The 55,455-nt window shown below is 67.8% G+C and carries 58 protein-coding genes and 1 pseudogene; 13 read left to right on the top strand and 46 right to left on the bottom strand.

The window, feature by feature from the left end; all coding sequences use genetic code 11:
- The first annotated feature begins 39 nt into the window (after positions 1 to 39).
- Together AC1DY7_RS21705 and AC1DY7_RS21700 are read left to right on the top strand one after the other, a co-directional pair.
- A complete protein-coding gene (locus AC1DY7_RS21705; protein WP_477495784.1) occupies positions 40 to 1,080 on the top strand; it encodes an LLM class F420-dependent oxidoreductase in 1,041 nt (346 codons plus the stop codon).
- A 206-nt stretch (positions 1,081 to 1,286) separates the two neighbouring features.
- Positions 1,287 to 2,645 carry a DEAD/DEAH box helicase gene (locus AC1DY7_RS21700; protein WP_477495783.1) on the top strand — a complete coding sequence of 453 codons (1,359 nt, stop codon included), beginning with the start codon at positions 1,287 to 1,289 and terminating at the stop codon, positions 2,643 to 2,645.
- A 49-nt stretch (positions 2,646 to 2,694) separates the two neighbouring features.
- Here the strand turns inward: AC1DY7_RS21700 and AC1DY7_RS21695 are convergent, their stop codons facing one another.
- The 4 genes and pseudogenes from AC1DY7_RS21695 to AC1DY7_RS21680 form a co-directional block, all read right to left on the bottom strand.
- Complete coding sequence (locus AC1DY7_RS21695) at positions 2,695 to 3,327, bottom strand: TetR/AcrR family transcriptional regulator (RefSeq protein ID WP_477495919.1); 633 nt, start codon at positions 3,325 to 3,327, stop codon at positions 2,695 to 2,697.
- 48 nt (positions 3,328 to 3,375) lie between these two features.
- A pseudogene (locus AC1DY7_RS21690) lies at positions 3,376 to 4,246 on the bottom strand (IS481 family transposase); the annotation flags it as partial.
- Between the two features lie 110 nt (positions 4,247 to 4,356).
- Complete coding sequence (gene rlmN, locus AC1DY7_RS21685; protein ID WP_477495782.1) at positions 4,357 to 5,448, bottom strand: dual-specificity RNA methyltransferase RlmN; 1,092 nt, start codon at positions 5,446 to 5,448, stop codon at positions 4,357 to 4,359.
- A gap of 14 nt (positions 5,449 to 5,462) precedes the next feature.
- Positions 5,463 to 6,314 (bottom strand): LysR family transcriptional regulator, encoded by an 852-nt coding sequence (locus tag AC1DY7_RS21680; RefSeq protein WP_477495781.1) that lies wholly within the window; start codon positions 6,312 to 6,314, stop codon positions 5,463 to 5,465.
- A gap of 163 nt (positions 6,315 to 6,477) precedes the next feature.
- Here AC1DY7_RS21680 and AC1DY7_RS21675 point away from each other — a divergent pair, with 163 nt between their 5' ends.
- Entirely contained in the window at positions 6,478 to 7,431 is a 954-nt protein-coding gene (locus tag AC1DY7_RS21675) for a DMT family transporter (RefSeq protein WP_477495918.1), read from the top strand.
- Here the strand turns inward: AC1DY7_RS21675 and AC1DY7_RS21670 are convergent.
- The 4 genes from AC1DY7_RS21670 to AC1DY7_RS21655 all read right to left on the bottom strand — a co-directional run bounded on the left by AC1DY7_RS21670 (position 7,342) and on the right by AC1DY7_RS21655 (position 10,327).
- Entirely contained in the window at positions 7,342 to 8,187 is an 846-nt protein-coding gene (locus AC1DY7_RS21670; protein ID WP_477495780.1) for a phosphatidate cytidylyltransferase, read from the bottom strand. The genes AC1DY7_RS21675 and AC1DY7_RS21670 overlap by 90 nt on opposite strands.
- 24 nt (positions 8,188 to 8,211) lie before the next feature.
- A complete protein-coding gene (frr, locus tag AC1DY7_RS21665; RefSeq protein WP_477495779.1) occupies positions 8,212 to 8,769 on the bottom strand; it encodes a ribosome recycling factor in 558 nt (185 codons plus the stop codon).
- 56 nt (positions 8,770 to 8,825) lie between these two features.
- A complete protein-coding gene (gene pyrH / locus AC1DY7_RS21660) occupies positions 8,826 to 9,551 on the bottom strand; it encodes a UMP kinase (RefSeq protein WP_477495778.1) in 726 nt (241 codons plus the stop codon).
- Between the two features lie 95 nt (positions 9,552 to 9,646).
- On the bottom strand, positions 9,647 to 10,327 hold the full coding sequence (locus tag AC1DY7_RS21655; protein ID WP_477495777.1) for a class I SAM-dependent methyltransferase: 681 nt from the start codon (positions 10,325 to 10,327) through the stop codon (positions 9,647 to 9,649).
- Between the two features lie 45 nt (positions 10,328 to 10,372).
- Between AC1DY7_RS21655 and AC1DY7_RS21650 the strand changes: the two genes are divergently transcribed.
- On the top strand, positions 10,373 to 10,795 hold the full coding sequence (locus tag AC1DY7_RS21650) for a MarR family winged helix-turn-helix transcriptional regulator (protein ID WP_477495776.1): 423 nt from the start codon (positions 10,373 to 10,375) through the stop codon (positions 10,793 to 10,795).
- On the opposite strand, the gene AC1DY7_RS21645 is transcribed toward AC1DY7_RS21650, so the two are convergent.
- From AC1DY7_RS21645 to rpsB, 12 genes are all read right to left on the bottom strand, one after another.
- Entirely contained in the window at positions 10,792 to 11,070 is a 279-nt protein-coding gene (locus AC1DY7_RS21645; protein WP_477495917.1) for an EF-Tu/IF-2/RF-3 family GTPase, read from the bottom strand. The two genes, AC1DY7_RS21650 and AC1DY7_RS21645, sit on opposite strands and share 4 nt — an antisense overlap.
- A gap of 19 nt (positions 11,071 to 11,089) precedes the next feature.
- Positions 11,090 to 13,060: a primary-amine oxidase gene (locus AC1DY7_RS21640; RefSeq protein ID WP_477495775.1), complete on the bottom strand. Its 1,971-nt coding sequence runs from the start codon at positions 13,058 to 13,060 to the stop codon at positions 11,090 to 11,092.
- Positions 13,057 to 14,577, bottom strand: a complete 1,521-nt coding sequence (locus tag AC1DY7_RS21635) for an APC family permease (protein WP_477495774.1) — start codon at positions 14,575 to 14,577, stop codon at positions 13,057 to 13,059. Before AC1DY7_RS21635 ends, AC1DY7_RS21640 begins: the two co-directional genes overlap by 4 nt.
- 24 nt (positions 14,578 to 14,601) lie before the next feature.
- Positions 14,602 to 15,339 (bottom strand): ABC transporter ATP-binding protein, encoded by a 738-nt coding sequence (locus AC1DY7_RS21630; RefSeq protein WP_477495773.1) that lies wholly within the window; start codon positions 15,337 to 15,339, stop codon positions 14,602 to 14,604.
- Positions 15,340 to 15,345: 6 nt separating this feature from the next.
- Positions 15,346 to 15,906 carry an ABC transporter permease gene (locus tag AC1DY7_RS21625; protein WP_477495772.1) on the bottom strand — a complete coding sequence of 187 codons (561 nt, stop codon included), beginning with the start codon at positions 15,904 to 15,906 and terminating at the stop codon, positions 15,346 to 15,348.
- Between the two features lie 65 nt (positions 15,907 to 15,971).
- Positions 15,972 to 17,150, bottom strand: coding sequence for an ABC transporter permease (locus AC1DY7_RS21620; RefSeq protein WP_477495916.1), 1,179 nt, complete (start codon positions 17,148 to 17,150; stop codon positions 15,972 to 15,974).
- 111 nt (positions 17,151 to 17,261) lie between these two features.
- On the bottom strand, positions 17,262 to 17,720 hold the full coding sequence (locus AC1DY7_RS21615; RefSeq protein ID WP_477495771.1) for a DUF350 domain-containing protein: 459 nt from the start codon (positions 17,718 to 17,720) through the stop codon (positions 17,262 to 17,264).
- A 16-nt stretch (positions 17,721 to 17,736) separates the two neighbouring features.
- Positions 17,737 to 18,900: a glutathionylspermidine synthase family protein gene (locus AC1DY7_RS21610; RefSeq protein ID WP_477495770.1), complete on the bottom strand. Its 1,164-nt coding sequence runs from the start codon at positions 18,898 to 18,900 to the stop codon at positions 17,737 to 17,739.
- Complete coding sequence (locus tag AC1DY7_RS21605) at positions 18,901 to 19,401, bottom strand: hypothetical protein (protein WP_477495915.1); 501 nt, start codon at positions 19,399 to 19,401, stop codon at positions 18,901 to 18,903.
- A gap of 123 nt (positions 19,402 to 19,524) precedes the next feature.
- Positions 19,525 to 20,919 carry an amidase gene (locus AC1DY7_RS21600; protein ID WP_477495769.1) on the bottom strand — a complete coding sequence of 465 codons (1,395 nt, stop codon included), beginning with the start codon at positions 20,917 to 20,919 and terminating at the stop codon, positions 19,525 to 19,527.
- A 68-nt stretch (positions 20,920 to 20,987) separates the two neighbouring features.
- Positions 20,988 to 21,803, bottom strand: a complete 816-nt coding sequence (tsf, locus tag AC1DY7_RS21595) for a translation elongation factor Ts (RefSeq protein WP_477495768.1) — start codon at positions 21,801 to 21,803, stop codon at positions 20,988 to 20,990.
- Between the two features lie 27 nt (positions 21,804 to 21,830).
- A complete protein-coding gene (rpsB, locus tag AC1DY7_RS21590) occupies positions 21,831 to 22,658 on the bottom strand; it encodes a 30S ribosomal protein S2 (RefSeq protein ID WP_477495767.1) in 828 nt (275 codons plus the stop codon).
- A gap of 304 nt (positions 22,659 to 22,962) precedes the next feature.
- Here rpsB and AC1DY7_RS21585 point away from each other — a divergent pair, with 304 nt between their 5' ends.
- The gene (locus AC1DY7_RS21585) at positions 22,963 to 23,493 is read left to right on the top strand and encodes a M23 family metallopeptidase (RefSeq protein ID WP_477495766.1); all 531 of its coding nucleotides are present in this window, start codon (positions 22,963 to 22,965) and stop codon (positions 23,491 to 23,493) included.
- Here the strand turns inward: AC1DY7_RS21585 and AC1DY7_RS21580 are convergent.
- From AC1DY7_RS21580 to AC1DY7_RS21545, 8 genes are all read right to left on the bottom strand, one after another.
- Positions 23,441 to 24,328, bottom strand: a complete 888-nt coding sequence (locus tag AC1DY7_RS21580) for a tyrosine recombinase XerC (RefSeq protein ID WP_477495914.1) — start codon at positions 24,326 to 24,328, stop codon at positions 23,441 to 23,443. The two genes, AC1DY7_RS21585 and AC1DY7_RS21580, sit on opposite strands and share 53 nt — an antisense overlap.
- A gap of 50 nt (positions 24,329 to 24,378) precedes the next feature.
- Positions 24,379 to 25,539 (bottom strand): alpha-hydroxy-acid oxidizing protein, encoded by a 1,161-nt coding sequence (locus tag AC1DY7_RS21575; RefSeq protein ID WP_477495765.1) that lies wholly within the window; start codon positions 25,537 to 25,539, stop codon positions 24,379 to 24,381.
- A 4-nt stretch (positions 25,540 to 25,543) separates the two neighbouring features.
- Positions 25,544 to 26,407, bottom strand: coding sequence for a siderophore-interacting protein (locus AC1DY7_RS21570; RefSeq protein ID WP_477495764.1), 864 nt, complete (start codon positions 26,405 to 26,407; stop codon positions 25,544 to 25,546).
- A gap of 94 nt (positions 26,408 to 26,501) precedes the next feature.
- Entirely contained in the window at positions 26,502 to 27,629 is a 1,128-nt protein-coding gene (gene dprA, locus AC1DY7_RS21565) for a DNA-processing protein DprA (protein WP_477495763.1), read from the bottom strand.
- Positions 27,619 to 29,136 carry a YifB family Mg chelatase-like AAA ATPase gene (locus tag AC1DY7_RS21560; RefSeq protein ID WP_477495762.1) on the bottom strand — a complete coding sequence of 506 codons (1,518 nt, stop codon included), beginning with the start codon at positions 29,134 to 29,136 and terminating at the stop codon, positions 27,619 to 27,621. Before AC1DY7_RS21560 ends, dprA begins: the two co-directional genes overlap by 11 nt.
- Positions 29,136 to 29,498, bottom strand: a complete 363-nt coding sequence (locus tag AC1DY7_RS21555) for a YraN family protein (protein ID WP_477495761.1) — start codon at positions 29,496 to 29,498, stop codon at positions 29,136 to 29,138. The genes AC1DY7_RS21560 and AC1DY7_RS21555 overlap by 1 nt, the downstream gene beginning before the upstream one ends.
- 108 nt (positions 29,499 to 29,606) lie before the next feature.
- Complete coding sequence (locus tag AC1DY7_RS21550; protein ID WP_477495760.1) at positions 29,607 to 29,948, bottom strand: hypothetical protein; 342 nt, start codon at positions 29,946 to 29,948, stop codon at positions 29,607 to 29,609.
- An 80-nt stretch (positions 29,949 to 30,028) separates the two neighbouring features.
- Positions 30,029 to 30,388 (bottom strand): heme-binding protein, encoded by a 360-nt coding sequence (locus tag AC1DY7_RS21545; RefSeq protein ID WP_477495759.1) that lies wholly within the window; start codon positions 30,386 to 30,388, stop codon positions 30,029 to 30,031.
- 196 nt (positions 30,389 to 30,584) lie between these two features.
- On the opposite strand from AC1DY7_RS21545, the gene AC1DY7_RS21540 reads away from it, so the two are divergent.
- Positions 30,585 to 31,526, top strand: a complete 942-nt coding sequence (locus tag AC1DY7_RS21540; RefSeq protein ID WP_477495758.1) for a hypothetical protein — start codon at positions 30,585 to 30,587, stop codon at positions 31,524 to 31,526.
- Here AC1DY7_RS21540 and AC1DY7_RS21535 read toward each other — a convergent pair.
- Together AC1DY7_RS21535 and AC1DY7_RS21530 are read right to left on the bottom strand one after the other, a co-directional pair.
- Entirely contained in the window at positions 31,458 to 32,261 is an 804-nt protein-coding gene (locus tag AC1DY7_RS21535) for an acyl-CoA thioesterase (protein ID WP_477495757.1), read from the bottom strand. The two genes, AC1DY7_RS21540 and AC1DY7_RS21535, sit on opposite strands and share 69 nt — an antisense overlap.
- Entirely contained in the window at positions 32,258 to 33,463 is a 1,206-nt protein-coding gene (locus tag AC1DY7_RS21530) for a CoA transferase (RefSeq protein ID WP_477495756.1), read from the bottom strand. The genes AC1DY7_RS21535 and AC1DY7_RS21530 overlap by 4 nt, the downstream gene beginning before the upstream one ends.
- A 22-nt stretch (positions 33,464 to 33,485) precedes the next feature.
- Here AC1DY7_RS21530 and AC1DY7_RS21525 point away from each other — a divergent pair, with 22 nt between their 5' ends.
- Both AC1DY7_RS21525 and AC1DY7_RS21520 read left to right on the top strand, forming a co-directional pair.
- The gene (locus AC1DY7_RS21525; RefSeq protein ID WP_477495755.1) at positions 33,486 to 34,181 is read left to right on the top strand and encodes a dienelactone hydrolase family protein; all 696 of its coding nucleotides are present in this window, start codon (positions 33,486 to 33,488) and stop codon (positions 34,179 to 34,181) included.
- A 49-nt stretch (positions 34,182 to 34,230) separates the two neighbouring features.
- Positions 34,231 to 35,592, top strand: coding sequence for a flavin monoamine oxidase family protein (locus AC1DY7_RS21520; protein ID WP_477495754.1), 1,362 nt, complete (start codon positions 34,231 to 34,233; stop codon positions 35,590 to 35,592).
- 60 nt (positions 35,593 to 35,652) lie between these two features.
- Here the strand turns inward: AC1DY7_RS21520 and AC1DY7_RS21515 are convergent, their stop codons facing one another.
- Genes AC1DY7_RS21515 through rplS form a run of 4 tightly spaced genes read right to left on the bottom strand, consistent with a single transcriptional unit; the run spans position 35,653 to position 37,898 of the window.
- Entirely contained in the window at positions 35,653 to 35,958 is a 306-nt protein-coding gene (locus AC1DY7_RS21515) for a DUF2469 domain-containing protein (protein ID WP_024450376.1), read from the bottom strand.
- Positions 35,955 to 36,686, bottom strand: coding sequence for a ribonuclease HII (locus AC1DY7_RS21510; protein WP_477495913.1), 732 nt, complete (start codon positions 36,684 to 36,686; stop codon positions 35,955 to 35,957). The genes AC1DY7_RS21515 and AC1DY7_RS21510 overlap by 4 nt, the downstream gene beginning before the upstream one ends.
- An 11-nt stretch (positions 36,687 to 36,697) precedes the next feature.
- The gene (gene lepB, locus AC1DY7_RS21505) at positions 36,698 to 37,510 is read right to left on the bottom strand and encodes a signal peptidase I (RefSeq protein WP_477495753.1); all 813 of its coding nucleotides are present in this window, start codon (positions 37,508 to 37,510) and stop codon (positions 36,698 to 36,700) included.
- A 46-nt stretch (positions 37,511 to 37,556) separates the two neighbouring features.
- A complete protein-coding gene (gene rplS, locus AC1DY7_RS21500) occupies positions 37,557 to 37,898 on the bottom strand; it encodes a 50S ribosomal protein L19 (RefSeq protein ID WP_477495752.1) in 342 nt (113 codons plus the stop codon).
- A 343-nt stretch (positions 37,899 to 38,241) separates the two neighbouring features.
- Here rplS and AC1DY7_RS21495 point away from each other — a divergent pair, with 343 nt between their 5' ends.
- Entirely contained in the window at positions 38,242 to 39,186 is a 945-nt protein-coding gene (locus AC1DY7_RS21495; RefSeq protein WP_477495751.1) for a serine hydrolase, read from the top strand.
- A gap of 32 nt (positions 39,187 to 39,218) precedes the next feature.
- Here the strand turns inward: AC1DY7_RS21495 and trmD are convergent, their stop codons facing one another.
- From trmD to AC1DY7_RS21455, 8 genes are all read right to left on the bottom strand, one after another.
- Positions 39,219 to 39,893, bottom strand: coding sequence for a tRNA (guanosine(37)-N1)-methyltransferase TrmD (trmD, locus tag AC1DY7_RS21490; protein ID WP_477495750.1), 675 nt, complete (start codon positions 39,891 to 39,893; stop codon positions 39,219 to 39,221).
- A 6-nt stretch (positions 39,894 to 39,899) separates the two neighbouring features.
- Positions 39,900 to 40,424 (bottom strand): ribosome maturation factor RimM, encoded by a 525-nt coding sequence (gene rimM, locus AC1DY7_RS21485; RefSeq protein WP_477495749.1) that lies wholly within the window; start codon positions 40,422 to 40,424, stop codon positions 39,900 to 39,902.
- Between the two features lie 44 nt (positions 40,425 to 40,468).
- The gene (locus AC1DY7_RS21480; protein WP_090356861.1) at positions 40,469 to 40,711 is read right to left on the bottom strand and encodes an RNA-binding protein; all 243 of its coding nucleotides are present in this window, start codon (positions 40,709 to 40,711) and stop codon (positions 40,469 to 40,471) included.
- Positions 40,708 to 41,187: a 30S ribosomal protein S16 gene (rpsP, locus tag AC1DY7_RS21475; protein WP_477495748.1), complete on the bottom strand. Its 480-nt coding sequence runs from the start codon at positions 41,185 to 41,187 to the stop codon at positions 40,708 to 40,710. The genes AC1DY7_RS21480 and rpsP overlap by 4 nt, the downstream gene beginning before the upstream one ends.
- 167 nt (positions 41,188 to 41,354) lie before the next feature.
- A complete protein-coding gene (locus AC1DY7_RS21470) occupies positions 41,355 to 41,774 on the bottom strand; it encodes a nuclear transport factor 2 family protein (protein ID WP_477495747.1) in 420 nt (139 codons plus the stop codon).
- 15 nt (positions 41,775 to 41,789) lie between these two features.
- Positions 41,790 to 43,034 (bottom strand): osmoprotectant NAGGN system M42 family peptidase, encoded by a 1,245-nt coding sequence (locus AC1DY7_RS21465; protein WP_477495746.1) that lies wholly within the window; start codon positions 43,032 to 43,034, stop codon positions 41,790 to 41,792.
- 53 nt (positions 43,035 to 43,087) lie between these two features.
- A complete protein-coding gene (gene ngg, locus AC1DY7_RS21460; RefSeq protein ID WP_477495745.1) occupies positions 43,088 to 44,797 on the bottom strand; it encodes an N-acetylglutaminylglutamine synthetase in 1,710 nt (569 codons plus the stop codon).
- Positions 44,798 to 44,799: 2 nt separating this feature from the next.
- Positions 44,800 to 46,608, bottom strand: a complete 1,809-nt coding sequence (locus tag AC1DY7_RS21455) for an N-acetylglutaminylglutamine amidotransferase (RefSeq protein ID WP_477495744.1) — start codon at positions 46,606 to 46,608, stop codon at positions 44,800 to 44,802.
- Positions 46,609 to 46,757: 149 nt separating this feature from the next.
- Here AC1DY7_RS21455 and AC1DY7_RS21450 point away from each other — a divergent pair, with 149 nt between their 5' ends.
- The 3 genes from AC1DY7_RS21450 (at position 46,758) to AC1DY7_RS21440 (ending at position 50,147) form a co-directional block, all read left to right on the top strand.
- The gene (locus tag AC1DY7_RS21450; RefSeq protein WP_477495743.1) at positions 46,758 to 47,630 is read left to right on the top strand and encodes a D-alanyl-D-alanine carboxypeptidase family protein; all 873 of its coding nucleotides are present in this window, start codon (positions 46,758 to 46,760) and stop codon (positions 47,628 to 47,630) included.
- Between the two features lie 75 nt (positions 47,631 to 47,705).
- The gene (locus AC1DY7_RS21445) at positions 47,706 to 48,539 is read left to right on the top strand and encodes a D-alanyl-D-alanine carboxypeptidase family protein (RefSeq protein WP_477495742.1); all 834 of its coding nucleotides are present in this window, start codon (positions 47,706 to 47,708) and stop codon (positions 48,537 to 48,539) included.
- Between the two features lie 75 nt (positions 48,540 to 48,614).
- Positions 48,615 to 50,147 carry a diflavin oxidoreductase gene (locus tag AC1DY7_RS21440; RefSeq protein WP_477495741.1) on the top strand — a complete coding sequence of 511 codons (1,533 nt, stop codon included), beginning with the start codon at positions 48,615 to 48,617 and terminating at the stop codon, positions 50,145 to 50,147.
- Here AC1DY7_RS21440 and AC1DY7_RS21435 read toward each other — a convergent pair.
- Positions 50,144 to 51,199 (bottom strand): amidohydrolase family protein, encoded by a 1,056-nt coding sequence (locus AC1DY7_RS21435; RefSeq protein WP_477495740.1) that lies wholly within the window; start codon positions 51,197 to 51,199, stop codon positions 50,144 to 50,146. The genes AC1DY7_RS21440 and AC1DY7_RS21435 overlap by 4 nt on opposite strands.
- A 5-nt stretch (positions 51,200 to 51,204) precedes the next feature.
- Entirely contained in the window at positions 51,205 to 52,782 is a 1,578-nt protein-coding gene (gene ffh, locus AC1DY7_RS21430) for a signal recognition particle protein (RefSeq protein ID WP_477495739.1), read from the bottom strand.
- 94 nt (positions 52,783 to 52,876) lie between these two features.
- On the opposite strand from ffh, the gene AC1DY7_RS21425 reads away from it, so the two are divergent.
- A complete protein-coding gene (locus AC1DY7_RS21425; protein WP_477495738.1) occupies positions 52,877 to 55,063 on the top strand; it encodes a molybdopterin-dependent oxidoreductase in 2,187 nt (728 codons plus the stop codon).
- A gap of 1 nt (position 55,064) precedes the next feature.
- On the opposite strand, the gene AC1DY7_RS21420 is transcribed toward AC1DY7_RS21425, so the two are convergent.
- Both AC1DY7_RS21420 and AC1DY7_RS21415 read right to left on the bottom strand, forming a co-directional pair.
- On the bottom strand, positions 55,065 to 55,208 hold the full coding sequence (locus tag AC1DY7_RS21420; protein WP_477495737.1) for a hypothetical protein: 144 nt from the start codon (positions 55,206 to 55,208) through the stop codon (positions 55,065 to 55,067).
- 6 nt (positions 55,209 to 55,214) lie between these two features.
- The coding region (locus AC1DY7_RS21415; protein WP_477495736.1) for an HNH endonuclease signature motif containing protein at positions 55,215 to 55,455 on the bottom strand (241 nt) is incomplete at its 5' end.

Genomic DNA, 55,455 nt, shown 5'->3' with positions numbered 1-55,455 from the left:
CATCGCCCCCAACCAACCGGTTGGTGATATAACTCCTCCATGCGGACAGGGATCTTTCTGGGCTACGCCGGCGGCTTCAAGGAAGCGGCCGAACAGGTCGTCAAGCTGGAGCAGGTGGGCATCGACATCGCCCTGGTCGCCGAGGCGTACTCCTACGACGCGATCAGCCAGTTGGGTTACCTCGCCGCGAAGACCTCGACCATCGAACTGGGCACCGGGGTGGTGCCGATCTACACCCGCACCCCCTCCCTGCTGGCGATGACGGCGGCCGGTGTCGACTACGTCTCCGACGGTCGTTTCCGCCTGGGCCTCGGCACGTCCGGTCCGCAGGTCGTCGAGGGCTTCCACGGCGTGGCGTTCGACGCACCGCTGGGCCGCACCCGCGAGGTCGTCGAGATCTGCAGGCAGGTGTGGCGCCGCGAGCCCGTCAACCACGACGGCAAGTACTACCAACTCCCCCTGCCCGCCGGCCGCGGCACCGGCCTGGGCAAGCCACTGAAGCTGATCAATCATCCTGTGCGCGAGCGCATTCCGATCACCATCGCGGCACTGGGCCCGCAGAACGTGCAATTGACCGCCGAGATCGCCGAAGGCTGGCAGCCGGTGTTCTACTACCCGGAGAAGGCCGACGACGTCTGGGGCGACGCCCTGCGCGCCGGTGCCGCCAAACGGGATCCGGCGCTGGGTCCGCTCGATGTGATGGTCAGCGCCAGCCTGGCCATCGGCGACGACGTCGACGACCGGCTCGCCTGGGCGAAACCGCAACTGGCCCTGTACATCGGCGGAATGGGCGCGCGCGGCAAGAACTTCTATCACAACCTGGCCACCCGCTATGGCTACGGCGAGGTCGCCGACCACATCCAGGACCTGTACCTGGCCGGCAAGAAGGCCGAGGCGATCGCGGCGGTGCCCGACGAGCTGGTCCGCAACGTATCCCTGGTCGGGCCAAAGGGTTTCGTCAAGGAACGGCTCGCCGCCTACGCGGAGGCCGGGGTGACGACCATCCTGGTGCATCCCCTCACCGGCGACGACGCCGAGGCGGTCACGTTCGCCGAGGATCTGGTCTCGCTCACCAGCTAGGCCGGCCAGTCGGGCGTGACACTCGCCTCACAATTGGGCGGCGCACCGGTTTGTTGGGTACGCTCTCCACAGCGGCATCGTCTGTTCTGCCTTTTGCCGCCTCGCCAGGGCTTTTATCGTAGCCCTGCTCGATCGTCACACCGAGAGCCGCGGGATCACCCCGCGCCGGGCAGGACGACCACACTCGACTTTTCTGGAGTTTCTTCGTGTCCACGTTTGCCGACCTCGGCCTGCCCGAGGCCGTCGTTTCCACGCTCGCTGCCAAAGGCATCGAGTCCCCTTTCCCCATCCAGTCTGCGACCCTGCCGGATTCGCTGGCGGGCCGTGACGTGCTCGGCCGCGGCCGCACCGGTTCCGGCAAGACCTACGCGTTCCTGCTGCCGCTGGTGAGCCGCCTGGCCGCCAACCCGGTGCCGCGCCGCCCCAAGGCTTTCCGCGCACTCATCCTGGCCCCGACCCGCGAACTGGTCGCCCAGATCGACGCCTCGCTCGCGCCCCTGGCGCAGGCGACCGGCCTGCGGTCGGCCACGATCTTCGGCGGTGTGAGCGCCAACCCGCAGATCGACAAGCTGCGCAACGGCATCGACATCGTCATCGCCTGCCCCGGCCGCCTCGAGGACCACGTCAAGTCCGGCTACGCCGACCTGTCCGGCGTGCAGATCACCGTGCTCGACGAGGCCGACCACATGGCCGACCTGGGCTTCCTGCCCCCGGTCAAGCGTCTGCTGGATCGCACCCCGCGCGACGGTCAGCGCCTGCTGTTCTCGGCCACCCTCGACAACGGCATCGACGTGCTGGTCGACCGTTACCTGCACGATCCCGTGGTGCACAGCGTCGACTCCGAGCAGTCGCCGGTGGCCGCCATGGCCCACCACGTGCTGCACGTGGACGGCGCGGCACGTTTCGATGTGCTCGCCGACCTGGCCGCGTCCCCGGGCCGCACCATCGTGTTCGCCCGCACCAAGTACGGCGCCAAAGGCCTTGCCCGCAAGCTCAATTCACGCGGCGTACCGGCAGTTGAGCTGCACGGCAACCTGTCTCAGAACGCCCGTACCCGCAACCTGGCCGCGTTCTCGGACGGTTCGGCCACGGTGATGGTCGCCACCGACATCGCCGCCCGCGGTATCCACGTCGACGATGTCAGCCTGGTCGTGCACGCCGATCCCCCGGTGGAGCACAAGGCATACCTGCACCGGTCCGGCCGCACCGCGCGTGCCGGCAACGACGGCACCGTTGTCACCTTGATGGTCGATGACCAGGTCTCCGATGTCCGCGTCCTGACCCGCAAAGCGGGCATCAAGCCGACGATCACCAAGTTCAGTGGCACGTCGCATCCGGTGCTGCAGGAGATCGCCCCGGGCGAGCGGAAGTTCACCGGCCCTATCGAGTTGGCCGGCGCCGAGCCTGCCGCGACGCGCGCGCCGCAGCAGCCCGGTCGCCAGCAGAGCCAGCGCCGTCGGCCCACCCGGGCCGGGGGTACCGGCGGTGGCCGCTCCGGTGGCAGCGCCGCCAGCAGCGGCGGCGGCAACCGTTCCCGACGGGGTGGCGCGGGACAGCACCGCTGAGCGATTGATGCACGTTCCGTAACGTCTCGCGTTACGGAACGTGCACAAGTCACCGGAGAACGCCGGGCGCCTCATCGCTCAATCTGAGCAGTTGGATCACCGCTTGGGCGATCTCCTCGGGACCGGTCTGCTCCTTGGGTCGAGACCACCGCGACACAGAGACGATCATGCCCAGGATCAGTCGTGCCGTGACGGCGGGATTCCCCTCGTCCAGGTGACCGTCGGCCATGTTGGCGCCGACCACACCGACCCACATCTTCTCCATCTCACGGCTCCAGGACAGCCACCGCGAGTAGACGTCGGGCGGCAGCCCGGGGCCTCCGACAATCAGGTCGATGTAGCTGCGCATGCGTACCGCGGCGTCGGCTTGCACCCGGATCATCGCGATGAGCTGGGCGGCGGGACCGGCGGCACCCGCCATCGCGGCGGTGGTGCTTTCGGTCAGCGCTCCCGTGCACTGTTCGAACAGGATCGCGACGAGTTCTTCCTTTGTCGGGACCGAGCGGTACAGCGTCGCGCGGGAAACGCCCAGTCGGTCCGCGGTCTCGACGATCGATACCGCCTCGTAGCCACCCTCGGCATACAACTCCGCCACCGCGTCGGCGACGTCCTCGTGGTCGATGGTGAGACGAGGTCGGCCGCGAGTCCGACGCGGCGGGCCGTCTTCAACACGCTCCGACACTCCACTCCTCCGACCCACGCTGGTTCCGTTCACGCGTTTTAAAGCCTTGTACTGACCTGAGAGGTTAGGTACGCGGCTGGCGGGTGGTTGACCGTTGAGTGCTGTGTGGCCGCGGTGGTGATTGTAGGTGTGTAGCCATCGCGGGAACTCGTCGCAGCGTTCGGCGTCGCTGCGGTAGAGGCGGGCGTAGGCCCATTCGTCGGCCAGGGTGCGGTGAAATCTCTCGACCTTGCCGTTGGTCTGTGGTCGATATGGGCGGGTACGCCGATGTGTGATCTCACCGAGGGCATCACGAAATTTGTGCGAACGATAGCAGGAGCCGTTGTCGGTCAATATATTTCGCACTGTAAAGCCACAATCATTGAACCAGTGGTTGGCGCGCAGCCAGAACGCCGCGGCGGTCTCTTTACGTTCGTCGGTCAGGATTTCGGAGTAGGCGAGCCGGGAATGGGCGTCGATGGCGGTGTGCAGAAAGTGGTAACCCCGGCTCGGGTCGCCGTTGCGGCCGCGGGTCCCAGTACTTCTGTCGGCCACCGAGTTGTGCTTGCCGATGGAGCGGCCCAGCATGCGCCAACCGCCGCCGGCGGGGATCTTGCCAAGCTTTTTGACATCGACGTGAACGAGATCGCCGGGGTGCGGCGATTCCATGCGCCGAACCACACATCCGGTGGGGCGGTCCAGCCAGCGCAGCTTGGCCAGCCCGTAGCGGGTCAGCACCCGGTGCACCGTTGAGGGGTGCAGTCCGAGTAGGTAGCCGATCCGGGCTGGTCCCCAGCGGCGGATGACCCGCACCTTGATGATCCGTCGTTCGGTCTTGAAAGCGTTCTGCAGCTCGTCGCAGCGTCCATCCGTCCTCGACTACGCAACGAGCAAGGCGCAGACGGCCGGTTTCTGACAATGGGGCGTTACGGTGGGACACGAAGACCTCCGAGGGTGGGGAGCGTTCCTAGACAGCTCGCACTCCACTCGGAGGTCTTCTTCATGTCACCACGCCACGCCGTACCTAACGTCCGTGGTCAGTACAGCTAGTCAGCCTTCGGCCGCCAACTGCCCACAGGCCGCGGCGATCTCGCGGCCACGGGTATCCCGCACCGTGCACGAGACCCCTTTGGCCAGAACACGTTTGACGAACTCTCGCTCCACCGGCTTGGGGCTGGCGTCCCACTCACTGCCCGGTGTCGGGTTCAGCGGGATGAGGTTCACGTGCACCAGGGCGCCCAGCTTGCTGCGCAATTTCTTGCCGAGAAGGTCTGCGCGCCAAGGCTGGTCGTTGACATCGCGGATCAGCGCGTACTCGATCGAGACCCGGCGGCCGGTGGAATCGGCGTAATAGCGGGCGGCATCCAGGACTTCGTCGACGCTCCAGCGGTTGTTCACCGGGACCAGGGTGTCGCGCAGTTCGTCGTCGGGGGTGTGCAGCGACACCGCCAGCGTCACCCCGAGCTTCTCGTCGGCGAGCTTGCGGATGGCCGGCGCCAGCCCGACCGTGGACACCGTCACCGAGCGGGCGCTGATCCCGAAACCTTCCGGCGGGGGCGCAATGATGCGCTGCACGGCGGCCAACACCCGGTTGTAGTTGGCCAACGGCTCCCCCATGCCCATGAAGACGATGTTGGACAGCCGGCCGTCATGCTCCTCGCGCATCGCGAACGACGCCGCCCGCACCTGCTCCAGGATCTCGGCGGTGGACAGATTGCGCTTGAGCCCACCCTGACCCGTCGCGCAGAACGGGCACGCCATGCCGCAGCCGGCCTGCGACGAGATGCAGACGGTGTTGCGCTGCGGGTAGCGCATCAGCACCGACTCGAAGTTGGTGCCGTCCTGCGCACGCCACAGCGTCTTACGCGTCTCGCCGGCGTCGCACTGGATCTCACGGGCCGGGGAGATCAGCGTCGGGAACAACTCACCGGCGACCTGGTCGCGCACGGCGGCGGGTAGGTCTGTCATCTGGCGTGGATCGGCGATGAGGCGTCCGTAGTACTGGTTGGCCAGCTGTTTTGCCCGGAACTTCGGCAACCCGAGTCCGGTGACGGCCTCGATCCGGCCGGCTTCGTCGAGATCGGCGAGATGCCGCGGCGGCATACCGCGGCGGGGGGCTTCGAAAACCAGTTCCTGCTTCATGATCCGTTCCAGTATCAGGCTTGTCCGGCGATAACGTCACGCACGGTCTGCTCGACGGTGTCCAGGACCGTGGCGTCGACGCCGGCCCGGCCGCGGACGAACACCGACGCTCGACTGGCCGGCGGCAGTCCCTCGGCCAGACACAGCCCGTCGGGCAGCCTGCCGATCATCGGTAGCAGTGCCACCCCCAGCCCGGAACGCACGGCGGCGAACAGGCCGGACAGATCGGCGGATTCCGCGGCGATGCGGTAGTCGGTGTCGAGCCGGTCGAGGGTCGCGAAGGTCGGTTCGCGCAGCGTGCACGGTTCGGAGAACATCACCACCGGCAACGCCTCGTTGGCGGGCACGGCGAAACTGCGACCCGAGACCCATTTCAACGCGAGCATTCCCGACGCATGCGCGGGATCCAGCCCCGATCCGTCGAGCATGACCGCGAGGTCGACGAAACCGTGCTCGATGGCGTCGGCCAGCATGACGTTGCGATCGAGCCGGAAGCGCAGCCGCCAGTCGGGCAGCCGTTCGCCCAGTGCGGCGGTCAGTGCGGGCAGCATGACATCAGCGCCGTGTTCGGTGGCGCCGATCAAGAGCACGCGCTCCTCGGCCGCGCCCAGGTCGGCCAGTGCCGCGTCATGCGCGGCCAGGATGGTCCGGGCGTGGCCCAGTACGCGGTGCCCCAGCTCGGTGAACGCGACGCCGCGGCCGGCGCGCTCGACGACCGGGCCGCCGACGACGGCCTCGACCCGCCGGACGTGCTGACTGACCGCGGACTGAGTCATGTGCAACACCGCGGCGGCGCGGTGAAACCCACCACAGTCCGCCACCGCCACGACGCTGCGCAACGGCGCGATGTCCAGCAGCTGACCCATGCGGCCAAGGTACTCCGATCAGTGCAGACGATCAAAAGTCCCGACGATTTGGGCGGATGGCTAGGTTATTCCCCGCAATTGATCATCATTGACGATCGATCCCGATAGCCGATATTCGTTGGACCTCTCGCGCCCCGCCGCCCACGATGGAGCCATGACCCCGATGCCGTTGCGTACCGCGACGACCGTGACGTTCTTCTACGCGCTGGGCTACCCGATCGGCAATCTCGCGGTACACGCGATGTCCCCGATGGCGGTGCTGGCGTTCCGATTCGGGTTGGCCGGCACGATCCTCGGGGTGTGGGCGGCGCTGGCCCGGGTGCGTTTCCCCACTGGACGCACGCTCGCCCATGTGGCGGTCGCAGGTCTGTTGATGCAGGCCGTGCAGTTCTGCGCGCTGTACATCGCCATCCAGCACGGCGCGCCGGCCGTGCTGTGTGCGGTGGTCATCGCGATGAATCCGGTGGCGACCGCCCTGCTGGCGGCGACGGTCCTGCGCGACCGGTTGACGCCGCGTCGGGTCGTCGCACTGGTGCTCGGTGTCGCCGCGGTGCTCACGGCCTGCGCAACGCGCCTGATCGCCACCGGCGGGGTGGACCCGGTGGTGGGACTTCTGCTGGTCGCCCTGCTGGGACTGGCCGCAGGCGGGGTGTATCAGCAGCGCTTCTGCGCCGACGTCGACTTCCGGGCCGCCACGTCGGTGCAGAACGCGGTGGCCTTCGTGCCCGCGCTGGCCTTGGCGCTGAGCACACCGATCGTGGTGCACAACATGACCCACGCCGTGTTCGCGGTCGCCGGCGTCGTGCTGCTGAACGCCACCCTCGGGGTGTCGCTGTACGTGCGAGCGATCAGCTTGCACGGTGCGTCGGCGGTGGCCATGTTGTTCTGTGTCATTCCCGCGGTCGCGGGTGTGTTGTCCTGGCTGATGCTCGGCGAGCGGGTGAACATCGGGATCGCCGCGGGGCTGGTCCTGGGTGCGGCGGCGTGTTGGCTGAATGCGTCGGGCGCGTCGGGCGCGTCTGGCGCGTCAGGCAAGAAGCGTCAGGACGATCCAGCCCACGACGGCGGACGGCAGCATCGCGTCGATGCGGTCCATGATCCCGCCGTGACCGGGTAGCAGCGTCCCCATGTCCTTGATGCCGAGGTCGCGCTTGACCTGGGATTCCACCAGGTCGCCGAGCACCCCGGTGATGACCAGGAGCACGCCGAGCGGCACGCCGACCCAGGCCGGCTTTTCCATCAGGAAAGCCACTGACAAGACCGAGGCCGTGATGCCGAACAGCAGTGAGCCGCCCAGGCCTTCCCACGATTTCTTGGGGCTGATCGCGGGTGCCAGCACGTGCTTGCCGAACAGGACGCCGGCGACGTAGCCGCCGATGTCGGCGAACACGACCGTCACGATGATGGTGAACACGCGTACGCCGCCGTGGTCGGCGAAGATGAGCAGCGCCGTGAACGCCGCGAACATCGGCACCCAGGTGGCCAGCAGCACGGTGGCGGCGATATCGCGTAGGTAGTTGACCGGCTGCTGGTTGAGGCCTTGGCCCACCAGTCGCCAGACCATGCAGACCACGATGGTCCCGCCGTAGGCGCCCAGCAGGCCGTCGATGCCGAACGGCCAGGTCAACCAGATCATCGCCTGGCCGCCGACCAGCAGCGCGACGGTGGGCAGTGCATAGCCGTGCTCACGCAGCCGCCGGATGACCTCGTGGGTGGCGATGGCCATGGCGACCGAGAGCAGCGGCAGCCACCAGATGGGCGCGAAGAGCAACGTGCCGATCGCCATGGCACCCAGGACGGCACCCACCGCGATGGCGGCAGGCAGATCGCGCCCGGCGCGCGAAGTCTTCTTGGGTGGCTCGGTCTGTGCCACGGGAGTCGGGTGCTGAAAGGTCGTCTAGACCTCCAGCAACTCGCCTTCCTTGTGCTTGACCAGTTCGTCGATCTGGGTGACGTACTGCCCGGTGGACTTGTCCAGGTCCTTCTCGGCGCGGCTCACCTCGTCCTCGCCGGCCTCGCCGTCCTTCTTGATGCGGGCCAGTTCCTCCATCGCCTTGCGGCGGATGTTGCGGATGGACACCTTGGCGTCCTCGCCCTTGCCCTTGGCCTGCTTGACCAGGTCGCGCCGGCGCTCCTCGGTGAGCTGCGGGATGGAGATCCGGATGACGTTGCCGTCGTTGGACGGGTTGACGCCCAGGTCGGAGTTGCGGATCACGTCCTCGATGGCGCGCAGCTGGCTGGCCTCGTAGGGCTTGATGACCACGAGCCGGGCCTCGGGCACGTTGATGCTGGAGAGCTGGGTGATCGGCGTCGGCGAACCGTAGTAGTCGATGTTCAGCCGGGAGAACATGCCAGGGTTGGCACGGCCGGTGCGGATCGACGCGAGGTCATCGCGCGACACCGACACCGCCTTCTCCATCTTCTCTTCGGCATCGAAGAGGGTTTCGTCGATCACTTCAGTATCTCCCGTCGCATTCGCCCGCCCAGCATCTCAATCACAATGCGCGGCTGTCAGCTGGTGACCAGTGTTCCGATCTTCTCACCTGCGACCGCTCGCGCGATATTGCCGTCGGTGAGGAGATTGAACACCAGGATCGGCATGCCGTTGTCCATGCAGAGGCTGAACGCGGTGGAATCGGCCACCTGAAGCCCGCGGTCGATCACCTCGCGGTGCGTGATCGCGGTCAGCAGCTCGGCGTCCGGGTTGGTCCTGGGGTCGTCGGTGTACACGCCGTCGACCGCCTTGGCCATGAGGACGATCTCGGCGCCGATCTCCAGCGCACGCTGCGCCGCGGTGGTGTCGGTGGAGAAGTAGGGCAGGCCCATCCCGGCACCGAAGATGACAACGCGGCCCTTCTCCAAGTGCCGCCGAGCTCGCAGCGGGATGTAGGGCTCGGCGACCTGTCCCATGGTGATGGCCGTCTGCACCCGGGTGTCGATCCCTTCCTTCTGCAGGAAGTCTTGCAGCGCAAGGCTGTTCATCACGGTGCCGAGCATGCCCATGTAGTCGCTGCGCGTGCGTTCCATGCCCCGCTGCTGCAGCTGGGCGCCGCGGAAGAAGTTGCCGCCGCCGATGACGACGGCGATCTGGGCGCCGCCGCGGACGACTTCGGCGATCTGGCGTGCCACCAGGGCGACGACGTCGGGATCGAGCCCGACCTGCCCGCCGCCGAACATCTCGCCGCCGAGTTTGAGGAGCACTCGCGAGTACGCGGGCCGGATCTGTCCCACCGCCATCAGACTCCTTCGGTTGCGACAAAGAATCGCCACCATCCTGCCTCATGACGACGCCCCGGCCACGTCGGGGTGGCCGGGGCGTACTACCGATTTGGTCAGTCGCGGTGTGCGGTCAGTAGCCAGGCCCCGACCGATTTGCGACCGTTGGGCTCATCACGGACGTCGGCGCCGGCGAAGGCACCGAAGTCGGCCAGCGCCGGCGGGACCTGCGCGTGGATGCGGGCCGGCCGGATCTCGTCGATCTCCCAGTACTTGCCGACGACGTCGCGCAGTTCCTCGGCGGTGACGGCGTTCACCGGTCCATCGGCGGGCATGCCGGCGGCGTCGAAGACCAGCACGAAGTAGGACGCACCGGGCGCCGACGCCCGCACGATGGACTGCTGGTACCCCTCGCGCAGTTCGACGGGCATGGAGTGGAACAGCGTCGAGTCGATGATGGTGCCGAAGCGGCCGTCGTATCCGGTGAAGGCGCTGATGTCGGCGACGTCGAAGCTGACGTTGGCCAGACCCCGGCGGCCGGCCTCCGCACGGGCCAGCTCGATGGCGGTCGGCGAGGAGTCCAGGCCCACGGCGGTGAACCCGCGCGCGGCGAGATCCAGCGCGGTGGCCGCTTCCCCGCAACCGGCATCCAGGACGTCGCCGTGTACCCGGCCCGCCGCGATGAGCGCCGCGATCTCCGGCTGGGGCTCGCCGATACTCCACGGCGGGCGGGCGCCCTCGAAGTCGGCGGCTTCGCCGCGGTAGGCCGATTCGAACATCTGGTGTGGTGTGGTCATACATCCGGTATATCAACCTAGTTGATATGTGTCAACATTGTTGACATGGGTGACCCGGTCGACGATCTTCCCCTCGGCTATCTGCTGCATCGCGCCGCCATGACATTGCGGTCCGAGGTGACGGCGACCGTCCTGGAACCCTTGGATCTGACCTTTGCCCAGTACCTCTGCATGCGGATGGTGTCCAAGTCGCCCGGCCTGTCCAACGCCGAACTGGCCCGTGAACTGAGCGTCTCGCCGCAGGCGATGAACATGGTGGTGCGGGGTCTGCAGGATCGCGGACTGGTCGCGCGCCCGACCAGCGTGGCTTCGGGGCGCGCGCTGCCCACCGCTTTGACGCGCGAGGGCGTGGCGATCCTCAAACGCACCGACGCCGGGGTGCGCGCTGCCGAACTCGATGTGCTCGGCCATCTCACCGATAGCGAACGCACCGAGCTGAAGCGGATGCTCGCCGCCGTCGGTGACTAGAGAACGAAAGTCGCCGCGCTGTCCGCGGGGCCAGGCGAGTCGCGCAGGAGGCTGCCGGGGCTGAAGTCCGCCTTTGCAGCCGTCCGGAAGAGCAGCCCGACGGTGTCGCCCGCCGACGCGGCATCCAGCGACTTGCGGAACGCCTCGATCGCGTCGACGCGGAAGGTCCGGTCGGCGACCCACAGGGAGTCACCGACACGGACCTCTCCGGCGTCCACGCGACCGGTCACCACGACGCCGCGATTCTTGATCACGAACACGTCGTCGATCTTCATGCTGAACACGCGGCCGATGTTAGTGCTGGTGGCACGCTTTCGGTGGCGATGGCGGCAGATCCAGCGCCGGATTGCCGTCGAAGAAGCCGACCGGCTTGAGGTGGAAACCCGTGTAGGCACAGGGCATCACGGGCCAGTCCTCCGGCCGCACCACGTGATGCGCCCCCAGGGTGTACCAGAGCACCACGTCGGTGTCCTCCAGCGGCGCGTCGTCGGCGACGAACTCGGGCAGGCCCTGGGCGTCGGCAGACTGGTACATGTAGTCGCCGGCGGCGAACATCTCCGACGGGTCGTACTTGGTCACCCACAGGTTGTGCTGGACGAACCGGGCCCTGTCGTAGATGTAGGACCCCTCCTGCACCATCACCGGCACGATCTCCTTGGGCACCAGCTTGTAGGCGACGGCCGAGCCGAGTTCGTTGGTCTTGGACGGATTGGTCACCTTCCAGTACCGGCCGGTCTCCCAGTTCCAGTCACGGGCGCCGTCGGCCTCCGAGGCCACCAGCGTGTCCTGGGTGATCCACGCGTTGTGATGCGGGTTGAGCGCGGGATCGGGCTCGGGTACCGAATCCACCTCGTAGACACTGTTTCCGGCGCCGTCGATGCTCATGTCGAGCCGGAAGTTGAAGAAGTGCTGATGGTTCGGCCCGTAGATGCCGGGCGCCACCATCTTGCCCCAGCGGGGCGTCTCTCCTTCGGCCACTGCACCGGTGGTCAGCACGCCCGACAACTTGACCTCGACCTCGATGGAGGCGTCGTTGTAGAAGTACCAGAAGAAGCCGTACTCGTAGTTGCCCACGGTGCATATCATCGACACGACCAGCCGCCGCGACCGGCGCACCTCGACCTCACCCGTCCGGAAATCCGTGTGCTTCCAAGAGATCCCGAAATCCTCCTCGTGCATGCAGATCGCATTCGGGATGACGACGGCGTTTCCGCTGGAGTCGTTGACCGTCCCGTCGAAGTAGTGGATCTCGCCCAGACAGTCGCACCCCAGGGTCAACGGATTGGCCGAGAAGCCCATCCCGACCTCGCCCATGTCGAACACGTTCTTGTTCCAGTGCGTCGGCGAGGTGTCGCCGTAGGGCACCACCATCTCCGACAACGACCCGCGGTAGAGGATCGGACGGGTCTCGCCCCGGTCGGTATAGCTCACCTCGTGGACCGTGACGCCCTCCCGAGGGTTGAACCCGATGCGCAGGGACCACTTCTGCCACTGCACCTTCCACCCGTCGACGGTGAAGCTCGGACCGTCGGGCTGGGTGATCTCGATGGGTTTGACGTCGTCACGGAACTGAGTGAAGGCCGGCCTGTTGTCGGGAGAGAACATGAACTCCTCGGCGTAGTTGCCCGCCGTCGGCGGCAGCGGCACCACACCGTGGTCCTCGATGTCGATGACCTCCATCGCGTCGAGATCGAAGGTGACGATCAGACCCTCGACCGGGCGCGCGTACCCGTGTTCGGATGGTGCGGCACGCATGAAGGTCAACGGCCGGCAGATCAGCGGCGAGTTCTCGTGGTGGTCCCCCGCGCCGTAATAGCCTGCGGGCCAGGGATCGATCATCGCCAGACTGAAGTCGGTGACGCCCCGTTTGAGCATCGCCTCCTGCCACCGGGGATCCTCGCGGACCTTCTCCTCCACACCTGTCATGTGCTCGACGAGGTAGGACGGGAACCGTCCGGGCACGCCCTTCCACGACTCGATGACGCGGGCCCCGAGGTCCACGACGGCTTCGTAGATCATCTTGGCCGCCGCGTCGTACATGCTCGCGAACGCGCGCCGCGGCACCTCACCGTCGAACGTCAGCGTGGCCGTCTTGCCCGGTTCGGCCAGCTGGATCATCACGAACTTCAAGGTGGGGCTGGCATATTCGGATCCGGTGATGACAGCCGCCGCGGCCTCTATCTCGGCGCCGGTGAGCGGGTCCAGCGGGTAGCGGGTGGACGGTGCGGCGGTGCCCGTGCCCAGCACGGTGTCCTCCATGGTCACTTGACGGTTTCCTCTGCTTCCTTGTTGAGATCGAACACCGCGAGGTGGGCCAGGGCGTCGTCTTGGGACACCTTGTGTGCCGAGCGGCGGCCGAAGATGTACACGACGAAGCCGAGCGCGAACATCCCGACGCTGATGCAACCGACCCATGTCATCCACTCGGCATCACCGACGCCGGCGCTGGTCAGCCAGGACTTCGCAAAGGAGTAGTAGACGCCGGCGACCGTGCCGACGGTGCCCACCACGACGACGATCCAGACCCCGACCATGCCGCCGGGGATACGCCAGAACGTCTCGTTCTCATAGCGATCCGCGTACTTCTTCCGCGCGATGACCACCGGGATCAGGAAGAAGAAGCCGGACAGCAGCCACACGGTCGACAAGCCGCCCTGCAGGAAGATCGTCGTGTTGACCAGGCTGCTCTGTGAGTACAGGCCGATGATGAGCAGCGACGAGATGACGCCCTGGATCAGGATGGCCGACACCGGGTTACGGGTCCGCGGGTTCAGGTGGGTGAAGATTCTCGGCAGGTGCCGTTCCAGACCCGACACGAAGATCAGTCGGGAGTAGGCCACCTGGTAGGTCATCAGCGCCACGACGATGATCAAGGCCAGCACCACGGCACAGATCTCCATCAGACCGGGGAATCCAGCGACATCCAGCATGCCGATGACACCGGTCACCGCGTCGATCTCGCTGGTGGGCAGCGCCATCATCGTGCCCAGGGTGGTGAGCAGATAGATGGCGACCAATGCCGTTGAACCCCAGAGGATCATCCGCGGACCGCTCTTGCGCACCGACAGGAATTCCGCGCCCATGTTGTACGGGGTCTCCACGCCGAGCAGGTAGAGCAGCACCGTGCCGTACAGGAAGCCCGACACGGCGAAGTTCGGAATGGTCGCCTCCGACCAGCTGAACGGGGTCGCCGAGCCGTTGCGCACCGCGAAGATCACGCCGGAGACGAAGATGGTCAGCGCCAAGATGCCGAACACGACGAAGACGACGTTCATGATCCGCTGGTTGGCGGCCAGCTTGGCGAGCGCCAGCCCGACCACCGTCCACAGGATCACCAACTGCAGGATGACACTGGACATCACACCCAACTCGGCGTGGAACGCCAAGAGCAGGAAGGAGAGCACCACCGCCGGCGACGATGCGGCGTTGAGGATGACGGGCACCCACGACAGGTAGCCGCCGATGAAACCCCACGTCTCCCCCATCGTCCGGGTGGCCCAGATGTATACACCGCCTTGGCCGGGCCACAGATTGCCGAGTTCGACGACGGCCATGCCGGCAGGCACCAGGAAGGTCAGTATGCCCAACACCCACATCGGGATGGCGGTCCAGCCACCGGTGGCCATCACCGAGGAGCCCGTGATCCAGCAGATGATGAACACGTAGGCGGCGGTCAGGCCGAAGGTGCTCATCACCTTCGGCAAGATCTGCTCGGGGACCAGTTCGGTCGCCATCAGCTTGTCGCGGTCAGCGGTGACCGAATGTTCCAGTTCTTGTGTCATGAATTGTCTCCCAATACCTTTGGATCAGTTGACGATCTGTCCGTCTCGCATCCGGACAACACGGCTCGCTTCGTCGGCCACCGTGGGATCGTGGGTGCTTGCGACGACCGTGACGCCGAGCGTCGAACACAGGTCGCGCAGCATGCGCACCACCGTCTCCCCCGTGCGGTGGTCCAGATTGGCGGTCGGCTCATCGGCCAGCACCAGCGTCGGGTTGCTGATCAGCGAACGCGCGATGGCGGTGCGCTGCTGTTCCCCTCCGGACATCTTGGTCGGCTGGTGGTGGATCCGATGCCCCAAGCCGACCAGCTCGAGCAGTTCGGTGGCCCGCCGGCGCAGCGCCTTGCGGTCGTACGGCTCGAACATCAGTGGCAGTTCCACGTTTTCGACAGCCGACAGGAACGGGATCAGGTTGTAGCTCTGGAAGATGAACCCGATGGTGTCGTGTCGCAGGGCGGCGAACTGACTCTCCGAGATCGTCGCGGTGTCCTGACCTGCGACCCGCACGGCCCCCTTGGTGGGACGGTCCAAGCCGCCGATGATGTTGAGCAGCGTCGACTTGCCACTGCCGCTGGGACCCATCAGGCAGACGAACTCCCCCGGCATGACCCGCAATTCGACGTTCACGAGGGCCTTGACGACCTCGTCGCCGAGCTTGTGCAGCTTCCACACGTCGGAGATCTCGATGACCGGCGCCACGCCGGCCGGTTCGGTGTCGGCCAACCGGACCGATTCGGTGGTTGTCTCGTTGATGGCAGTCATGTGTTCCTATCCCGTGCTCAACGATCGGATGGGTGGGCGCGAGGCGGCGTTCCAGGTCGGGACGACACTGGTGGCCAGTGCCGCGATGATGCTGACGGCGACGGCGATGACCGCCCCCATGGCCAATCCGCCGAGTGCGACCCCGGTCGGGACGAAGCCAACGGCCGCCAGCGTCAGCGCGGCGATCACCGCCAACACTGCCCCGCCGATCGCTCCGAGCAGGGCGGCGATGACGGGTTCGACGAGCAGCGCGATCACCACCGGTGTGCGGGGAATCCCGTTGGCGCCCAACACACCCAGTTCCCTGGTCCGCTGGGCGACCGTCCGGGTGGTGGCGACCGCCACCTCTACCACACCGACCAGCAGGACGGTGACGGCGATCAGCACCACGGCGGCGCGGATCTCGTCGGCGTGACCGAGTGACGCCGACTGGGCGCTGATGCCCTCGGACATCCCGAAGACGATGACGACCAGGAAGGCGCCCGTTGCGGTGGTGATGGCGGGCAGGATCATCTCCCCGAGCCGGCGGCGCGCCGCCAACCAGCCGTACGACAGTCCGTAGCGCATGGCCTACCTACCCTCTCCTCTTCGCGCAGGCGCTCATCGGTACCTTCTCCTCTTCGCGCAGGCGCTCATCGGCCACCCAGCAGATCGACGGGACGTTGTTGCAACAGCCGGTGCACGGGGATCAGCGCTCCGACGATCGCCATGGCCGGGATGAACGCGGCCACCATGCCCGCGGCCTGCGCCCAGGCTGCCACCGTCGCGATGCCCGGAATCACCAGTGCGACAGCCGCTCCTGCGCCGAGCACTCCGACGACGTAGGCGACGGTGAACACGATCGCCGATTCGACGAGGAAGAAGTACAGGACTTCATCGGCGAGGCCGATGCTCGACATGATGCCGAACTCCCGCTTCCGCTCGGCGACGGCGGCCAGGAACGAGGACACCGCGATGACGAAGCCGAGGATGAGCCCGATGGTGGAGATGAGGCCCAGCGTCGAACCGGTGATCTTGCCGGAGAACAGCGCCGAGAAGTTCTGTTCGAACGTCAGCGGACCGACCCCACCCACCGTGTCATAGATCAGGCCGGGGCCGCCGCTGTCGGGCAGCACCGACGGGTCCGTGGTGGCGGGCAGGCCGGTCGCCGCACCGAACGTCTGCGCCAGGTCGCGGCGCTTCTCCTGACCGGCGGGCGCAGTGACCGTCCACCAACCGTTGTCCCCGACCAGGCTGCGCGCCAGATCGATTGGCACGGTAGCTGATTGGCCCGTGCCGGACAGATCAACCACCAGGCTCTGGCCGCCGATCACCACCCGGTCACCGGCACCCAAGCCCAGGCGGGTGGCGAGCTGATCGCCCACCGCGACGTGACCGGCTGCCACCGCGTCGCTGCCGCGGATGGACACCGGAAGGCCATTGACACTGGTGGTGCCGGACGGAGTCCGGGTGGCGGACCAGCCATCGGGAAGTGCGGTGATATCGGGTGCGGCGCCGTCGGCAACCAGTGCCCGGGTGTCGGTGTCGTAGTGCACCCCGGCGGCCGGCACCACCCACAGCTGGGCGCCACCGATCACGTCGGTGACCGAATCCTCGCCTGTGATGGCGAAACTGGCGGCGATGGTGCGCACCACGGTGACGCACAAGATGGCCAGGGCGATGCCCAGGACCGATAACACGAAACGTTCCGGGCGGCGCCTGATGTTCGCCAGCGCGAACCGGACCAGGCACATGAAGGTGTTACCGGATGCGGTGGCGATCTCCGGTGGTCGGGTGATGGCGGGTGGTGCAGCGGACTCCACGAGAGGGATCGTGGGCGCGCCGTGTTTCGTGGAAAGCTATCTGCGGTATCCGCCGCGTTAACGGAGACTGCTTGCGATTACAACAAGGTGTCTCGACGGCAACGGATTTCGTCGCCGGATCTACAGAATCGCGGCCGCGATGATCAATCCGAAGGCCAGATACGACGCCGCCACGACCAGCACCTCGGGGGTGAAGCGTTCCTCGGCCAGCACCCGGCCGATGTCGACGCCCTTGATCACGCCGACCAGGCGCACCGAGAACGCTTGCGCGGCAATGCCCAGCAGACCGAAGATCAGCGTCTTGATCAGACCACCGATCAGATCACCGGAGGAACTGTAGATCGCGAGCACCACGATCAGCGCCATCGAGACCACTCCGGAGGCGGTGATGGCGGCGGCGTTGGGGCGGCCGGCCTGCACCAGGGCGCGCAGCGGCCCCGGCGTGGTCCAGTCGATGACGAAGAAACCCAGGACCATCAGTGCGATGCCGACGATCGTGTACAGCACGATCGCCGACGCACCGTGGCCGACGATCGACCAGTAGTCCGGCCCCAGGGCCGAGAGCATGGTGCGGTTCATTGACTGATCCTTCCGATCACAGCGGAATTCGGTGGGGTACAAAGGCGGCGCCGTTGTCGGTGATGAGGCCCGAGGTCTCCCGGATGCCGAGCCCGGCGGATTCGTCGCCGACGATCCAGGCGCCGAGCGCGGGGCGCATGTCGTCGAATTTCGGCAGCGGGTCCAGCAGTTGGTAGACGTAACCTTCCTCGCCGTAGACCCCGCCGGTCTCCATGTCCTGTCCCGCACCGACCACGCTGATGTTCGCCCCTTCACGGCCCAGTTTGGGCTTGCGGACGTACTCGGTGAGCTCGTGCGGGTCGTCGAGGTAGGCGGGCAACAGGTTCGGGTGTCCCGGGTACATTTCCCACAGCACCGCGAGGATCGCCTTGTTACTCAGCAGCGTCTTCCAGAGCGGCTCGACCCACATGGTCGACGGCAGGGTGTCCAGGGCGTGCCTGCCGAAGTCGTCGTCGAGGATCCACTCCCACGGGTAGAGCTTGAACAACGATGAGATGGGCGCTTCTTCGAGGTCCACAAAGCACTGCAGGTCTTGGTCGAAGCCGATGTCCTCGATCGCGAGGCCGACGGTGTGCAAACCGGCCTCCGCCGCACACTCCTGCAGGTAGGCCAGGGTGACGTTGTCCTCGCCGCTGGCGTCGGCCGAGGACCAGGTAAAGTGGGTTTCCTTGCCGGGCAACCGATCCCGGATCTCGGCCCACCGCGCGACGAGGCGCTCGTGCACGGAGTTCCACTGGTCGTCGGCGGGAAAGACATCGGTCTTCCAGTGCCACTGCAGGACGGCGGCTTCCAACAGCGAGGTCGGGGTGTCGGCGTTGTACTCCAGCAGCACCGGCGGCTTGCGGCCGTCATAGCGCAGGTCGAAGCGGCCGTACAGGTGCGGATCGCTACGGCGCCAAGACTTCTCGATGTGCTCCCACGTCCACTCCGGCAGACCGAAGTCGTGATAGCGCCCGACGAGCACGACATGCTCGACGGCGTCCAGGCACATCGAGTGCAGCACCTCGACGGAGGCTTCCAGGGACAACACCTCGTCCATGTCGAAGACGTAGTGCACCGACTCGTCCCAGTAGGGTCGGTCGGCGCCGTTCGCATCTTGGGCGGGCGTACCGAAGCACATGCCCTGCTCGGCGACGATCCGTTCCCAGCCCGGTCGCGGGGAACTGCGGACACGGCGCATTCAGCTACCCGAGCTTCCGTGGCTCGACGAGCCGAACCCGCCGCGCGAGACCGTCGATCCGGAACTCGTCTTCCCGGTGGTGCCCTTCGGCAGCTCCAGGGTGCCGCCCCGGGCGGGGGTGCCGATGCCGCCGTTGCTGCCGCCGTAGTAGTACCGGTACGGCGAGCCCGCCCAGATGAAGACGCCGCCCGCTCCGGAGTAGCCGCTGCTGCAGTAGCTGTCCGGAACCACCTCGTTGCTGCCATCGGCCACGCAGGTGGCCGAGACGGTGTCCTCGTGGAACATCTGATAGCCCAGTGCGACGACGCCCACGACGCCGACGACGGCTACCGAACCCATCAGGAGCTTCTTGCCGGTGGCCGCACGCTTGTCGGCCTTCTCCTGTTGCAGGGCGGCGAATCGCTCGGCGGTCTCGCGGGCGCGACGGGCCTTGTCTCGCTGGCGTGCCTCGGCGACGGTCGGCTGCCGGGGTGTCGTCGATGCGGCGTCTTGCTGGCGCACGGAGCCGCGCTGCGGCGGTGCCGCCTGATGATCCTGCGGCGGCGTGCCCTCGGATACGTCATCGGACCCGGATTCCATCTATCCCCCACTACTGTTCGACAGCCGCCTCACAGCATAGAGCGGTCAGTCCTGGATACGGGGAAACGCCTGGGCCTCTTCGAGTTCGTAGGCCAGTTCCAGCAGGATGCGCTCCTGCCCCGTGGGCGCCGCGAACATCATCCCGATCGGCAGGCCCGCCGCGGATCGGCCGACCGGGAGCGAGATCGCCGGGTCGCCGGTGACGTTCTGCAGCGGGGTGAAGGCGACCCAGTCGATGAGCCGGTCGATGATCTGCTGGTACGGAGCGGTCGGGTCCAGATGCCCGATCCGGGGTGTCACGTCGGCGAGGGTGGGCGTGAGCAGGACGTCGTAGGACGCGGCGAGTCGCATGATGGTCCGGCGGGTCTGCGCCAGCCGCCCGATCACCAGCGGCATCCGATGCAGGTTGCGCCCGGCCAGGTGCTCCAGTCCGAGTGTCAGATTGTCCAGCTTGGTCTTGTCGAAGCTGGGGCCGAACGTCCGCCGCCCACCTCGCACCAACGCGAAAGCCAGCAGCGACCAGTACAGCAGGAAATCGTTCATGAATGAGGCAGGCACCGGATTCGAGATCTCGGTGACACGGTGGCCGAGGCCCTCCAGCAGCGCCGCGGTCTTCATGGTCTGTTCGCGGATCTCCGGGCTGGCCTCGCGCGCAATCGATTCCGTGCACACGGCGATGTGTAACCGCCGGGCGCCGGGGCCGGTGACATCGCCGATGGCCGGCAGTTTGGGATTGCGCTGCAGGCGTTCGGCCTCACGGTAGAACGCGGCGGTGTCGCGCACCGATCGGGTGAGCACACCGTTGGCCACGATGCGCAACGGCATCTGGCGCATCTGCTTGTCCAGCGGCAGCCGGCCCCGTGACGGTTTGAGCCCGACGAGCCCATTGCAGGCCGCCGGGATGCGAATGGATCCGCCGCCGTCGTTGGCGTGCGCGATCGGCACCACACCGGCGGCGACGAACGCACCCGATCCGGACGACGAGGCGCCTGCGGTGTGCTCGGTGTGCCACGGGTTGCGCACCGGCCCGAGCCGAGGGTGCTCCGCGGAGGCGCTGAATCCGAACTCGGAGAGTTGGGTCTTGCCCAGGGCGATCAGGCCGGTGCCCAGGAAACTGCGGGCGAAGTCGCCGTCGGCGGGCGCCGGGCTCGGCGTCCAGGCGTCGGTGCCCTCCATCGTCGGCATGCCGGCGACATCGGAGTTGTCCTTGACGAACGTCGGGATCCCGGCGAAGAAGCCGGTGCGGGGCGCGGCGGCGCGGGCCCGGTCGAACGCCGGGTACGCCAGCCCGTTCAAGGCGGGGTTGACGGTCTCGGCGCGGGCGATCGCGGCGTCGATCAGTTCGGCCTGCGAGACGTCACCGGCGCGCAGTGCTGCGGCCAGCGCGACCGCGTCCAGGTCGCCGAGGGCGTCGTCGCCGAAGGCGTGCACACGTGTCATGCGCCCGACGGTACCAGCACGTACCACGGGGCTGCGCGGGGCGCCGGGGGGTTCTCTGGCTGATCTGACTAGGACTGACCGACCTCGAACCGGACGAACCGGGTCACAGTCACGCCGGCCTCGTCGAGGAGCGCCTTGACGGACTTCTTGCTGTCCGACACCGACGACTGATCGAGAAGGACCACGTCCTTGTAGAAACCGGTGACGCGACCTTCCACGATCTTGGGCAGTGCCGCTTCCGGCTTGCCCTCTTCCTTGGCGGTCTCCTCGGCGATGCGACGCTCGTTGGCGACGACATCGGCGGGCACGTCCTCACGCGTGAGGTACTTGGCCTTGAGCGCGGCGATCTGCAGGGCGACCGAGTGGGCGGCCTCCTCCGTAGCACCGGTGTACTCGACCAGCACACCCACGGCGGGCGGCAGGTCGGCCGACCGCTTGTGCAGGTAGGTCTCGACCTGACCGTCGAAGTACGCCACGCGGCGCAGCTCGAGCTTCTCGCCGATCTTGGCACTCAGGTCGGCGATCAGCTGCTCGACCGTGGTGTCACCCGACTTGGCAGCCTTGAGCGCGTCGATGTCGGCAGCCTTGGAGGCTGCCGCCGCGGCGACGATCTGGTCGGCCAGCGCCTGGAACTCCGCGTTCTTCGCGACGAAGTCGGTCTCGGAGTTCAGCTCGATGAGCGCGCCGTCCTTGGCCGCGACCAGGCCCTCGGCGGTGGCACGCTCAGCGCGCTTGCCGACGTCCTTGGCGCCCTTGATCCGCAGCACCTCGACGGCCTTGTCGAAATCGCCGTCGCTCTCGGTCAGCGCGTTCTTGCAGTCGAGCATGCCGGCACCGGTCAGCTCCCGAAGGCGCTTGACGTCGGCAGCGGTGTAGTTAGCCATGAATGCGTTCTCCTTGGACTGAAGAGGTCAGGAAGCGTCAGTGGTGGGCTCGGCAGCGACGGTGCTGTCGGCCGGGCTCGCGGTGGCACCGGCCAGCAGCTCCTGCTCCCACTCGGCCAGCGGCTCGGCGGCGGCAGCGTCCTGACCGGCCTCGGCCTTACCGGCGCCGGCACGGGCCTGCAGGCCCTCGGCGACGGCCGAGGCGATGACCTTGGTCAGCAGTGCTGCCGAACGGATCGCGTCGTCGTTGCCCGGGACCGGGTAGTTGACCTGGTCCGGGTCGCAGTTGGTGTCGAGGATGGCGATGACCGGGATGCCGAGCTTGATGGCCTCGTTGACGGCCAGGTGCTCCTTGTTGGTGTCGACGACCCAGATGGCCGAGGGCACCTTCTGCATGTCGCGGATACCGCCGAGGCTGCGCTCAAGCTTGTTCTTCTCACGCGTGAGCATGAGGATTTCCTTCTTGGTGCGGCCTTCGAAACCACCGGTCTGCTCCATGGCCTCGAGCTCCTTGAGGCGCTGCAGACGCTTGTGCACGGTGGAGAAGTTGGTGAGCATGCCGCCCAGCCAGCGCTGGTTCACATACGGCATGCCGACTCGGGTCGCCTCGTCGGCGATGGACTCCTGGGCCTGCTTCTTGGTGCCGACGAACATCACGGTGCCACCGTGCGCGACGGTCTCCTTGACGAACTCGTAGGCCTTGTCGATGTAGGTCAGCGTCTGCTGCAAGTCGATGATGTAGATGCCGTTGCGGTCGGTGAAGATGAACCGCTTCATCTTGGGGTTCCAACGACGGGTCTGGTGCCCGAAATGGGTGCCGCTGTCGAGCAGCTGCTTCATGGTCACTACGGCCATGGTGGTGCCTCACTTATATATCGGTTGTCGTCCGGCATCGGGTGATCCCGGACCCTGGCGTCTGCTAGCTGCCGGACCCGTTCCGGTTTCCCGGTTCAGGACCGCCCGGCTGGCTGGTGCAACCCTGTTGGTACGAGGTTGCGAAGCAGGCGCGCGAAGTCAGCTCACGCAAGTGAGCTGCGGACAGAAGTTTACACCGTGGATACAGCGGCTTTTACCACTGCAGTTGTGCACAGTCGGGCCATCATCCACATTCTCCGGATATCGGGTTCCCTCTCATCCTGCCAGCCGCTGAACTGGGGTGATGAGGTTCCTCGGGGTGGCGCTGCTGATGGTGGCGGCTACCGCCCCGGCGCATGCCGAACCGGCACGCCTGAGCTGGCCGTTGCACCCCCAGCCCGCCGTCACCCGCGGTTTCGACGCGCCCGCGCCCAACTGGAAGCGCGGCCACCGGGGTGTCGATCTCGCCGGGGCATCGGGTCAGCCGGTGTATGCCGCCGGAGACGGGACCGTGGTGTTCGCCGGTGAGCTGGCCGGTCGCCCACTGGTGTCCATCGAGCATCCGGGCGGTCTGCGCACCAGTTACGAGCCGGTGCGCGCCACGGTGCGTCCCGGGCAGTCGGTGGCGGCCGGCACCCCGATCGGGGCGCTGATGGCTGGACATGCGGGCTGCCCGGTAGCTGCCTGCCTGCACTGGGGAGCGATGTGGGGCCCGGCCGCGAGGGCCGACTACGTCGATCCGCTCGGACTGCTCGCCCAGACCCCGATCCGGCTCAAGCCGCTCAGGCCCGGGGATGCGCCTGGTCGTGCACCGCCCGGAGCCGAGCCACCGTGACATGGGTGTAGAGCTGCGTGGTGGCCAGCGAGGAATGGCCGAGCAGTTCCTGCACGATGCGCAGGTCGGCGCCGCCTTCGAGCAGATGGGTGGCCGCGCTGTGCCGCAGGCCGTGCGGACCGATGTCGGGGGCACCGTCGACGGCGGTCATGGTGTCGTGCACGACGGTGCGGACCTGACGCTGATCGAGGCGGCCGCCGCGGGCACCGAGCAGCAGCGCCGGGCCCGACTTCGGGGTTACCAGCGCCGGCCGGCCGTCGGCGAGCCAGGACATGAGTGCCGCCGACGCCGGCTCGCCGAACGGCACGGTGCGTTGTTTGTTGCCTTTACCCAGGACGCGCAGTACCCGGAGCGAGGTGTCGACGTCGTCGATGTCCAGCCCGCACAGCTCGCTGACGCGGATACCGGTGGCGTAGAGCAACTCGACGATGAGACGGTCCCGCAGCGCCAGCGGATCTCCTTGCTGGGCACCGGAATTCAGCGCCTCCAGGGCGTCCAGCGCCTGGTCCTGCCGCAACACCGCCGGCAGGGTGCGATGGGCCTTCGGGGTCTGCAGGCGCGCTGCCGGGTCGGTACGCATCAAACCGCGATGGCACGCCCACGCGGTGAACGTCTTGACCGCCGACGTGCGCCTGGCCAGCGTGGTGCGCGCCGCCCCCGCGCCGGCCTGGGACGCCAGCCACGAACGCAACGTCATCAGGTTCAGGCTGTCCAGGCCTCCGCCGGTGAATTCGAACAGGGACCGCAGATCGCCCAGATACGCGCGGCGGGTGTGCTCGGAGCGCAGGCGCTGCAGCGCCAGGTGCTCGTCGAACTCGGCCAGAATCGGGCCGATCCCCCCGTCGCTGTGCACCTTCCCACCGTGCTCAGCCTGGGCCGGGCTGTCTAGGTGACGCGCCGAAGCGTGTCCGGGGTGAGATCAGCCAGTGACCGGTAGCCGTCGATGGCCATGATCAGGTCGGCCTCGGCGAGCAATGAGCGCAACACGTGCACCACGCCGTCGACGCCGCCGAGCGCCAGTCCGTAGGCGTACGGCCGCCCGACCCCGACGGCGGTGGCGCCCAACGCGAGCGCCTTGACGATGTCGGCACCGCTGCGCACCCCGGAATCGAACAGCACCGGCAGCCCGTCGGCCGCGGCGACCACGTCGGGCAGGCAGTCGATGGCAGGGAGGCCACCGTTGGCCTGACGCCCGCCATGGTTGGAGCAGTAGATGCCGTCGACCCCGAGGTCGCGGGCGCGCCGCACGTCGTCGGGATGACAGATGCCCTTGACCAGCAGCGGCAGCTTCGTCAACGTCCGCAGCCAGGCCAGGTCGTCCCACGTGACACATTGCCCGAAGTTCTGGATCCAGCTCAGGATCGCAGCTTGCGGATTCTCCTCCGGCGGCTGCGCCAGGCCCGCCCGGAACACCGGGTCGCTGGTGTAGTTGGTCAGGCAGTGGCCGCGCAGCTGTGGGAAGTTCGAGGTGCCCAGGTCGCGCGGCCGCCAGCCGGGCACCCAGGTGTCGAGCGTGACGATGATGCCCTTGTATCCCGCGGCTTCGGCGCGGGCCACGAAACTGGCCGCCAGCTCCCTATCTTTCGGGGTGTACAGCTGGAAGAAGCCCGGGGTGTCGCCGAATTCGGCGGCGACCGATTCCAGGGGGTCGGCGGTGAGCGTGGAGACCACCATCGGCACCCCGGACCTGGCGGCGGCGCGGGCCGACGCCAGGTCGCCGTGGCGGTCCTGGGCGCACAGCCCGATCACCCCGATGGGCGCCATGAACAGTGGCGAGGGCAGCGTGAGCCCGAACAGCTCGACCGTCAGGTCGCGTTCGGTGGCGCCGACGCACATCCGCGGGATCAGACCCCAATTCTCGAAAGCCGTGACGTTGACCCGCTGGGTGCGCTCATCGCCTGCACCGCCGGCGACATAGGACCACAGCGACGGGGACATCGCTTTTTCGGCCCGCTCCTCCAGTTCGGCGAAGCCGATCGGAAGGGAGGGCACGACCCCGGAGAGGCCCTGCAGATAGATCTCGAGCTGATAGTCGCCGAATGCCATGGGGTCAGTCTGACTGGCCCGCTTCGGCTTTCGCCAGCTCCGATTTCCACTGCCGGAACGTCTCCTCGGTGCGGCCGCGGCGCCAGTATCCGGAGATGGAAGCCCACTTGGCCTCGACTCCGCGTTCTTTGCGCAGGTACGGCCGCAGATTGTGCATGACGGTCTGCGCCTCGCCGTGCACGAACACCTGCACCTGACCGGGCAGCCAGTCGGCGCCGCGGACCGCGGCCACCAGTGGCGCGTTGTCGCCGGCCGCCGAGTCGGGCACCTGATCGGCGCGACCGCCCCGGTGGATCCAGTGCACCGCCACGCCGGCCGGGACGGTCAGCTCGACCTCGTCCTCGGGTCCGGCCACCTCGATGAAGGCCTGGCCGACGGCGGCCGCGGGCAGCGCCTTCAGTGCGGCGCTGATCGCGGGGAGCCCGGCCTCGTCACCGGCCAGCAGGTGCCAGTCGGCGGCGGGGTCCGGCGCGTAAGCGCCGCTGGGCCCCATCAGATACGCGGGTGCGCCGGGGGCGACCGCCGCGGCCCACGGCCCGGCCACGCCCTGCTCGCCATGGACCACGAAATCGACTGTGATCTCCCGCTTTTCGGCATCTGCGTGCCGCACCGTGTAGGTCCGCACCGTGGGTCGCTGATCCTCAGGGAGTTCGTTGAAACTGTCCAGCGTCAACGGCCTCGGCAGCGCACCCGTGTTGACGCCGTCGGGGACGATGACGAATTTGACATAGGAATCGGTGAACGCGCTGGGCGTGAAGGTGTCGAAGCCCTCGCCCTCCTTCGAGCCGCCGAGCACCAGCCGAATCATGTGCGGTGTCAGCTGCGTGGAGCTGATCACCTCGAAGGTATGGACCGGACGTCCCGCCACAGTGCCTCCCCGTTCTTGTCTGACGATTGCCCCACCACTGTACGAGCGGCCCAGCGGGCGCGGTCCGCTACGCCCCGTCCGAGCCCCGTCCGACTCATCTGGACACGATCCGCCACCGCCCCTCCTTGCGCGTCACCAAGCCCGACACCTCCAGCAGCGCGAGCGGGCCGAGGACCGATTCTGCCGGCAGCGCGGCGTCCACCGCGATCTGTTCGACGCTGCGATAACCGCGCGCAGGCAACGCCTCGTAGACGAGGCGTTCGGGCCGGGACAGTCCGTCCAGCGGAGAGGCCGGATGCTCGGGCTCCTCGGCGAACTCCCCTGCCTTCCCGACGATCTCGATCAGCTCGTCCGGTCGGTCGACCAGAACCGCATCGCCGCGCAGCAGCACATGACAGCCCGCCGATGCCGAGGACGTCACCGGCCCCGGGACCGCGCACACCACCCGGCCCATCGCCTCGGCCCAGGCAGCGGTGTTGGCCGCACCGCTGCGTAGTCCCGCCTCCACCACGACGGTGGCGCGCCCGAGCACCGCGACCAGACGATTGCGGGCGAGGAACCGGAACCTGGCCGGGCGCACCCCCGGCGGATACTCGGTGAGTAGCAATCCACTCTGCGAAATCCTGTGCAGCAGAGCCGAATGCCCGCTCGGATAGGGAACATCGATACCACCGGCGAGCACCGCGACGGTGCAGCCGTCGACCGCCAGCGCCGCCCGATGCGCCGCACCGTCGATCCCGTAGGCGCCGCCCGACACCACCGCGACGTCGTGTTCGGCCAACCCTTCGGCCAGGCTGCCCGCCATGTGCTCGCCATAGGCGGTCGCCGCACGGGTCCCGACGATGGCCGCGGCGCGGTCGGCCACGTCGTCCAACCGCGCGGGCCCGATAGCCCACAGCACCATCGGTGTGTGACCGTCCTGCTTATTGGTCACCTTCTCATTGCCGAACGCGCCGAACGCCAGGTACGGCCATTCGTCGTCGTCGGGAGTGATCAGCCGGCCCCCGCGACGGTCCAACATCGCCAGATCATCCGCGACACTGTCGATTTCGCGGCGGATTGCCACCGCATCCGTCAGCCACGGCGGTTCGCTGCCCGAGCGGATCCGCGCGGCTGCCTCGACCGGACCGTGGCTGCGCACGTACGCCGTCAATGCGGGGCAGGGCGGCTCGGTGACCCGGGACAGGTAGGCCCAGGCATTGCGGGTTTGTTCATCGACCATCGTTGACCACCTCGTCTCGAAAGCTGAGCGCCGTGCACACGTCGTCCACGGTGGGAGATTCCTTGCCCGCCAAGTCGGCGATGGACCACGCGACCCGTAGTGACCGATCGACCCCCCGGATGCTGAGTGAGCCGCGATCCAACGCTCTGCGCAGCGGTTCCATCGCGGTTCGGCTGAGTCGAAACGCACGGCGCAGCACCGGCCCGGGCACCTCCGCATTGGTCCGCACCCCGACGGCCTGCCATCGGAACGCGGCAGCGCTGCGGGCGTTCGCCACCCGTTCCCGTACGGCCGCGGTCGGCTCGGGAACCGCGCTACCGAAGGCGACGCCGCGGACTTGATGCATCTTGACGCGCAGGTCGACCCTGTCCATCAACGGACCGGACAACTTGCCGAGATAGCGTCGCTTCACCGCGGCCGGGCACACGCAGTCCCGCGGGTTGGCCGGGGCACACGGGCATTCGTTGGCGGCCAGAATCAGCTGGAACCGTGCCGGATATTTCGCTACCCCGTCGCGCCGCGCCAGCCGAATCTCGCCGTCCTCCAACGGTGTTCGCATCGCTTCGAGCACGCTGGAGCCGATCTCCGCGCATTCGTCCAAGAACAAGACGCCACGATGCGCCCGGCTGACCGCACCCGGGCGGGCCATCCCCGTTCCGCCGCCGACCATCGCCGCGACACTGGAGGTGTGATGCGGGGCGATGAACGGTGGCTCGGTGATCAGCGGGGTCTTGCCCGTCAGCAGCCCGGCCACCGAATGGATCGCGGTGACCTCCAACGCCTCGTCCTCCGACAACTGCGGTAGCAGTCCGGGAAGGCGTTGCGCCAGCATCGTTTTGCCGATTCCCGGCGGACCGCTCAGGAACAGATGATGCGCGCCGGCGGCCGCCACCTCCACCGCGTAGCGGGCTTGGGTCTGCCCGATCACATCCGCGAGATCCGCCGCCACCACCGGTGCGGGCGGCACCGTGTCGAAGCGGCCCGTCAGCCCGCCCTTGCCCGCCAGCCAGGCCTGCAGCTGGCGCAGGGTGCGCACACCCCATACCTCGATGCCGTCGACCAGGCTGGCCTCGGCGAGATTCTCCTCGGGCACGACCACCACCGGCCAGCCCTCTTTCTTGCCGGCCACCACCGCGGGCAGGATCCCGGTGACCGGCCGGACCCGGCCGTCGAGTGCCAATTCGCCCAGCAGCAGACTCTTCTCCAGCCGCGGCCACTCCTTCTTGCCGTGCGCCGAGAGCACCGCAGATGCCAGGGCCAAGTCGTACGCCGACCCGTTCTTGGGCAGCGTCGCGGGCGAGAGCGCCAGTGTCAGCCGCGACATCGGCCATTCACTGCCGCAGTTGGTGATCGCCGCGCGGACCCGGTCCCGCGACTCCTGCAGCGCCGCATCACCCAAACCCACCAGATGTACTCCCGGCAGACCGGAGGTGATGTCGGCCTCGACCTCCACGATCAGCCCGTCCACCCCGCGGATGGCCACCGAATACGCCCTACCCAGTGCCATCAGCCGATGCCCTGTACGAGGGTCAATTCCGGCACCCGGGTCCGGCCGATGCGCACCCCGACGACATCGATACGCACCCCCGCCCAGCTCTTCGGCTGCTGCGCCAGCCACACGCCGGCCAGCCGCCGCAACCGCCGAACCTTCGCCGGGGTGACCGCCTCGGCCACCCCACCGAAAGCGTCACTGGTGCGGGTCTTGACCTCCACGAACACCACCGTGCCGCCGTCGGCGGCGATCACATCCAGCTCGCCGTAGCGGCACCGCCAATTACGTTCCAGCACTTGCAGACCCAAGGCCTCCAGATGCTGCACCGCCAACCGCTCGCCCAGAGCGCCGATCTCGGCGCGACTCCATGTCTCCATGGATCAACCATCGCGACACCCGCCGACAGGCCGGCGCACGAAACCGGGCAAAAGCCCTAGTTATCCACAGTCACCGATTCATCCACAGGCGAGGCCCGAAGCGGATGCCTACCAGGCGAGCAGCTGGGACTCCGGTGACCGCGCGACCGAGTCGAATTCACCGAGCGCCGAGACGATGGCCCCGGCCGGGAGCACTGTGGCCAGGCCTTCGGCCAGCCGGTGCAACGCCCGCGCCGACGGGCTGTCCGCGTCCACCAGCAGCAGGTATCTGTTCGTTTCACGGATACCGGTGGCACTCAGCAGCTCGAACGCGAACACATTGCCGGCCCGCCTCGCAGGCCGTCGGATCAGGGATTCCATGAACGGCCGCACCGAGTTCAGCAGCGCATCCGTCTGCTCCTCAAGCGGGCCGTCCACGGGAATCCGGATCGAGATCGCCCACGTGGTCATGACAACAACCGTAGGCGCGGCCATTTCGCTGGAGCCGAGTAGGCGTGTACTCGCTTTTCGCCGTGCGGCCGGTCTGGCCGTCAGGCCAGCGCGTCGAAGAGCGCCGCGAGCTGGCTGGGCGACACCGAGACACCGCACTGGCTGCGCAGCGACGTGAGCGGCCGCGCGATGCCCTGTAGGTCGAGGAACTCGCCCGGATGCCCGGTGAAATACCCCCTGATCGCCGCGGTCGCGTCGCCCGTGCTCTGATTGCCCGCCGCGGTCAGGACGTCGTTGGCACCAGGATGCGCGTCGAGGTACGCACCCGCTTGGCCGAGCACACCGCTGGCGGTGGTGGCCAGACTGCTCGCCGAGCAGGGGTCGGCGGCGGCCGCGGTCGGCGCCGCGACGGTGGCGAAGACGGCGGACGCGCTGAACAGGAGGATGGCAATCGGCTTCATCTCTCGATCCTATGGATCGGCTACGACAAAACGCAGCCTTTGCGCGGACCGGCCCGCTCGGGGCCGGCGTCGTCGAGCGTGCCGTGAGAGCGTGATTTCGCGCTCGGCGGCGATCTGGGTGCACGCTCGCGCGCACAACGTGTCGGCCACACCGCCGCCACGGGAACTTGTCGGACACCGGCGTTACGTTGCGACCATGACCTTCGACATGGAGTCCTACGTCGACCTGGACCTCCCGGCGCGGCGTTCTTCGGGCGTCCCTCCGTTCGACGCTGACGCGGCACTCGACCTGGTGACCGAGTTCTGCACGTCGCGGGACGTGCATCTGGGCACCAAGTACTCCGTCATCCCGCAACTCGACCGGGCCTTGCGGATCGCCTCGCTGAACGGCCCGGACAAACGCTGGACCCGGATCGCCCGCTGGTCGGGCAGCGACGATGCCGGCGACGTCCCGGGCGCCGTCGTCCCGAACGACCTGCGCGACATCCTCTACAGCCGCTTCGTCGCCGCCCTGCCGGACGCGCGCTGGCTGCCGCCGATCGGTGTGGTGTCCGTCAGCCGCTGGGCGCGGTTCTCGCTGGCGATGCGGTCGGCTCGGGACCTCGGGCTGGGGTGGGTGATTCCGATCCACCGAGAAGTGCTGCTGGTGCCGATGCCGGCCGTACGCTACGCCGAAGGCAGCACCAGCGTGCTTCACGACGACACCGGCCGGCCCGCCGTCGAATGGTCGGACGGCTCCGGCATCTACTACCTGCACGGCACCGAGTTCGGAGATTCCGACTATCACCGGATTGTCGGCCGCGAGTTGTCCATCGGTCACATCGCGGGGCTGCGCCACGCCGACCAACGGTCAATCGCGTTGCGCTACCTCACCTTCGACCAACTCGAGGAATCAGGTGCCGAGCTGATCGACCCCGCCAGCCGGCTGTACCGGTTGCCACTGCCTCCGCGGTTGGCGCGGGACCGGGCGCCGGCGTACGGCGGTTTCGACTATTTCATCGACATGCCCGACCGTGGGATCCTCGAGTGGGTGGACCCGCGAGTCGCCCGGCGCCGCGCCACCGGACAGCTAAGGCTCCCTATCGGCGAACAGCCCTTCCTGGACCAGCGTCGCGGCGACCACGCCGTCGGCTCGTAGCAGGCTCGCGGTGATCAGGCTGCGCCCACGGGCCGCCGCGGGCGAGGCGGACTCCAGCAGATTCCACTCATCCGCGCGCACCGGCTGGTGCAGCCAGATCGACGAATCCGTGGTGCTGGTGCGGTGCACCCGCTCCTGCATCGACGAGCCGTGCACGTGGGAGGCCGGGTCGACGCCGTACAGGTCGGTGATGTACACCGCAATCAGAGTGTGCAGCAACGGCGCATCCGGCAGCGGGGCGGTCACCCGCCACCACATCCGCCGGACGAAATCGGCACCGGCACCGACGTCCTCGATCCGGATGTCGAGTTCATCCAAGGGCAGCGACGGCGCCGGGCCAGGCGGCCCGGTCGGCGGCAAGGTGTCCGGATGCGCCGGCATCGTCTGCCGCACACCGTGTTCGGGCCCGGCCAGCGGCACGGTGAACGATACGGTCGCAGCGGTGAGCAGACGACCGGCCTGGCGGCTCTCGACGCGCCGCGAAGCAGCGGTGCGCCCGTCGTACACCCGGTCCACCCGCAGATCCAGCGGCACGCCGGCGTCACCGCCGCGCAGGAATTGCAGGTGCATGTTGGTCGGCTGATAACCCGCATCGAGGGTGTGGCAGGCGGCGGCCAGGCTCTGCGCGGCGATCAGGCCGCCGAAGGCCCGCTTGCCGTCGGGCCCGCTGGCCGGGCCGGTCCACGCATCGTGCCCCGCCTCGGCCAGGTCGAGCAGTGCCGCGAGGGCGCTCACGCGACCGTGCCGGCGTCGGTCAGGCGCGCGATCTCGTCCGCTCCGAGCCCCAACTGTTCGGTGAGCACCTGCGCGGTGTCGTCGCCGAGTGCCGGCGAGGGCACCGCGGCTGGGTAAGCGCCGTCGATGGCGACGGGCAGCCCCGGCGCCAGGTAGCTACCGATGCGGGGCTGGTCCAGGGTGGTGAACAGCGGGTTCTCGGTCACCTTCGGGTCGGCGGCCGCCTCGGCGAAGCTGCGGTAGCGCTCCCACAGGATGGACGTGCCCGCCAGGGCGGCACCGACCTCCACCGCGGTGTGGGCGCTGAACCACGGGGTGAACAACCCGGTCAACGCATCGCGGTGGCGGTAGCGCTGCCCCTCGTCGGTGAGATCGGCGCCCAGCGATTCACCCAGCGCGGCAACCGCTTTGGTGTTACCGGTGATCTCGGCCAGATCCTTGAAGTGCCGGCCGGTGAGCGCGACGATCATGAACGCGACCCCGTCGGCGCTGGTGAACTGCTGGCCGTACTGACCGTAGATCGAGTTGCCGATCCGGGGCCGGTCATCTCCGTTGATCATCACCTCGGTCAAGAAACTCAGATTGCCCGCGGTGGCCAGCGCGACGTTCTCCAGCGGGATCGACACCCGCTGGCCGTGCCCCGTCGCGTCGCGGTGCCGCAGCGCTGTGGTTACCGCCAGCGCTGCGTAGAGCCCGCAGGCCACATCCCAGGCGGGCAGCACATGATTGACCGGGACATCCAGCCCGGCGGGCCCCGTCACCAGCGGAAAGCCCAGACCCGCGTTGACGGTGTAGTCCACACCGGTGCCGCCGTCGGCGCGGCCCGAGATCTCCACGTGGATCAGGTCGGGGCGCAGCGCGGCCAACGCGTCATACGAATGCCATTGCCGCCCGGCCACATTGGTGATCAGCACGCCGGCCTCGGCAACCAGCCGCGCGATCAGATCCTGACCCTGCTCCGACCGCATGTCCACGGCCACCGACCGCTTGCCCTTGTTCAGCCCGGCCCAGTAGATGCTGTCGCCGGCCTCGGTCACCGGCCAGCGCCGATAGTCGGCGGCTCCGCCCACCGGGTCCACCCGGATCACCTCGGCGCCCAGCTGGGCCAGCGTCATACCCGCGAGTGGTACGGCGACGAAACTGGAGATCTCGATGATGCGAACACCGGCCAACGGCCGGACAGCCTCTGGTGCGTCAGTCACCCGCCCAGGCTAGTTTGTTCACGTGGCCTCGATCACGCTCGATACCCCGGACGGTCCCATCGACGCATTGCTGGACACCCCCGACGGACCCGGGCCCTTCCCTGGGGTGGTGGTCGTCCACGACGCCTTCGGCTACGGGCCGGACTGCCAGGCCATCTCCCGCCGGATCGCCGACGCCGGCTACCTTGCCCTCACCCCGAACCTGTACTCCCGGGGCGGCCGGGCGCGCTGCATCACTCGGGTGATGCGGGAACTACTGACTCAGCGCGGCCGCGCACTGGATGACCTCCTCGCAGCCCGCGACCACCTGCTGGCACTGCCGGAATCCACGGGCACCGTCGGCATCGCCGGCTTCTGCATGGGCGGCCAGTTCGCACTGGTGCTGTCGCCCAAGGGTTTCGGGGCGTCCGCCCCGTTCTACGGCGCGCCGCTGCCGCGCAATCTGGAGCGCACGCTGTCCGGCGCGTGCCCCATCGTGGCCAGCTTCGGGCGCCGCGACCCACTCGGGATCGGCGCCCCGGAAAAGCTCACGCGGACCGTCAACGCCCTCAACATCACCGCCGACATCAAGGTCTACCCGCGCGTCGGGCACAGCTTCGCCAATCAGCTTCCCGTGCAACCACTACTGCGGGTCACCGGGTTCGGCTACGACGAAGCCGCCACCGAGGACGCCTGGACCCGGGTCTTCTCCTTCTTCGGCGAACACCTGCGCGCGTAGCGCTGCCAGCGTATTGACAGCTGCTTCAACAACGAGTAGTCCTGCTGTCATGGTCGACGTCGACTATTGCGTGGTGGGCGCGGGTTTCGCCGGATTGACGGCGGCGCTGAGGCTCACCCAAGCCGGTCATTCGGTCCGGCTGTTGGAAGCGCGTGACAGGGTCGGCGGCCGCACCTTCACCGAAACCCATGACGACTACTGGGTGGACCGCGGTGGTGCCTGGATAGGGCCCGGGCAGGACCGCATCTACGCCCTGATGCACGAATTCGACGTCCCCAGCTACAAGCAGTACACACACGGCGACGCCATGATGTTCGTCGGTGGCAAGAAGTACCGCTATACGGGAACGATCCCCTTGTCGATGAGCCCGTTCGCCGTGGCGAACATCGGGACGGTGTTCGCCGAACTCACGCAGATGTGTAAGTCGGTTCCACCCGAATCACCCTGGGACGCACCGAAAGCGCAGAAGTGGGATCACACGACGTGGGCGAAATGGCTCGACGGCAACACCTGGTCCAAGCCGGCCCGCGAACTCTTGGAGCATGCGGTCGCCGGCATCTACACCTCCGCCGCATCGGAGCTGTCGCTGCTGTTCGTGCTCTATCAGATGGCATCCGCGGGTGGCCCGAGCTTCGTCCTCGGCGTCAAGGACGCCGCCGAGGACGCCCGGCCGATCGGCGGAATGGGCGCCATCCATCGAGCGATGGTGGCCGAACTGGGCGACGCCATCACGCTGTCGCAGCCCGTCCGCAGCATCACGCAGGACTCCGAGGGCGTCACGGTCCGTTCTGACGGCATGGTTGTGCGGGCCGGTCGCGTCATCGTGACGGTGCCGATCTGCATCGCCTCGCACATCACCTACGAGCCCATGCTGCCGGTCGATCGGGCGTTCCTGCATCAGCGGATGCCCAGTGGCGCGGTCTTCAAGATCGCGCTGGTCTACGACGAACCGTTCTGGCGTGCCGATGGATTGTCGGGCCAGTCGTTCGCACCCGACTCCGCGGCCACCCTGACCATCGATTCCTGCACGCCAACCGGTGATCCAGGCATCCTGACCGTCATCACCGAGGCGCAGGCCGCGCGTGACCTGTGCGCGCTGGGCGACCGCGACCGCCGTCAGGCCGTCCTGAACGCGGTCTCCGATCGGTTCGGCGCGCGGGCGCTCACCCCGGCGGATTACGTCGAGCAGAACTGGACCGTCGAACGGTATTCGGGGGGCGGCATGATCTCGCATGCCCCGCCGGGCGTGCTGACCGAGTTCGGTCCGGCGCTGCGCGCCCCGTGCGGTCGCATCCACTGGGCCGGGACGGAGACGTCGGACCTGATGTACGGCTTCATCGACGGCGCGGTGCGCTCGGGTGAGCGCGCGGCCGCCGAGGTCATCCGCCACGACGCGGCGGTGCGGGCCTGATCCCGGGCCTGATCCCGGGCCTGATCCCGGGCCGAAGCCCCACGAGGCCCACCTGTCGGCTCAGTCCGGCAGCCGCAGCTCGGGCTTCTCGACCTCTTCGATGTTGACGTCCTTGAACGTGATCACGCGGACCTGCTTGACGAAGCGCGCCGGCCGGTACATGTCCCACACCCAGGCGTCGGCGAGCCGCAGCTCGAAATAGACCTCGCCGTCGGCGTTGCGCGGCACCAGCTCCACGCTGTTGGCCAGATAGAACCGGCGTTCGGTCTCCACCACGTAGCTGAACTGGCCGACGATGTCCTTGTACTCGCGATACAGCGAGAGCTCCATCTCGGTTTCGTACTTCTCGAGATCCTCGGCACTCATCTGCTCTGCTGTCCTTCGTCTAGGTTGGGTTCCATCATTCCGCACGGCTCGCCTGCATCCAACCGAGCCGTCACACCGGAGCCCGCAACGCGTGCAATGTTGGCGAACGAGAACCGGTGCTGGCTGCACGGGCCCAGTCGCGCCAGCGCCTCGGTGTGCGCCGCCGTGCTGTAGCCCTTGTGCTCGGCGAAACCGTATCCGGGGTGCTCGGCCTCCATACCGACCATCAGCCGATCGCGGCTGACCTTGGCCAGCACGCTGGCGGCCGCGATACAGGCGGCGGCGGCGTCACCACCGATCACCGGCAGCGACGGCACCGCCAGGCCCGGCACCCGGAAGCCGTCGGAGAGCACGTAGCCGGGACGAAACGGCAAGCCTGCCACGGCACGGCGCATCCCTTCGATATTGGCGATGTGCACCCCGCGCCGGTCCACCTCGGTCGAGGGGATGAACACCACGTGGTAGGCCACCGCGTACCGGCGGATCAGCGGGAACAAGCGTTCGCGTTCGGCCTCGGTGAGCTTCTTCGAATCGTCGAGCGCGGCCAGACTCGACAACCGGTTCGGGCCGAGCACACAGGCAGCCACCACCAGCGGCCCGGCACACGCGCCACGTCCCACCTCGTCCACTCCCGCCACGGGTCCCAGGCCGCTGCGATACAGCGCGGATTCGAGGGTGCGCAGACCGGATCTGCGGATCACGGTCCTCGGTGGCCAGCTCGCCGGCAACGCCAGATCTCCTACGAGGCGGGCGCCGTCTGCGGGTTCACGCTGTGCACGCCACCCCACCGCGACGGCGGCCATGCGATGAACCGGGCCTTGCCGATGACGTTGTCGACGGGCACCGTGCCCGCGACCGGGTCACCGGTGCACAGCAGCCCCTTCTGCGCATCGGCGGGCAGATTGGTGCAGTGCGCACGGGAGTCGGCCGAATGCGTGCGGTTGTCCCCCATCACCCACAGCCGGCCGTCGGGCACCTTGACCGGGCCGAACTCGTTGCCGAGGCAGGGGTAGACACTGGTGTCGGCCATCATGGTCGTCGGATCGAGGTAAGGCTCGTTGAGCTTCTTGCCGTCGACCGTCAGCCCGGTGGCCGCACGGCATTCGACGGTCTGGCCGCCGACCGCGATGACCCGCTTGACCAGGTCGTTCTCATCCGGCGGCACGAAGCCGACGAAGGACAGCGCATTCTGCGCCCCCCGGATGATGGCATTCTCGGAGCGGATCGACTTGTAGCCGATGTTCCAGTTCGACGGACCCTTGAAGACGATGACGTCGCCCGGCTCCGGTTCGCTGAAGTCGTACGTCAGCTTGTCGACCATGATCCGGTCGCCGACGCAGCCCGCGCACCCGTGCAGGGTGGGCTCCATCGATTCGGACGGGATCAGATACGGCCGAGCGACGAAGGTGAGCACCACGTAGTACATGACCAACGCGATGGTGACGAGGACGACGCCCTCACGCAGAGCACTGCCCTTGCGTTTGGGCTCATCGCCGTCAACGGTGCTGTCTTCGACGGACTCTTCCGCCGTGCCTTCTTTGTCCTCGGTCACGGCATCAGGGTAGTCAGCGTTCGGACACAAACCCTGGCAGGGCGCGTCAGCGCTTTTCCTTGATCTTCGCCTTCTTGCCGCGGAGCTCGCGCAGGTAGTAGAGCTTGGCGCGACGCACGTCGCCGCGGGTCACGACATCGATGTGGTCGATGTTGGGCGAATGCACCGGGAAGGTCCGCTCGACGCCGACGCCGTAGCTCTCCTTGCGGACGGTGAAGGTCTCGCGGGCGCCGCCGCCCTGGCGCCGGATGACGACACCCTTGAAGACCTGAACGCGCTCCTTGGAGCCCTCGATGACCTTGACGTGCACATTGATGGTGTCGCCGGGGCCGAAGGCCGGGATATCCTCGCGCAGCGACGCCTTGTCGACGAAGTCAAGCGTGTTCATCGGTGACACTTCCTTGTTGTTAGCGGCTCATGTGACACCGCGCCGGGCGCGGTCGAGCCGAGGTATTTCGGGTATATCGGGTCCTGCGTCACGCAGCAGGCCTCACTGGTTACAGGACGCCGTGCGCAGACAACTGCTCAATTGTGCCAGACGGCACGCATACGACGAAATCGCCGCGTACCGGGGCGAAACGCCCGGCGTCATGAGGTGCACGACGAGGGCGTCCAGCCGCTAGGCTACACACGGGTCAGGACCGGTTTTGCGGTGTCTATGTCACCGGCCCGCCACTTGGTTTACACAGCGGTTCACCAGGCTATTGACAGTCACGTCCAGGAGGAGAGCTATGCGAGCGCGGCCGTCGAAATTGATGACGGTGACCGCGACCGTGCTCTGTACCGGTGCATTGGTGTCGGCCTGCGAGGCCAAGGTCTACGGCACCCCACCCGCCCCACCGGAATCGCCGCAGCTGACGGTCATCGCACCGCTGGGCAACTCGGCGCCACTCCCCGAGGCGCCGCCCGATCAACCGACCGCCGCGTTCGACGGATTGGATCTGCGCATCCGGCAGGCCACCACCGATGCCGCGAAATCCGGCGCCGACATCACGGTGGCGATTCTGGATCGCAACACCGGCCAGCTCGTCACCAACGGGCAGGCCGACACCGTCGCGATCGCCTCGGTGGTGAAGCTGTTCATCGCCGACGACCTGCTGCTGCAGGAGTCCAAGGGCCAGACCACCCTGAGCCCGGACGACCGCCGGATGCTCGACGTGATGCTGCGGTCCTCCGATGACAGCGCCGCCGAGGTCTTCTGGAACCGCAGTGGCGGCAGCGCCATCATCAATCGGGTGGTCGCCCGGTACGGGCTGTCCTCCACCACCGCTCCCGGCAACGGCCGTTGGTACAACACCACCAGCACGGTCACCGACCTGGTTCGCTACTACGACATGCTGCTGGCCGGCACCGGCGGACTTCCGCCTGCCGACGCCAGCATCATCTTGTCCAATCTCGCCGAATCGACTCCCACCGCACCCGACGGGATGGTGCCGGGCGGGGTCTACCCGCAGCGTTTCGGCATTCCGGAGGGCTTGCCCGCGGAACCCGTTGCGGTGAAACAGGGTTGGATGTGCTGCGTCGGTGCGGACTGGATGCACCTGTCCACCGGCGTGATCGGGCCGGACCGGCGCTACGTGATGGCCATCAGTTCCATGCAGGCCGCCACCGCCGACAAGGCCCGCCAGACCATCACCGCGGCCGTCGCGACGATCTTCCCCGGCGGGCGTATCTAAACCCCGGGTCGCTTCGCTCCTGCCCGCCGAAACTAGAGGAGGTCGGGCCTGCGCTCGCGGGTCCGTTCCAGTGACCGCTCATGGCGCCAGGCCGCGATCTTGGCGTGGTCCCCCGACAGCAGCACCGGCGGCACCTCTAGCTCGCGCCAGACAGCGGGCCGGGTATAGCTGGGGCCTTCGAGCAGACCGTCGGAATGCGAATCCTCAAGGTGGGACTGCGGATTCCCGAGGACCTCGGGCAGCAGGCGCACCACCGCCTCGACCATGACGAGCACCGCGGCCTCCCCGCCGGCCAACACGTAGTCGCCGATGGAGACCTCCTCGACGCGCATCCGGCGGGCGGCGTCATCGGCCACCCGCTGATCGATGCCCTCGTAGCGTCCGCAGGCGAAGACCAGGTGTGATTCGGCACTCCAGCGTTGCGCGACGGCCTGGGTGAACGGCCGCCCGGCGGGCGTCGGAATCACGAGAAGCGTTTCCGGGGAACAGATCTCGTCGAGTGCGGCACCCCAGACGGGGGCCTTCATGACCATGCCCGGGCCGCCACCGTAGGGCGAGTCGTCGACCGAGCGGTGCACATCATGGGTCCAGCGGCGCAGGTCGTGCACACCGATGTCATAGATGCCGGCCTCGATGGCTTTGCCGGGCAATGCCTGTCGCAGGGGCACCAGATAGTCGGGGAAGATCGTGACGACGTCGATCCGCATATCGCCCTACAGGTCTTCGATATTGAGCAGACCGTCGGGCGGATCGATCTCGATCAGCTGATCGGTCAGCGAGACCGACGTGACAATGGCCCCGACGAACGGCACGAGAATCTCGGCACCCTCGGGGGTTTTGACCGACAGCAGCTCGCCCGCCGAGGTGTGCAGCACCTCTGCCACGGTGCCGATCGCGGTGCCGTCGACGGAGCGCACGGCCAACCCTTCGAGTTGGTGATCGTAGAACTCGTCGGGGTCGTCGATGGGTGGCAGATTCTCGGTGTCGACCAGGAACACGGTGCCGCGGACCTCGTCGGCGGCGTTGCGATCGGACACGCCGGCCACCCGCACCAGCAGGCGGTTACCGTGCTCCCGCACCGTTTCGATGACGAACTCGCGTTGCGGACCGTCGCGCTTGAAACCGCGCAGCCGGGCGCCCGGGGTGAACCGGGCGTCCGGGTCGTCTGTGCGTACGTCGACGACGAGTTCGCCGGTGATGCCGTGGGCCTTCACGACCCGACCGACGACGAGATCCATGCTGAAATCCCTCCCCGGGTCGCTTCGCTCCTGCCCCGCCGCTACTACTGGTCGGTGTCGACCACGTCGACACGGATACCGCGGCCACCGATACCGGCGACCAAGGTCCGCAGCGCGGTGGCCGTGCGACCACCGCGACCGATGACCTTGCCCAGGTCCTCGGGGTGCACGTGCACCTCGACCGTGCGGCCGCGCCGGTTGGTCACCAGGTCGACCCGCACGTCATCGGGGTTGTCGACGATCCCGCGAACGAGATGTTCGACGGCGTCGACGACTACGGAGCTCATTCGGCGGCGGGTGCTTCCGTCTCAGCGGCGGCTTCGGCAGCCGGCGCCTCGGCTTCGGGCGCCTCGGCGGCCTCGTCCTTCTTGGCCGGGGCCTTCTTCTTCTTCAGCTGGGTGGCCTCGCCGGTGGGCTCGTTGTCCGCGGCGGCCAGGGCGGCGTTGAACAGGTCCAGCTTGGAGGTCTTGGGCTCCTTGACCTTCAGCGTGCCCTCCGCGCCCGGCAGGCCCTTGAACTTCTGCCAGTCACCGGTGATCTTCAGCAGGGCCAGGACGGGCTCCGTCGGCTGGGCGCCGACGCTCAGCCAGTACTGCGCGCGCTCGGAGTCGATCTCGATGAGGCTCGGCTCTTCCTTCGGCTGGTACTTGCCGATGACCTCGATGGCGCGACCGTCACGACGGTTGCGGGAGTCAGCGACCGAGATGCGGTACTGGGGGTTACGGATCTTGCCGAAGCGGGCGAGCTTGATCTTGACAGCCATGATGAAAGCGTTCTCTCCTGTGATTGCCACGCAGGCAATTCGGCGACTCGAGCGGGTTGCCCGGTCCGGTTTTGCCTCTGCATGTGTGACCGCCGCGCAGCGCATCTAACGGTGTCGCGCGACAGACAGCCGCTCATTCTGCCAGAGCAGCCGGGATCAGCCCAAATTCACACCACGCGGTCGAAGCACTTCGCCTCGACGCGGCGCGTCATCCGCCAACCGTCGGCGGTGCGCACGAACTCGTCGTCGTACCAGAGCCCGCAGAACAGCACCTGTCCGACTTCTCCGCCCAACACCATGGGGTTGAAGCACAGCGTGCGCGCCGACGCGGTGTCACCGGTCACCCTGACGTCGAAGTTCCCCAGCATGTGCGCATACGCCGGGAAGTTCGGCAGCACCTGCGCCAGCCACGCCTTGACCTCCGGGAAGCGGCCGTCCACCCCGCCCATGGCGCGGTAGTCGATGTAGGCATCCTCGGTGAACACCTGGTCGAGGTCGTCGAACCGGCGGTTGTCGATGGCCGTCGAGTAGGCGACCAGCAGATCTTGGATCTCGAGACGGTCGGAGATCTCTTCGATGCTCAGCACGCCTCGATTGAACCACTACGCCTGCGGGCCCACCGGACCTTCGGCAGGCGGCCAGTGCTCGCCCGACCACTCCCCCGGCTCGGCGTGGTCGCCACGCGACAGCGGCACCCATTGTTCGGTGGGCGCGGGCTGCTTCGACGACGGGAAATCGCGCAGCTTGCCCGTCGGCTTGGCATCCCATTTCGCGAAGGTCAGCGGGGTCTGCAGCCACGCGAAAAGCAGGTTGTAGACGGCTTCCAGGGAGTCGATGTTCGTCCGCTCCCAGCCGTGGCTGCCGTCCAGTCCGAACCCGACCAGCGCGGCCCGGGTGTTGGCCCCGGCTTCGATGGCCGCCGCCGCATCGGACCGGTAGAAGCGGAACAGGTCACGCGCATAAGGGATTTGGCGCTTGTCGGCGAGCTTGCACAGCTTGCGCGTGAGGTGATAGTCGAACGGCCCGTGCAGATCGGCCATCGGGATGGTCACGCCGTCCTCGATGGAGTGCTGACCGGGCGCGCACACCGCGTTGTCGACGGACACCAGTTCGGCGACGTCGGGATCCAGCCCGTGGCTGGCGCCGTGGCCCACCTCTTCGGTGATCGTCACCATGATGGTGGTCTTGTGCGGTAGCACGATCTTTTCCTCGGCGACGGTCTTCGCCAGGGCCAGCGCGACGGCCACCCCGGCCTTACCGTCCAGGTGGCGCGACACGATGTAACCGTCCGCGGTGAGCTCAGGGGCGGCGATCAGGGCGACGAAATCGCCGACGTTGAAGCCGAGCGCCACCAGGTCGGCGCGGGTGGAGACCTTGCGGTCGATGCGGACCTCGACGTGCTCCCACTCGGTGGGCTGGGTGTCGATCGCGTCGCCGAACGCATGCCCGGAGGCCTTCAACGGCATCACCGTCCCGGTGTAGAACTCCTCGGGGTCGTCGGTGAAGACGCGCACGCGCGCCCCGGTCGCGAACCGCGCCGAGAACGTGCCGACCGGGATCAGCTCGAGGCGGCCGTTGTCTTTCAGATCGCGGACCATGCAGCCGATGGTGTCGGCATGCACGACCACCGCCCGGTCGGTGGTCTTCGACTCACCGGGCAGGACCGCGGTGAGTGCGCCCCGGCGGGTCAGGGTGAACGGCACCCCGAGTTCGTCGAGGGTGTCGCCGATCAGTTGCATCACCGCGTCGGTCCGTCCCGACGGACTCGGCGTCTGCAACAGTCCGAGCAGCGTGTCGATCATCCACGCTCGTGTTGCCTCCGGCATCTGCGCAGGTTCGGACACCATGCCTCCTTCTCAAGCATCGGAAATACGGGACCGGCGTGGCGGGCCCCGGCGGTTCAGCCCTGATCGACCGGATCGGGCTGCCAGGCCCACGGCGTGGCCGCGGTACGGGGAAAGAGTAGATCCACGAAAGCCTGGGCGGTCGGGCGCGGCTCATGGTTGGCCAGCCCGGGGCGTTCATTGGCCTCGATGAACACGTACTCCTCGCCGGACACGGACGGCACCATCAGATCGATCCCGGTGACCGGGATGCCGATGGCGTCGGCGGCGTCGATCGCCACCCGCGCCAGTTTCGGGTTCACCTCATCGGTGACATCCCCGATGGTTCCGCCGGTGTGCAGGTTGGCAGTGCGCCGGACGGTCAGCCGCTCGTTGATGGGCAGCACGTCGTCGAGCTCCCAGCCCGCCTCACGCACGGTATCGACGGCGACATCGTCGACGGGGATCTCGGATTCACCGTGCGTGGCCACGGAGCGCCTGCGGCTCTGCGCCTCGATCAGCTGCCGCACGGTGTGCTTGCCGCTGCCCAGCACCTGGGGTGGACGACGCACGGCCGCGGCGATCACCTTGCCGTTGATCACCACCAGCCGCAGATCCTCACCCTCACAGCGCTCTTCGATGAGCACGTCGGGGCAATGCTTGGCCGCCCACGTCAGCGCACGGTCCAATTCGTCGGTTTTCGTGACGCCGACGGTGATGCCCGCGCCCTGTTCGCCGCGGGCGGGTTTGACCACCACCGACCCCACCTCACGCATGAACGCGTAGTCCTCGTCGTCGAAGGTCGCGGTCCGGCCGCGGGGCACCCGGATCCCCGCTTCGGACACCACCCGGCGGGCCACCCGTTTGTCGTCACACCGGCTCATCGCGACCGCGTTGGTCAACTCCGACAGCGACTCCCGGGTGACGACGCTGGTGCCGCCGTGGGTCAGCCGCATGTAGCCACCCTTGCCGTCGAGGACCTCCACGTGGATACCCCGCATGATGGCCTCGTCGGCGATGATCCGGCCGTACGGGTTGAGTTCGGCGAGACCCTCCTCCTCCTGCACGGGTGCGAACAGCTTCTCGTTGATGGCGTTCTTGCGTTTGATGCCCAGGGCGGGGACCCGCTCGAAACCCATCCGTTCATACAGCGCGATCGCGCCCTCGTTGTCGTGCAGCACCGAGAGGTCCATCTGGTCACGGCCCCGCCGGATGAACTCCTCCACCAGCGAGCGCACCAGCAGTCCGCCCACGCCGGGCCGGGACACGCTGGGGTCCACCGCCAGACACCAAAGGCTGGAACCGTTTTCGCCGTCGTCGAACAGTTGCCGATGGTCGATGCCCGTCACGGTGCCGATCAGGGCGCCGGTGTGTTCGTCGGTGGCGACCAGGTAGACCATGTGCTCTTCGCGCTGCACGTTGTTCCACATCAGGTCGGTGTCGGCGGGCACCATCCGGCAACGCACGTAGATCTCGTTGATCGCACCGCAGTCCGCCAACGACTCCACGGGCCGCACCACGACGCCGGGCACATCGCCCGGCCAGAACTCACCCCGCTCGGAGAAGGTCAGCCGATAGGTGAAGCTCGGGTCGATGAAGAACTCCTGCGGGTGCAGGGCTACGAAGACGTGCGGGGCGTCGAGATACATGCCGATGTCCCGTCGGCCGCTGGCCTCGGCCCGCAGCGCGGTACCGAACGCCTCCGGGTCGTCGAAGGTCTGGCCGAAGACCAGCCGCCCCCAGCCGAGGTCCTGCACCACTCCGACGTCGTCCCGGGTATCCGACATGGTCAACGCGTACCTCCGTCGATGTTCTGCGCCAGCCACATCTCCAGCAAGCCGATCTGCCACAACGGATTACCCCGCAACGGGGTGAGGTTGCCGTTCGAGTCGGCCAGCAACCCGTCCACTGCCGACGCATCGAAGAGGCCCCGCGAACGGGCCGCATCGCTGTGCAGCGCGTCGCGCACGAGGTCCAGATACGGTCCGGCCAGGTGCTTGAGCGCCGGGACCGGAAAGTAGCCCTTCGGCCGGTCGATGACCTCGCTGGGAATGACCCGGCGGGCGGCCTGTTTCAGCACACCCTTGCCGTCGAAGGCGGTCTTGAGTTCGGGCGGGCAGGTGGCGGCCAGTTCCACCAGTTCATGGTCCAGGAACGGCACTCGGCCCTCCAGCCCCCACGCCATGGTCATGTTGTCCACCCGTTTGACGGGATCATCCACCAACATCACGGTGGTGTCCAACCGTAGGGCCCGGTCGGTGGCGGTGGCCGCACCCGGGGCGGCGAACTGGTCGCGCACGAAGTCCCCGGCGATGTCGGTGTCCAGCCGCCACTGCGGCTGCAGCAGCGCATTCACACCGGCATGGTCGCGGTCGAAAAAGGCTGCGCGGTAACGGCTCAACGCATCGCCGACGTCACCGTCGGCCGCCGCAGCCATCGGCGGGTACCAGTGGTAACCGGCGAAGATCTCGTCGGCGCCCTGGCCGGACTGCACCACCTTGACGTGCTTGCTGACCTCTTGGGACAGCAGATAGAACGCCACGCAGTCATGGCTCATCATCGGCTCACTCATCGCCCCGATCGCGCCCGAGAGGGCGGGCAGCATGCGGGCGGTGTCGATGCGGATCTGATGGTGGTCAGTGCCGAAATGACGCGCGATGACGTCGGAATACTTGAATTCGTCACCCTCCTCGCCACCGGCGGCCTCGAAGCCGATCGAGAAGGTGGCCAGCCCGTGCTGACCCGCCTCGGCGAGCAGCCCGACGATGAGGCTGGAGTCCAGTCCGCCCGACAGCAGGCAGCCGACCGGAACGTCGGCCACCAGGCGGCGCTCCACCGCGGTGCGCAACGACGCCAGGACGGCTTCCTCCCAGTCCTGCGCGGACCAGTCGGCGCGCTCGGCGACGCGCTCGAAGGCCGGGCTCCAGTAGGTGCGCTCGGTGCGGCGACCCTCGGCGTCGATGCGCATGATGGTGCCGGGCGCCAGCTTGCGGACCCCACGCAGGATGGTGTGCGGCGCCGGGACGACCGAGTGGAAACTCAGATAGTGGTGCAGCGCAACGGGATCGATCGACGTATCGACCCCGCCGGCGGCGACCAGCGCGGGCAACGTGGAGGCGAACCGGAACGCGCCGGTCGCCCCGGGGATGTCGGCCCAGTACAGGGGCTTGATCCCGAGGCGGTCCCGCGCCAGCATCACCTCGCCGCTGTCGGTGTCGGTGACGGCGAAGGCGAACATGCCGAACAACCGGTCGACGACGCCCTCACCCCACGCGTGGAAACCCTTGAGCACCACCTCGGTATCGCTGTGCGAGAAGAATCGGTAGCCCTTGGCGATCAGGTCGTCACGCAGCTGCGGATAGTTGTAGATGCAGCCGTTGAAGGCCACCGTCAGATGTAACTCGGGATCGTGCATCGGCTGGTGTCCATGACTGGACAGGTCGATGATCGCCAGGCGCCGGTGCCCGAACGCCACCCCGTCCTTGGCCCACATACCTCCACTGTCGGGTCCGCGGGGAACCATCGTGTCGGCCATCGACGCGACGGCTCCGATGTCTGCTGCCCGTCCGCGAGCAATCTCACCCGCGATGCCGCACATGGCGTGAACCACCTCTTCCTCGATTGAGGGCGACCGTGCCGGTTTGGTCAAGGCACGTCGCCCGCGAGCATGGATACCCGCCGGTGGCTCTTCCAAACGCGACCTGAGTCACAGCCGACGGTGGCGGCTGCCGATAGGGTTCGTTGTCCATGGGGAGATTACTGACTGTTCTGCTCAGCTGCCTGTCCGTGATGTTCGCGCTGACCGCACCCACCGCCTCCGCCGACGTGGCGATACCCGCCGGCGCCGKGCCGGCGCCGGAGGGACCTGCCGAGGCGTGGGTGGTCGCGGACATCGACAGCGGCGAGGTGCTGGCCGCACGCAACGAATACGGCCGCTACGCACCCGCGAGCACCATCAAGGTGCTGCTGGCGCTGACCGTGCTCGACGAGTTACCGCTGGACGCCACGGTCGTCGCCAACGTGCCCGACACGGTGGTCGAATGCAACTGCGCCGGCGTGGCGCCCGGTCAGACCTACACCACCCGCCAACTGCTGGATGGTCTGCTGCTGGTGTCGGGCAATGACGCCGCCAACACGCTGGCCACCATGCTCGGTGGCCGCGACGCCGCGATCGCCAAGATGACCGCCAAGGCAGCTTCCGTCGGTGCCACCGCCACCACCGCGGGCAGCCCGTCCGGACTCGACGGCCCCGGCATCGATGTGTGGACCACCCCGCACGACCTGGCGGTGATCTTCCGCGCCGCCCTGGCCCACCCGGTGTTCGCCGAGATCACCGCCCAGCCCACCGCGCTGTTCCCGAGCAAGACCGGTGAGCGGGTGCTGGTCAACCAGGACGAGATGCTGGCCCGCTATCCCGGCATGCTCGGCGGTAAGACCGGATTCACCGATCTGGCCCGCAAGACGTTCGTCGGGGCGGCCCAGCGGGACGGCAGGCGCCTGGTGGTGGTGCTGATGCACGGGCTGATCAAGGAGGGCGGACCGACCTACTGGGATCAGGCATCTGCCCTGCTGGACTGGGGATTTGCGCAAGGACGCGGCGCGTCCGTCGGCACGTTGTGACGCTGCCCGCCGGCCGATGCCGAACGGCAACCTGATCGCGCGCTGACCGAGTCCTGTGCGCCGTAATCTCGGCGCGTGCGAAGACTGTTGACGGCGACCCTGCTCACCGTGGCGACGGCGTTGACCGCAGGAGTCGCCTCCCCTTTTTCGGTAGCCCAACCGGGTGCCGAGCTCGCCGGCGTGCAGGCGTTCGCGGACGGCCCGGCCAAGGCCTGGCTGCTGGCCGACCTCGATACGGGCGCCGTGCTGGCCTCCAAAGATCCCTATGGCAGCTATGCCCCGGCCAGCACCATCAAGGTGCTGCTGGCCACCGTCGTGCTGGACCGGCTGCGCCCGGACAACTTCGCCCGCGCCAACGCCTCCCACACCAAGGTCGAATGCTCGTGTGCGGGACTGAAGGCCGGGCAGGCCTACACCACCCGCCAACTGCTGGAGGCCCTGCTGATGGTGTCCGGCAATGACGCCGCGAACATGCTGGCCGACATGCTCGGCGGGCAACGGGTGGCGGTGGCGAGGATGAACGCCAAGGCCCAGCAGTTGGGCGCCCGGCACACCAAGGCGTCGTCCCCGTCGGGCCTGGACGGCCCGGGCTGGGCGACGGTGACCACGCCGCATGACCTTGCGCTGATCTTCCGCGCCGCGCTGGCATACCCGCTGATCGCGCAGATCATGACGCAGCCGTCGGCGGAATTCCCGGGCCGCACACTCACCAACCAGAATGAGCTGCTGAGCCGCTATCCGGGTGACCTCGGCGGAAAGACCGGCTACACGAATTTGGCCCAGCACACCTACGTCGGTGCCGCTCAGCGGGGTAATCGCCGGCTGGTGGTGGTTCAGATGTACGGCAACGGCGACCTCTACGGCCAGGCGGTCAGCCTGCTCGACTGGGGCTTCAGCCGCTCCGCGTAGGGAGGCCCCCGCGCGACACCACCCGTGAAGTAAGGTGACCCTAATTTTGCGCACGCACAACTGAGGGGAGCCGATGTGAGCGGCCAACAGGAGTCATCGCTGATCGTCGCCTTCGGTACGGATATGGGCAACTCCGAGGACGCCGCGATGACGTTCGCCGAGTCCGTCGCCGCCATCGGCATCCAGGCCGAGGCGATCGAGCTGAACCAGGTCGAACTCTCGGAGTTGCAGAGCGCCACGCACTTCGTCGCCGTCGTCTCGACCTTCGGCGAGGGCGAGTTCCCCGACACCGCCACCATCTTCTGGGAGGCACTGGAGGCCAGCTCCGAGCGGCTGGAGAATCTGAGTTACTCGATCCTGGCACTGGGCGACAGCTCCTACGAATTGTTCTGCAACGCAGGCAAACTGCTCGACGAGAAGCTCGAAGCGCTGGGCGCAACCCGCATGGTCGACCGGGTGGACGTCGACGGCTTCTACGAGCAGCCGGCCAAGGCGTGGACCGCGGACGTGGTCAAGATGATGACCGCCGAGCACGGCGACGCCGCACCGGTCGAAACCGTCGCCGCTGCGGTCGCCCCCCGGGAGCGCCACGAGGTGTTCGAGGCCGCGCTGGCGGTGAACCGGTTGCTCACCGCTGCCGATTCCGACAAAGAGGTGCGCCACTACGAGGTCGACCTCACCGGGTCGGGCATCACCTATCAAGCGGGTGACTCACTGGCCGTGCACGCCAGCAACGACCCCGCGCTGGTCGCCCTGATCCTGGGCGAACTCGGCGTCGGCCCCGACCACGTGGTGCCCGACCATGACGAGCCGCTCGGGGTGCTCCTGGCCGAACGGCTGGAGATCCGCATTCCCTCGCGGGCCCTGCAGGACCTGGCCGGTCCCGCGGCCTACGGCGAGGACGTCCTGGACCTCATCCGGCGCGCCGGACTCAAGACCGATGACGTCCTGGACACCCTGCGGCCGTTGGCTTTCCGCGACTACTCGATCGCCTCGAGCCCCGTGGCCCATCCCGGGCACATCCACCTGACGGTCGCATCGGTGCGCTACCCGGGCGCCGACCGCGAGCACAACGGTCTCGCGTCGACGTTCCTGGCCGACCGCACCGAGCACGTACGGGTACACCTGCGCCCCAACCACAACTTCCGGCTGCCCGGCCCCGACGTGCCGATCATCATGATCGGTCCCGGCACCGGCATCGCCCCGTTCCGCGCCTTCCTGCAGGAGCGCCAGGCCACCGGGGCGACCGGTCGGTCGTGGTTGTTCTTCGGCGACCGGCACCGGGCCACCGATTACCTGTACGGCGAGGAGCTGGAAGGCTTCCTCGCGTCGGGTGCGCTGACCCGGCTGGACCTGGCGTTCTCCCGTGACCAGGACGCCAAAGTCTATGTGCAGCACCGGATGTCGGAGAACGCCGAGGAATTCTTCGGCTGGCTGACCGATGGAGCGTACGTGTATGTGTGCGGGGACGCCGACCGGATGGCCAAGGACGTCGACGCCATGCTGCACGACGTCGTGGCCCGCGGCGGCAGGATGGACGCCATGGCCGCGCACACCTACGTCAACGACCTGATCAAGTCACATCGCTACGTGCGCGACGTGTACTAGTAGACCCGGCCGCGCAGAATCACCAGGTCGGGGTGTCCCACCCCGACCTCGCGGGGATCATCGGCGAAACACAGCAGGTCCGCGGACGCGCCGTGTTCCAGCGCGGGCCTGCCCAGCCAGGCACGCGCATCCCAGCATGCCGCACCCAGCGCGTCGGTGGCGCTGAGCCCGACGGTCTGCAGCGCCGCGATCTCGTCGCCGATCCGGCCGTGCGCGATCATCCCGCCGGCGTCGGTGCCCGCGAAGATCGGTACGCCGGCCTCGTGGGCGGCACCGACCCGTCGATGACACGAGGCGTACAGCTCACGCATGTGTGCGGCGTAGGCCGGGTATTTGCCTGCGGCGTCGGCGATTCCGGGGAAGTTCTCGATGTTGATCAGGGTGGGCACCAGGGCCGTGCCGTGTTCCAGCATCAGGTCGATGACATCCTCGGTGATGCCGGTGCCGTGCTCGATGCAGTCGATGCCCGCGGTGATCAGGCCGGGCAGCGCGTCCTCGCCGAAGACGTGGGCGGTGACGCGGGCGCCGTTGGAGTGGGCGGCGTCGATGGCCGCCTTGAGGATGTCGTCGGACCACAGCGGCGCAAGGTCGCCGATCTCGCGGTCGATCCAGTCGCCGACGAGTTTCACCCAGCCGTCGCCCCAGCGTGCCTGCTCGGCCACCGCCGCGGGCAGTTGTGATTCGTCCTCGATGTCGATGGGCAGTCCCGGCATGTAGCGCTTGGGCCGGGCCAGGTGCCGGCCGGCGCGGATGATGCGCGGCAGATCGTCCCGGTCGTCGAAGCTGCGGGTGTCCACCGGGGAGCCGGCATCGCGCAGCAGCAGCGCCCCCGCCCCGCGCTCGGTCTCGGCCTGCTCGACGGCCTCGTCGAACGTGGTGGGCCCACCGGGCTTGAGCCCGACGTGACAGTGCGCGTCCACCAGGCCCGGGATGATCCAGCCGCCGTCGAAGACGGTGGGGACGTTGGCAATCGGCTCCGCCGACAGCACACCGTCGTGAATCCACCACTGCACTTCCTCGCCGCCGGGAAGCCCTCGACCGCGAACGTGCACCGGGGCTACTTCTGGCCCGGGAACTTCAGCTTGGACAGGTCGAAATCGGCCAGGCCGGGCGGCAACTCGTCCAGACCCTTGGGCATGTTGGACAGGTCCGGGAAGCCCGCGGGCAGCGCTCCTGGCGCCCCGAACGGATTCTTCGGCGGGGTGGGGCCGTTACCGCGGCCCTTGTTCTTGCCCTTACCGGCCTGCTTGTTCTTGCCCTTGACCGCCTTGCGGGCAGTGTTCTTGCGGGCGAACGGCATTCCCATCTGGCCGGCCATCTGCGACATCATCTTGCGGGCGTCGAAGAACCGGTCGACGAGCTGGTTGACCTCGGCGACGCTGACACCCGAACCGTTGGCGATCCGCAGGCGGCGCGACGCGTTGATGATCTTCGGGTCGGACCGTTCGCCGGGAGTCATACCGCGGATGATGGCCTGCACCCGGTCCAGCTGGCTGTCGTCGACGGCGGCCAGCGCGTCCTTCATCTGGCCCGCGCCGGGCAGCATGCCCAGCAGGTTGCCGATGGGGCCCATCTTGCGGATGGCCAGCATCTGCTCGAGGAAGTCCTCCAGCGTCAGCTCCCCCGTGCTGATCTTGGCGGCGGCCTCTTCGGCCTTCTGCTGATCGAAGACCTGCTCGGCCTGCTCGATGAGGGTGAGCACATCGCCCATGCCCAGGATGCGGCTGGCCATCCGGTCCGGGTGGAAGACGTCGAAGTCCTCGAGCTTCTCACCGGCGGAGGCGAAGAGGATGGGCACACCGGTGATCTCGCGGACCGAGAGCGCCGCGCCACCGCGGGCGTCGCCGTCGAGCTTGGTCAGCACCACACCGGTGAAACCGACGCCGGCGCCGAAGGCCTCGGCGGTGGTGACGGCGTCCTGACCGATCATGGCGTCCAGGACGAACAGCGTCTCGTCGGGCTGCACGGCATCACGGATGGCCGCGGCCTGGGCCATCAGCTGCTCGTCGATGCCGAGGCGGCCGGCGGTGTCGACGATGACGACGTCGAAATGTTTGGCCCTGGCCTCGGCCAGGCCCGCGGCGGCCACCGAGACCGGGTCGCCGGTGGCCATCATGTCGATGCTGACCCCGTCCGGTGACACACCCGGGTGCGGCGCGAACACCGAGACACCCGCGCGTTCACCGACGATCTGCAGCTGGTGCACCGCACCGGGGCGCTGCAGGTCGCAGGCCACCAGCAGCGGGGTGTGGCCCTTGGCCTTCAGCCACTTGGCGAGCTTGCCCGCCAGCGTGGTCTTACCGGAGCCCTGCAGACCGGCCAGCATGATGACGGTGGGCGGGGTCTTGGCGAACGCGATCTGGCGGGTCTCGCCACCGAGGATGCCGACGAGCTCGTCGTTGACGATTTTGACGACCTGCTGGGCCGGGTTCAGCGCGCCGGAGACCTCCGCGCCCTTCGCACGATCCTTGATGCGGCCGACGAATGCGCGCACCACGGGCAGCGACACGTCGGCTTCGAGCAGGGCCAGGCGGATCTCGCGCGCGGTCGCGTCGATGTCGGCGTCGGTCAGCCGACCCCGGGCGCGCAGGCCAGCCAGTGCACCGGTCAACCGGTCAGACAGCGATTCAAACACCTGGTAAGCCTAACGGTCGCGGTGAACTCAGGTCTCAGGCGAGTCACCGGCGCTAATCTGTCAACGCACATTGACAGATATCGCCGGAGGGCCCATGACCGCGATCGACGTACCCCTGCCCGAGATCCGCCCCGCCCCCGATGACGCCGTGAGCACCACGCATATCAGCCAGTGCACCCTGTGCGAGGCCCACTGCGGAATTCACGTGACGGTCACCGACGGCAAGGTCAGCCGTATAGAGGGAAATCCCGACGATGTGTTCTCCAAGGGCTACATCTGCCCGAAGGCCACCGCGATGGGCGGCCTGCATCACGATCCGGATCGCCTGCGCACCCCGATGCGGCGGGTCGGTGACCGATTCGAACCGGTGAGCTGGGATGCGGCGTTCGCCGAGATCGGCGCGCGGCTGCGCCGCGTCCGCAAGGAGCACGGCGTCCGGGCGCTGGGCATGTATCTCGGCAATCCGGCCGCACACAGTTCGGGCGCCGTCTACGGACTCATATTGCGGATGGCGCTGCTGACACCGAACTTCTTCACGGCGTCGTCGATAGACCAGATGCCGCACGAATACGCGGCCTGGCGGGTGTTCGGCTCCAACATGCTGGTCCCGATCACCGACATCGACCGGACCCAGCGGCTGGTGATCGTCGGCGCCAACCCGGCCGTGTCCAATGGCTCGCTGTCGATCATGCCGGGGGCCAAACGCCGCATCAAAGCGGTCCGCGACCGCGGCGGCAAGGTCGTCGTGATCGACCCGCGCCGCACCGAGACCGCCCGACTGGCCGATCAGCACGTCTCGGTACGCCCGGGTGGGGATCTGTACCTGCTGCTGGGCATCCTGCATGTGCTGGTGGACGAGAACCTCTGCGATATACGCGCCATCGACACGCAGGCGTCGGGCTGGGCGGAGCTCAAGGACCTGGTGCGCGACGCCACGCCGGACGCCGTCGCCGAACGGGCCGGTGTGGACGCCGAGACCATCCGGACATTGGCACGCGAGCATGCCGCGGCGGAGTCGGCGGCGATCTACGCACGGATCGGCATCTGCCAGCAGGAGACCGGCACGCTGGTCAGCTGGCTGGTCATGGTGATCAACGCGGTGACCGGAAATCTGGACCGGGCCGGCGGGACGATGTTCTCGACGCCGATCGTCGACGTTCCCCGGGCCGCGCGGTATGTCCCCGTCGGGCACGCGGCGTGGTCGGACCGCTCGGGGCGCTACCAGTCCTTCCGCTCCGAACTTCCCGCCGTCGCGATGGCCGATGAGATGCTCACCGCCGGTGAGGGCCAGATCCGGGCGATGATCACCTACGCCGGCAATCCGGTGTCGTCGATCCCGCAGCGGGGCCGCCTGGACGAGGCACTGTCCGGGCTGGATCTGTATGTGGCGGTGGACATGTACGTCACCGAGACCACGCGGCACGCGGACTTCATCCTGCCTCCGGTGTCGCCGCTGGAGCGCGAGGACGTCGGCCTGCTCACCACGATCTTCAGCGTGCGCAACAACATCCGGTTCCAGCACCGTTCCTTCGACCCGCCCGCCGGCGGCAAGGAGGACTGGGAGATCCTCAGCAGGCTGACCATGGAGTTGCTGCCCGCACCACTGCGTCAGGTCCTCGCCCCCGTGCGTACCCGGTTGATCGACTTCGCCAATCCGCTGCGGATGGCCGGCCTGGCCGTGACGACGGGACCCTGGGGCCGACTCCGCAAGGGCCGCAAGGGAATCACGATGCGCGGGCTGCGGGCCAGCGCGGGCGGTCTGGATCTGGGTGCCCTACAGCCACGGCTGCCCAAGGTCATCGCCACCCGCGACCGCAAGGTCGCGCTGGCGCCCGCAGAATTCGTGGCGGCCGCCACCGGATACCTGCGCACGCCGGCCGACGGCGCGGGGCGCACCTACGATCTGCAACTCATCGGGCGTCGCCAACTGCGCAGCAACAACTCGTGGTTGCACAACGTGCCGACCATGACCGGCGGCAACAACAAGTGCACCGTGCTGATGCACCCCGACGACGCCCTGGCCCGCGGACTGGCCCAGGGCGAATCCGTGCGGGTCACCTCGGCCGTCGGGGAAATCGAAGTGCCACTGGACATCAGCGACGATATCCGGCCCGGCACCGTCGCGGTGCCCCACGGCTGGGGCCATCGGGGGACCGGCTGGAGCCACGCGAACACCCTGCCCGGCGCGAACGTCAACGCCCTGCACGACCCGGGTCAGGTGGACACTTTCACCGGCACCGCGGCCGTGAACAACACCTGGGTGACGGTCACCGGCGCGTGATTCAGCCGTCCGGTTTGGGTTCGGCGGGGCCCGGCCGGGTGTCATCCGTGATGTGTTCGGGGTGGTGGTAGATGTTGGTGCGGGCTTGGCCGGTGTCCAACAGTGGTGGGGGGATCCATTCCACGGTGCCGTCGGCATGGATCACCGTTTTTCAACCCTTCTCCGTGACGTAGCGGTTGTGCGGGCCACAGGCGGGCACCATTTCCTCGATATCGGTGTTGCCGCCCTGGGCGAAATCGCTTTTCCCATGGTGTGCCTGACACCCCGACGCCGGAACCCGGCACCCCGGAAACGTGCAGCCCCGATGCTTGTAGATCAACACCAGGCGCTGATCCGGACTCGCGCAACGGCGGGTCCGCCCAAAATGCAACGGCTGACCCGATACGTCGTCG

This window comes from Mycobacterium sp. P2_H7, from assembly GCF_056403275.1.
This window is presented reverse-complemented; position numbering and strand designations above follow the sequence as displayed.

What these genes read in the sequence shown, in the direction of transcription:
- AC1DY7_RS21705 (WP_477495784.1), top strand. Translation starts at nt 40, where the DNA reads ATGCGGACAGGGATCTTTCTGGGCTACGCCGGCGGCTTCAAGGAAGCG.
- rlmN (WP_477495782.1), bottom strand. Translation starts at nt 5,448, where the DNA reads ATGAAGCAGGAACTGGTTTTCGAAGCCCCCCGCCGCGGTATGCCGCCG.
- AC1DY7_RS21680 (WP_477495781.1), bottom strand. Translation starts at nt 6,314, where the DNA reads ATGGGTCAGCTGCTGGACATCGCGCCGTTGCGCAGCGTCGTGGCGGTG.
- AC1DY7_RS21675 (WP_477495918.1), top strand. Translation starts at nt 6,478, where the DNA reads ATGCCGTTGCGTACCGCGACGACCGTGACGTTCTTCTACGCGCTGGGC.
- pyrH (WP_477495778.1), bottom strand. Translation starts at nt 9,551, where the DNA reads ATGGCGGTGGGACAGATCCGGCCCGCGTACTCGCGAGTGCTCCTCAAA.
- AC1DY7_RS21655 (WP_477495777.1), bottom strand. Translation starts at nt 10,327, where the DNA reads ATGACCACACCACACCAGATGTTCGAATCGGCCTACCGCGGCGAAGCC.
- AC1DY7_RS21650 (WP_477495776.1), top strand. Translation starts at nt 10,373, where the DNA reads ATGGGTGACCCGGTCGACGATCTTCCCCTCGGCTATCTGCTGCATCGC.
- AC1DY7_RS21645 (WP_477495917.1), bottom strand. Translation starts at nt 11,070, where the DNA reads ATGAAGATCGACGACGTGTTCGTGATCAAGAATCGCGGCGTCGTGGTG.
- AC1DY7_RS21635 (WP_477495774.1), bottom strand. Translation starts at nt 14,577, where the DNA reads ATGACACAAGAACTGGAACATTCGGTCACCGCTGACCGCGACAAGCTG.
- AC1DY7_RS21630 (WP_477495773.1), bottom strand. Translation starts at nt 15,339, where the DNA reads ATGACTGCCATCAACGAGACAACCACCGAATCGGTCCGGTTGGCCGAC.
- AC1DY7_RS21625 (WP_477495772.1), bottom strand. Translation starts at nt 15,906, where the DNA reads ATGCGCTACGGACTGTCGTACGGCTGGTTGGCGGCGCGCCGCCGGCTC.
- AC1DY7_RS21615 (WP_477495771.1), bottom strand. Translation starts at nt 17,720, where the DNA reads ATGAACCGCACCATGCTCTCGGCCCTGGGGCCGGACTACTGGTCGATC.
- AC1DY7_RS21610 (WP_477495770.1), bottom strand. Translation starts at nt 18,900, where the DNA reads ATGCGCCGTGTCCGCAGTTCCCCGCGACCGGGCTGGGAACGGATCGTC.
- AC1DY7_RS21600 (WP_477495769.1), bottom strand. Translation starts at nt 20,919, where the DNA reads ATGACACGTGTGCACGCCTTCGGCGACGACGCCCTCGGCGACCTGGAC.
- tsf (WP_477495768.1), bottom strand. Translation starts at nt 21,803, where the DNA reads ATGGCTAACTACACCGCTGCCGACGTCAAGCGCCTTCGGGAGCTGACC.
- rpsB (WP_477495767.1), bottom strand. Translation starts at nt 22,658, where the DNA reads ATGGCCGTAGTGACCATGAAGCAGCTGCTCGACAGCGGCACCCATTTC.
- AC1DY7_RS21585 (WP_477495766.1), top strand. Translation starts at nt 22,963, where the DNA reads ATGAGGTTCCTCGGGGTGGCGCTGCTGATGGTGGCGGCTACCGCCCCG.
- AC1DY7_RS21575 (WP_477495765.1), bottom strand. Translation starts at nt 25,539, where the DNA reads ATGGCATTCGGCGACTATCAGCTCGAGATCTATCTGCAGGGCCTCTCC.
- dprA (WP_477495763.1), bottom strand. Translation starts at nt 27,629, where the DNA reads ATGGTCGATGAACAAACCCGCAATGCCTGGGCCTACCTGTCCCGGGTC.
- AC1DY7_RS21560 (WP_477495762.1), bottom strand. Translation starts at nt 29,136, where the DNA reads ATGGCACTGGGTAGGGCGTATTCGGTGGCCATCCGCGGGGTGGACGGG.
- AC1DY7_RS21555 (WP_477495761.1), bottom strand. Translation starts at nt 29,498, where the DNA reads ATGGAGACATGGAGTCGCGCCGAGATCGGCGCTCTGGGCGAGCGGTTG.
- AC1DY7_RS21550 (WP_477495760.1), bottom strand. Translation starts at nt 29,948, where the DNA reads ATGACCACGTGGGCGATCTCGATCCGGATTCCCGTGGACGGCCCGCTT.
- AC1DY7_RS21545 (WP_477495759.1), bottom strand. Translation starts at nt 30,388, where the DNA reads ATGAAGCCGATTGCCATCCTCCTGTTCAGCGCGTCCGCCGTCTTCGCC.
- AC1DY7_RS21540 (WP_477495758.1), top strand. Translation starts at nt 30,585, where the DNA reads ATGACCTTCGACATGGAGTCCTACGTCGACCTGGACCTCCCGGCGCGG.
- AC1DY7_RS21520 (WP_477495754.1), top strand. Translation starts at nt 34,231, where the DNA reads ATGGTCGACGTCGACTATTGCGTGGTGGGCGCGGGTTTCGCCGGATTG.
- AC1DY7_RS21515 (WP_024450376.1), bottom strand. Translation starts at nt 35,958, where the DNA reads ATGAGTGCCGAGGATCTCGAGAAGTACGAAACCGAGATGGAGCTCTCG.
- rplS (WP_477495752.1), bottom strand. Translation starts at nt 37,898, where the DNA reads ATGAACACGCTTGACTTCGTCGACAAGGCGTCGCTGCGCGAGGATATC.
- AC1DY7_RS21495 (WP_477495751.1), top strand. Translation starts at nt 38,242, where the DNA reads ATGCGAGCGCGGCCGTCGAAATTGATGACGGTGACCGCGACCGTGCTC.
- trmD (WP_477495750.1), bottom strand. Translation starts at nt 39,893, where the DNA reads ATGCGGATCGACGTCGTCACGATCTTCCCCGACTATCTGGTGCCCCTG.
- rimM (WP_477495749.1), bottom strand. Translation starts at nt 40,424, where the DNA reads ATGGATCTCGTCGTCGGTCGGGTCGTGAAGGCCCACGGCATCACCGGC.
- AC1DY7_RS21480 (WP_090356861.1), bottom strand. Translation starts at nt 40,711, where the DNA reads ATGAGCTCCGTAGTCGTCGACGCCGTCGAACATCTCGTTCGCGGGATC.
- rpsP (WP_477495748.1), bottom strand. Translation starts at nt 41,187, where the DNA reads ATGGCTGTCAAGATCAAGCTCGCCCGCTTCGGCAAGATCCGTAACCCC.
- AC1DY7_RS21465 (WP_477495746.1), bottom strand. Translation starts at nt 43,034, where the DNA reads ATGGTGTCCGAACCTGCGCAGATGCCGGAGGCAACACGAGCGTGGATG.
- ngg (WP_477495745.1), bottom strand. Translation starts at nt 44,797, where the DNA reads ATGTCGGATACCCGGGACGACGTCGGAGTGGTGCAGGACCTCGGCTGG.
- AC1DY7_RS21455 (WP_477495744.1), bottom strand. Translation starts at nt 46,608, where the DNA reads ATGTGCGGCATCGCGGGTGAGATTGCTCGCGGACGGGCAGCAGACATC.
- AC1DY7_RS21425 (WP_477495738.1), top strand. Translation starts at nt 52,877, where the DNA reads ATGACCGCGATCGACGTACCCCTGCCCGAGATCCGCCCCGCCCCCGAT.